58 protein-coding genes (2 of these 58 running past the window's edge) are annotated in these 56796 nt (G+C 45.2%); 31 read left to right on the top strand and 27 right to left on the bottom strand.

The window, feature by feature from the left end:
- Together ABD036_RS06535 and ABD036_RS06530 are read left to right on the top strand one after the other, a co-directional pair.
- Positions 1-1776, top strand: the 3' portion of a protein-coding gene (locus ABD036_RS06535) for a TonB-dependent receptor plug domain-containing protein (protein ID WP_343857760.1). It extends 831 nt beyond the left edge of the window; the window shows 1776 of its 2607 coding nt (coding positions 832-2607); the start codon falls outside the window, past its left edge; the stop codon is at positions 1774-1776.
- Between the two features lie 240 nt (positions 1777-2016).
- Positions 2017-3276 (top strand): multidrug effflux MFS transporter, encoded by a 1260-nt coding sequence (locus tag ABD036_RS06530; RefSeq protein ID WP_343857758.1) that lies wholly within the window; start codon positions 2017-2019, stop codon positions 3274-3276.
- A gap of 51 nt (positions 3277-3327) precedes the next feature.
- On the opposite strand, the gene ABD036_RS06525 is transcribed toward ABD036_RS06530, so the two are convergent.
- Both ABD036_RS06525 and ilvC read right to left on the bottom strand, forming a co-directional pair.
- Entirely contained in the window at positions 3328-3660 is a 333-nt protein-coding gene (locus ABD036_RS06525) for a hypothetical protein (protein ID WP_343857756.1), read from the bottom strand.
- 525 nt (positions 3661-4185) lie between these two features.
- Positions 4186-5670 carry a ketol-acid reductoisomerase gene (gene ilvC, locus ABD036_RS06520; RefSeq protein ID WP_343857754.1) on the bottom strand — a complete coding sequence of 495 codons (1485 nt, stop codon included), beginning with the start codon at positions 5668-5670 and terminating at the stop codon, positions 4186-4188.
- Positions 5671-5832: 162 nt separating this feature from the next.
- Here ilvC and ilvY point away from each other — a divergent pair, with 162 nt between their 5' ends.
- On the top strand, positions 5833-6693 hold the full coding sequence (gene ilvY, locus ABD036_RS06515; protein ID WP_343857752.1) for an HTH-type transcriptional activator IlvY: 861 nt from the start codon (positions 5833-5835) through the stop codon (positions 6691-6693).
- A 42-nt stretch (positions 6694-6735) separates the two neighbouring features.
- Here the strand turns inward: ilvY and ABD036_RS06510 are convergent, their stop codons facing one another.
- A complete protein-coding gene (locus ABD036_RS06510; RefSeq protein ID WP_343857750.1) occupies positions 6736-8244 on the bottom strand; it encodes a YifB family Mg chelatase-like AAA ATPase in 1509 nt (502 codons plus the stop codon).
- Positions 8245-8415: 171 nt separating this feature from the next.
- Positions 8416-9048, bottom strand: coding sequence for a trimeric intracellular cation channel family protein (locus ABD036_RS06505; RefSeq protein ID WP_343858020.1), 633 nt, complete (start codon positions 9046-9048; stop codon positions 8416-8418).
- Between the two features lie 475 nt (positions 9049-9523).
- Between ABD036_RS06505 and ilvD the strand changes: the two genes are divergently transcribed.
- Together ilvD and ilvA are read left to right on the top strand one after the other, a co-directional pair.
- Positions 9524-11371 (top strand): dihydroxy-acid dehydratase, encoded by a 1848-nt coding sequence (ilvD, locus tag ABD036_RS06500; protein ID WP_343857748.1) that lies wholly within the window; start codon positions 9524-9526, stop codon positions 11369-11371.
- Positions 11372-12916 (top strand): threonine ammonia-lyase, biosynthetic, encoded by a 1545-nt coding sequence (gene ilvA, locus ABD036_RS06495; RefSeq protein WP_343857746.1) that lies wholly within the window; start codon positions 11372-11374, stop codon positions 12914-12916. It abuts the gene before it with no gap.
- A 65-nt stretch (positions 12917-12981) separates the two neighbouring features.
- On the opposite strand, the gene plsB is transcribed toward ilvA, so the two are convergent.
- On the bottom strand, positions 12982-15432 hold the full coding sequence (gene plsB, locus ABD036_RS06490; protein WP_343857744.1) for a glycerol-3-phosphate 1-O-acyltransferase PlsB: 2451 nt from the start codon (positions 15430-15432) through the stop codon (positions 12982-12984).
- 204 nt (positions 15433-15636) lie between these two features.
- On the opposite strand from plsB, the gene lexA reads away from it, so the two are divergent.
- The 5 genes from lexA (at position 15637) to ABD036_RS06465 (ending at position 20973) form a co-directional block, all read left to right on the top strand.
- Positions 15637-16260, top strand: coding sequence for a transcriptional repressor LexA (gene lexA / locus ABD036_RS06485; RefSeq protein ID WP_343857742.1), 624 nt, complete (start codon positions 15637-15639; stop codon positions 16258-16260).
- Positions 16261-16739: 479 nt separating this feature from the next.
- The gene (coxB, locus tag ABD036_RS06480; protein ID WP_425542548.1) at positions 16740-17894 is read left to right on the top strand and encodes a cytochrome c oxidase subunit II; all 1155 of its coding nucleotides are present in this window, start codon (positions 16740-16742) and stop codon (positions 17892-17894) included.
- Positions 17895-17904: 10 nt separating this feature from the next.
- Complete coding sequence (gene ctaD / locus ABD036_RS06475; RefSeq protein ID WP_343857739.1) at positions 17905-19494, top strand: cytochrome c oxidase subunit I; 1590 nt, start codon at positions 17905-17907, stop codon at positions 19492-19494.
- Between the two features lie 12 nt (positions 19495-19506).
- Positions 19507-20076 carry a cytochrome c oxidase assembly protein gene (locus tag ABD036_RS06470; protein ID WP_343857736.1) on the top strand — a complete coding sequence of 190 codons (570 nt, stop codon included), beginning with the start codon at positions 19507-19509 and terminating at the stop codon, positions 20074-20076.
- Positions 20077-20088: 12 nt separating this feature from the next.
- The gene (locus tag ABD036_RS06465; protein ID WP_343857733.1) at positions 20089-20973 is read left to right on the top strand and encodes a cytochrome c oxidase subunit 3; all 885 of its coding nucleotides are present in this window, start codon (positions 20089-20091) and stop codon (positions 20971-20973) included.
- Between the two features lie 20 nt (positions 20974-20993).
- On the opposite strand, the gene ABD036_RS06460 is transcribed toward ABD036_RS06465, so the two are convergent.
- Positions 20994-21203, bottom strand: a complete 210-nt coding sequence (locus ABD036_RS06460) for a DUF2909 domain-containing protein (RefSeq protein ID WP_343857731.1) — start codon at positions 21201-21203, stop codon at positions 20994-20996.
- A gap of 21 nt (positions 21204-21224) precedes the next feature.
- Here ABD036_RS06460 and ABD036_RS06455 point away from each other — a divergent pair, with 21 nt between their 5' ends.
- The 7 genes from ABD036_RS06455 (at position 21225) to ABD036_RS06425 (ending at position 26826) form a co-directional block, all read left to right on the top strand.
- Positions 21225-21956 (top strand): SURF1 family protein, encoded by a 732-nt coding sequence (locus tag ABD036_RS06455; protein WP_343857729.1) that lies wholly within the window; start codon positions 21225-21227, stop codon positions 21954-21956.
- The gene (locus tag ABD036_RS06450) at positions 21949-22515 is read left to right on the top strand and encodes a hypothetical protein (protein WP_343857727.1); all 567 of its coding nucleotides are present in this window, start codon (positions 21949-21951) and stop codon (positions 22513-22515) included. Before ABD036_RS06455 ends, ABD036_RS06450 begins: the two co-directional genes overlap by 8 nt.
- Positions 22516-22527: 12 nt before the next feature.
- Positions 22528-23511, top strand: a complete 984-nt coding sequence (locus ABD036_RS06445; protein WP_343857725.1) for a COX15/CtaA family protein — start codon at positions 22528-22530, stop codon at positions 23509-23511.
- Positions 23512-23520: 9 nt separating this feature from the next.
- Positions 23521-24435, top strand: coding sequence for a heme o synthase (gene cyoE, locus ABD036_RS06440; RefSeq protein WP_343857723.1), 915 nt, complete (start codon positions 23521-23523; stop codon positions 24433-24435).
- Positions 24432-25064 (top strand): SCO family protein, encoded by a 633-nt coding sequence (locus ABD036_RS06435; RefSeq protein ID WP_343857721.1) that lies wholly within the window; start codon positions 24432-24434, stop codon positions 25062-25064. The genes cyoE and ABD036_RS06435 overlap by 4 nt, the downstream gene beginning before the upstream one ends.
- 8 nt (positions 25065-25072) lie before the next feature.
- The gene (locus ABD036_RS06430; protein ID WP_343857719.1) at positions 25073-25723 is read left to right on the top strand and encodes a GNAT family N-acetyltransferase; all 651 of its coding nucleotides are present in this window, start codon (positions 25073-25075) and stop codon (positions 25721-25723) included.
- Positions 25724-25917: 194 nt separating this feature from the next.
- A complete protein-coding gene (locus ABD036_RS06425) occupies positions 25918-26826 on the top strand; it encodes a dienelactone hydrolase family protein (RefSeq protein WP_343857717.1) in 909 nt (302 codons plus the stop codon).
- Positions 26827-26890: 64 nt separating this feature from the next.
- On the opposite strand, the gene ABD036_RS06420 is transcribed toward ABD036_RS06425, so the two are convergent.
- A complete protein-coding gene (locus ABD036_RS06420) occupies positions 26891-27940 on the bottom strand; it encodes a polysaccharide deacetylase family protein (RefSeq protein ID WP_343857715.1) in 1050 nt (349 codons plus the stop codon).
- A gap of 124 nt (positions 27941-28064) precedes the next feature.
- Between ABD036_RS06420 and ABD036_RS06415 the strand changes: the two genes are divergently transcribed.
- On the top strand, positions 28065-29324 hold the full coding sequence (locus ABD036_RS06415; protein WP_343858016.1) for an MATE family efflux transporter: 1260 nt from the start codon (positions 28065-28067) through the stop codon (positions 29322-29324).
- Here the strand turns inward: ABD036_RS06415 and ABD036_RS06410 are convergent.
- The gene (locus ABD036_RS06410) at positions 29275-29544 is read right to left on the bottom strand and encodes a hypothetical protein (RefSeq protein WP_343857712.1); all 270 of its coding nucleotides are present in this window, start codon (positions 29542-29544) and stop codon (positions 29275-29277) included. The genes ABD036_RS06415 and ABD036_RS06410 overlap by 50 nt on opposite strands.
- Before the next feature lie 11 nt (positions 29545-29555).
- The gene (nfuA, locus tag ABD036_RS06405; RefSeq protein WP_343857710.1) at positions 29556-30134 is read right to left on the bottom strand and encodes a Fe-S biogenesis protein NfuA; all 579 of its coding nucleotides are present in this window, start codon (positions 30132-30134) and stop codon (positions 29556-29558) included.
- 188 nt (positions 30135-30322) lie between these two features.
- On the opposite strand from nfuA, the gene ABD036_RS06400 reads away from it, so the two are divergent.
- Entirely contained in the window at positions 30323-32887 is a 2565-nt protein-coding gene (locus tag ABD036_RS06400) for a M14 metallopeptidase family protein (protein ID WP_343857707.1), read from the top strand.
- Here the strand turns inward: ABD036_RS06400 and ABD036_RS06395 are convergent.
- Positions 32868-33560: a ComF family protein gene (locus ABD036_RS06395; protein WP_343857705.1), complete on the bottom strand. Its 693-nt coding sequence runs from the start codon at positions 33558-33560 to the stop codon at positions 32868-32870. The two genes, ABD036_RS06400 and ABD036_RS06395, sit on opposite strands and share 20 nt — an antisense overlap.
- Positions 33561-33599: 39 nt before the next feature.
- Between ABD036_RS06395 and bioH the strand changes: the two genes are divergently transcribed.
- From bioH to ABD036_RS06375, 4 genes are all read left to right on the top strand, one after another.
- A complete protein-coding gene (gene bioH, locus ABD036_RS06390) occupies positions 33600-34385 on the top strand; it encodes a pimeloyl-ACP methyl ester esterase BioH (RefSeq protein WP_343857703.1) in 786 nt (261 codons plus the stop codon).
- Between the two features lie 79 nt (positions 34386-34464).
- The gene (locus ABD036_RS06385) at positions 34465-34785 is read left to right on the top strand and encodes a hypothetical protein (RefSeq protein ID WP_343857701.1); all 321 of its coding nucleotides are present in this window, start codon (positions 34465-34467) and stop codon (positions 34783-34785) included.
- Positions 34786-34792: 7 nt separating this feature from the next.
- Positions 34793-35809 (top strand): putative metalloprotease CJM1_0395 family protein, encoded by a 1017-nt coding sequence (locus tag ABD036_RS06380; protein ID WP_343857700.1) that lies wholly within the window; start codon positions 34793-34795, stop codon positions 35807-35809.
- A 159-nt stretch (positions 35810-35968) separates the two neighbouring features.
- The gene (locus tag ABD036_RS06375) at positions 35969-36889 is read left to right on the top strand and encodes a cation diffusion facilitator family transporter (protein WP_343857698.1); all 921 of its coding nucleotides are present in this window, start codon (positions 35969-35971) and stop codon (positions 36887-36889) included.
- Positions 36890-37148: 259 nt separating this feature from the next.
- Here the strand turns inward: ABD036_RS06375 and ABD036_RS06370 are convergent, their stop codons facing one another.
- From ABD036_RS06370 to bamJ, 3 genes are all read right to left on the bottom strand, one after another.
- Positions 37149-39482, bottom strand: coding sequence for a Tex family protein (locus ABD036_RS06370; protein WP_343857696.1), 2334 nt, complete (start codon positions 39480-39482; stop codon positions 37149-37151).
- Between the two features lie 114 nt (positions 39483-39596).
- A complete protein-coding gene (gene greB / locus ABD036_RS06365; RefSeq protein ID WP_343857695.1) occupies positions 39597-40070 on the bottom strand; it encodes a transcription elongation factor GreB in 474 nt (157 codons plus the stop codon).
- A gap of 545 nt (positions 40071-40615) precedes the next feature.
- Positions 40616-41350, bottom strand: a complete 735-nt coding sequence (gene bamJ, locus ABD036_RS06360; protein WP_343857693.1) for a BamJ family beta-barrel-assembly machinery protein — start codon at positions 41348-41350, stop codon at positions 40616-40618.
- Positions 41351-41515: 165 nt separating this feature from the next.
- Between bamJ and ABD036_RS06355 the strand changes: the two genes are divergently transcribed.
- Both ABD036_RS06355 and ABD036_RS06350 read left to right on the top strand, forming a co-directional pair.
- Positions 41516-42499: a WD40 repeat domain-containing protein gene (locus tag ABD036_RS06355; protein WP_343857691.1), complete on the top strand. Its 984-nt coding sequence runs from the start codon at positions 41516-41518 to the stop codon at positions 42497-42499.
- 23 nt (positions 42500-42522) lie between these two features.
- Positions 42523-42738, top strand: a complete 216-nt coding sequence (locus ABD036_RS06350) for a SlyX family protein (protein ID WP_343857689.1) — start codon at positions 42523-42525, stop codon at positions 42736-42738.
- Between the two features lie 42 nt (positions 42739-42780).
- On the opposite strand, the gene ABD036_RS06345 is transcribed toward ABD036_RS06350, so the two are convergent.
- Entirely contained in the window at positions 42781-42987 is a 207-nt protein-coding gene (locus ABD036_RS06345) for a YheV family putative zinc ribbon protein (protein ID WP_343857686.1), read from the bottom strand.
- A 104-nt stretch (positions 42988-43091) separates the two neighbouring features.
- Here ABD036_RS06345 and ABD036_RS06340 point away from each other — a divergent pair, with 104 nt between their 5' ends.
- The 5 genes from ABD036_RS06340 (at position 43092) to ABD036_RS06320 (ending at position 47706) form a co-directional block, all read left to right on the top strand.
- Positions 43092-45029 (top strand): ABC transporter ATP-binding protein, encoded by a 1938-nt coding sequence (locus ABD036_RS06340; protein ID WP_343857685.1) that lies wholly within the window; start codon positions 43092-43094, stop codon positions 45027-45029.
- On the top strand, positions 45016-45492 hold the full coding sequence (locus ABD036_RS06335; RefSeq protein ID WP_343857683.1) for a TIGR02444 family protein: 477 nt from the start codon (positions 45016-45018) through the stop codon (positions 45490-45492). Before ABD036_RS06340 ends, ABD036_RS06335 begins: the two co-directional genes overlap by 14 nt.
- Positions 45485-46537: a hydrolase gene (locus ABD036_RS06330; RefSeq protein WP_343857680.1), complete on the top strand. Its 1053-nt coding sequence runs from the start codon at positions 45485-45487 to the stop codon at positions 46535-46537. The genes ABD036_RS06335 and ABD036_RS06330 overlap by 8 nt, the downstream gene beginning before the upstream one ends.
- Positions 46534-46746 (top strand): YheU family protein, encoded by a 213-nt coding sequence (locus tag ABD036_RS06325; protein ID WP_343857678.1) that lies wholly within the window; start codon positions 46534-46536, stop codon positions 46744-46746. The genes ABD036_RS06330 and ABD036_RS06325 overlap by 4 nt, the downstream gene beginning before the upstream one ends.
- Before the next feature lie 129 nt (positions 46747-46875).
- The gene (locus ABD036_RS06320) at positions 46876-47706 is read left to right on the top strand and encodes a substrate-binding periplasmic protein (protein WP_343857677.1); all 831 of its coding nucleotides are present in this window, start codon (positions 46876-46878) and stop codon (positions 47704-47706) included.
- Positions 47707-47875: 169 nt separating this feature from the next.
- Here ABD036_RS06320 and ABD036_RS06315 read toward each other — a convergent pair whose 3' ends face one another.
- The 4 genes from ABD036_RS06315 to nudE all read right to left on the bottom strand — a co-directional run bounded on the left by ABD036_RS06315 (position 47876) and on the right by nudE (position 50322).
- Positions 47876-48175, bottom strand: a complete 300-nt coding sequence (locus tag ABD036_RS06315) for a hypothetical protein (RefSeq protein ID WP_343857675.1) — start codon at positions 48173-48175, stop codon at positions 47876-47878.
- 154 nt (positions 48176-48329) lie between these two features.
- Positions 48330-48908, bottom strand: a complete 579-nt coding sequence (locus ABD036_RS06310; RefSeq protein WP_343857673.1) for a YceI family protein — start codon at positions 48906-48908, stop codon at positions 48330-48332.
- Complete coding sequence (cysQ, locus tag ABD036_RS06305) at positions 48905-49741, bottom strand: 3'(2'),5'-bisphosphate nucleotidase CysQ (protein WP_343857670.1); 837 nt, start codon at positions 49739-49741, stop codon at positions 48905-48907. The genes ABD036_RS06310 and cysQ overlap by 4 nt, the downstream gene beginning before the upstream one ends.
- Positions 49741-50322 (bottom strand): ADP compounds hydrolase NudE, encoded by a 582-nt coding sequence (gene nudE / locus ABD036_RS06300; protein WP_343857668.1) that lies wholly within the window; start codon positions 50320-50322, stop codon positions 49741-49743. The genes cysQ and nudE overlap by 1 nt, the downstream gene beginning before the upstream one ends.
- Positions 50323-50385: 63 nt before the next feature.
- Between nudE and yrfG the strand changes: the two genes are divergently transcribed.
- A complete protein-coding gene (yrfG, locus tag ABD036_RS06295; protein WP_343857667.1) occupies positions 50386-51069 on the top strand; it encodes a GMP/IMP nucleotidase in 684 nt (227 codons plus the stop codon).
- A 17-nt stretch (positions 51070-51086) separates the two neighbouring features.
- Here yrfG and ABD036_RS06290 read toward each other — a convergent pair whose 3' ends face one another.
- The 9 genes in view from ABD036_RS06290 to gspF are tightly spaced (at most 21 nt apart) and all read right to left on the bottom strand, a layout consistent with a single transcriptional unit that may run on beyond the window.
- Positions 51087-51839: a type II secretion system protein N gene (locus ABD036_RS06290; RefSeq protein WP_343857666.1), complete on the bottom strand. Its 753-nt coding sequence runs from the start codon at positions 51837-51839 to the stop codon at positions 51087-51089.
- Positions 51836-52315, bottom strand: coding sequence for a type II secretion system protein GspM (gspM, locus tag ABD036_RS06285; RefSeq protein WP_343857664.1), 480 nt, complete (start codon positions 52313-52315; stop codon positions 51836-51838). Before gspM ends, ABD036_RS06290 begins: the two co-directional genes overlap by 4 nt.
- 1 nt (position 52316) lies before the next feature.
- On the bottom strand, positions 52317-53510 hold the full coding sequence (gspL, locus tag ABD036_RS06280) for a type II secretion system protein GspL (protein ID WP_343857662.1): 1194 nt from the start codon (positions 53508-53510) through the stop codon (positions 52317-52319).
- Positions 53510-54607 (bottom strand): type II secretion system minor pseudopilin GspK, encoded by a 1098-nt coding sequence (gene gspK / locus ABD036_RS06275; RefSeq protein WP_343857660.1) that lies wholly within the window; start codon positions 54605-54607, stop codon positions 53510-53512. Before gspK ends, gspL begins: the two co-directional genes overlap by 1 nt.
- 1 nt (position 54608) lies before the next feature.
- Positions 54609-55235 (bottom strand): type II secretion system minor pseudopilin GspJ, encoded by a 627-nt coding sequence (gene gspJ / locus ABD036_RS06270; RefSeq protein ID WP_343857658.1) that lies wholly within the window; start codon positions 55233-55235, stop codon positions 54609-54611.
- A gap of 3 nt (positions 55236-55238) precedes the next feature.
- On the bottom strand, positions 55239-55646 hold the full coding sequence (gene gspI / locus ABD036_RS06265) for a type II secretion system minor pseudopilin GspI (RefSeq protein WP_343857656.1): 408 nt from the start codon (positions 55644-55646) through the stop codon (positions 55239-55241).
- Positions 55643-56269 carry a type II secretion system minor pseudopilin GspH gene (gene gspH, locus ABD036_RS06260; protein WP_343857654.1) on the bottom strand — a complete coding sequence of 209 codons (627 nt, stop codon included), beginning with the start codon at positions 56267-56269 and terminating at the stop codon, positions 55643-55645. The genes gspI and gspH overlap by 4 nt, the downstream gene beginning before the upstream one ends.
- Before the next feature lie 21 nt (positions 56270-56290).
- Positions 56291-56728 (bottom strand): type II secretion system major pseudopilin GspG, encoded by a 438-nt coding sequence (gene gspG / locus ABD036_RS06255; protein ID WP_343857652.1) that lies wholly within the window; start codon positions 56726-56728, stop codon positions 56291-56293.
- A protein-coding gene (gene gspF, locus ABD036_RS06250; protein WP_343857649.1) for a type II secretion system inner membrane protein GspF crosses the window boundary here: on the bottom strand, positions 56728-56796 show its final stretch. The gene runs 1155 nt beyond the window's last position; the window shows 69 of its 1224 coding nt (coding positions 1156-1224); its start codon lies off the right edge, out of view — the gene reads right to left on this strand; the stop codon is at positions 56728-56730. Before gspF ends, gspG begins: the two co-directional genes overlap by 1 nt.

Here is a 56796-nt window from a genome sequence, read left to right as displayed (position 1 = left end):
CCAGCCGAAGATATCGATCGTGTCAATGTGCTTTGCCGCTACGATTATGCGCCAGTGATGACCATGATCCCCGATGCAGAGCGTTTTAGTTTCAACTATCTTGGTCGTTATGAGATTAACGATTCTGTGCGTGCCTTCATCGATTTCAACGGTCAGAATTCAAAATCCATCGTACGCGGTGCGGGTAGCCCAAGCTTCAATGAATTGTTTATGGATGGCGATAATGCCAATCATCCTTTCGCTGACGATCCATCCCATGAATTTTTTGGTCAAGACCTAACCATGCGCCGCCGTACAGTGGACATTGGTAACCGTGAAAAGCGTGTCGACACCGATTACTATCGCACCATTGTAGGGTTAAACGGTGATATCGAAAGCTGGAATTGGGAAGCGGCTTATAGTTACATCAAAAGCGAATCTGTAGAGCGTGGTGTAGATGGGTTCCCTAACTCTCGTCGCATCCAAGAAGCCATTGATAATGAATCATGGAACCCCTTTGAGCCTTCACAAAATTCTCAAGAGTCTCTTGATTACATTGAAACCACGACAACTCGCGTCGGTAAGTCCACTAACAAAACCTTTGATGTGACTTTTTCTGGCCCGTTGATGGAGATGGATGCTGGCGAAGTCTTGCTAGCGGTTAAAGCTGAATATCGCGAAGAAGCAATTAGTGATAACCCAGATGACCAGTTCCTTCGCGGCGACGTGTTTGGTACTGAGGCGACGCAAGCTAATGGTAGTCGTGATAGCAAGTCACTTTCTGCCGAATTCGCGATTCCGGTGACCGAAGAGTTGGAAGTACAGTTTGCTGTAAGACACGAAAATTACAGTGATTTTGGTACCACTACAGATCCAAAAATATCATTTTTGTGGGCGCCAACGGATACCTTGTCTTTCCGTGGTTCTTATGGCACCGCGTTTAGAGCACCTTCGTTACATCAATTGGGCTTAGGTAGAACAGATGAATCGCCTAACTTAGTTGATACTGTACGCTGTGAGGCGGTAGGACTAGGTTGTCAGCCTGCTGAATACACTGCCGTGTTCGCCGGTAACCCGCAGTTAGGTCCAGAAGAATCTTCGAGCTATAACTTAGGTATGATCTTAGAAGTGACTGAAGATCTCGATTTTTCAATCGACTACTACAACTACGATATTGAAAACATCATCGATTCTGATACCCAGTTTGTATTCACTAACTTCGGTGATGATCCAACTGTGGTTGAGCGTATTCCAACCTCTGACCCTAGTGATCCAGGTGAAGTCGTTCGAGTTTATGACTCGTTCCAAAATATTGGTGATTTAGAAACCTCAGGTATCGATTTAGATGTGGGCTACAAACTTGAATCTGACATGGGCTCATTCCGCTTTGGTTTTGTAATGAACTATGTGTTGAAGTTTGAAGAGTTTCGTCCGGATGCCGATGGCGGCAAACGTTTGAATCTCAGTGAAGGCGAGTTCGAACAACCTGAAGTGCGTCATACCACGTCAATGGATTGGACCATGGAAGATCTGAGCGCGACTTTGGCAATTAACTACATTGGCGAGTTTGCCGGTGATGCTGATTCAGGATTCGGTGATAAAACAGTGGATTCAATGACAACGGTTGATTTGGTATTCAACTATCGTGGAATTGAAAACACTACGTTAACGTTGGGCGCGACGAATTTGTTCAACGAAGAACCTCCGTTTAGCCATCATGAGTTTGTCGGTTACGTGAATTCAATTCACAATGGCCAAGGTAGATTTGTTTATGCACAAGCGGCATACAAATTCTAATCTTAGCTAGACTCTAATCATGATCAAGGGACGCAGTTTGCGTCCCTTTTTTGTGTATCTTTGTTTATCAAAGCAGCGTATCCAGAAGACAATGTGATATACTTGCGATCGAAAGCGACTTGCCAACAGATGAGCAGGTCGCTTTTTTATTTCCCGTGTTTTTAAATTATCCACAGTTCAGGTTACATTTTAAATTCATCATGCTTGATCTCGACATGCTCACTTAGGAATAGGCTTGAAATGGCGCAAAACATAGCTAAAGAAAATATTAAGCCAGCGCTGGGATTGGTTGAGTTTGTTGCTTTGATGGCATTTCTGACCTCGCTCGTGGCGTTAAGTATTGACGCTATGTTGCCAGCGCTAAATCAAATTGGCACTGATCTTAATAGCGATAGTCCTCAACACACGCACATGATTGTCTCGTTATTTTTTCTTGGTATGGCGTTTGGACAACTGTATTACGGACCTTATTCAGACACCAAAGGTCGCCGTGCGGCAATTTTATCGGGTTTGATCATTTATGCCATTGGTACTGTGATATGTATGTATGCGCCGTCGATGGAAATTCTCTTATTCGGCCGCGTGGTACAAGCTTTTGGCGTTTCTGGACCTAGAATTGCCACTATCGCACTGATCCGCGATCAGTACGCTGGTGAAGCGATGGCCAGAGTCATGTCTTTCATTATGATGGTGTTTATCTTAGTTCCTATGTTAGCCCCAGCCTTTGGTAAAGGGATCCTGTTGTTCGCGTCTTGGCGGGAGATTTTCACGTCGTTTCTGGTCATAGGTTCAATTGCTGGAATTTGGTTTTTCAGCCGCCAACCTGAAACCTTGCCAAAATCAAAACGCCATCCGTTTTCATGGGGGCAGCTATCACGCTCAAGTTGGTTTATTTTAACCCACAAACAAGTGATGCTGTATACATTGTCCATGGGATTCATCTTTGGCGCCTTTTTATCGTACCTAAGCGCGTCACAGACCTTGTTTGAAGATTTCTACGATGTTGGTGATTGGTTTCCGCTGTACTTTGCCTTGTTGGCGTTCTCAATAGGATTTGCGTCTTTTATTAATGGTGCATTAGTGATGCGTCTCGGAATGCGCAAACTCTGTCTATGGGCGTTGTGTGGGAATACCCTGATTTCGTTTTTATTGGTATTAGCGTCGTTTCACTTTAACGGGCTGCCACCCTTGTATCTCACGGTGTCGTTACTATTTGTGAACTTCTTTTTTATTGGTATTTTGTTTGGCAATTTGAATTCTATGGCAATGCTGCCTCTGGGGCACATTGCTGGCTTAGGAGCTGCAATAATCGGCTGTTTGAGTAGTGGGTTTTCGGTTCCCATCGCATTATTTATTAACAGTTTTGTGATATCTGGAATTGAGCCTATTGCGATAGGCTTTCTGACGTTTGCAGTTGTTTCTTTGTTCTGTGTTCTATTCGCAGGCAAAGCAGAACAACAGCCTGTTTGCGTGACTCGAACAGTCGAGCGACAGCCTTAATGAAGCGAGTTCAATAAGTCTGCAGTCTATTGTTTGGAAGTGAAATAAATTTTATTTAACGAGACGAACAATTGGTGAGGGTTTAACATTCTCTACAATATCTACTACTCGTGGATGGCGTACGCCGTTTTTAACTTTGTCGTAAATCACGTTTTTCATTTCTAAGGCTTGGCAAAATTTATAGAACGTCAGGAAATCTTTGCGAGAAAAGTCTTCATTTTCACGGGTTAACTGGCTATCAATGTACATTGACTCACCGTTTGCCGTTAGCGTCGCCAACGCCGTGTACGGTTCGCCGTACTTTTTAACCCGCAGTGCTCTAACCATTTTAACTTCGAAAATCCAATCACCCATTTGAGTGAACCGCGATACCGATGAATTCATAATGTTCCCCACTTAGAACTTTTTATACTTATAATATTGGAAACGCTTTTTTAACCGCACCAGCAGTCGCTGTTGCAATACATAGGCCAACTTTTCAGCCCTTTAAAGATAACGTTTCAGAAAAATCCAAACTAAAAGTCTGTGTTCAATCAGATACTACACACAACCTAAAATTCTATTTATTAACAGTATTAAGCTCACAAAAAACCATTTTTCCTTTATAAATCAGCCTCTTAACCACTAACTTCTGAACTGTTTTATATTGTATCAATTTGGCGACTATTTTTATTCTACGCCGCTATTGGTAGAAACCCCAGCATTATACACGTTAAACCCAGCTATAAAATGCCGCGGATCATAGAGTTAATACGAGAATGTAATAAATTTCCAGCTTATGCTGCATATTTTCCGCAAATACCATCTCTTTGGTAATTTAATTGACCAAAACATAAAAAGCCCGGCCAAATGACCGGGCAAAAGGGCTTGGTTTAAGCACCTAACGACAGAAAAGAGCGAGTCACATGACTAGGCCGCATCGACGATGGCCTTCATATCGGTCATATAACCTCGTAATTTTTCACCAATTTCCTCAACGCCGTGATTGCGTATAGCGCAATTAGCTTCAACTAATGCTTTGTTATCCACGCTATTTGAGCCGGATTTTAGTCCCTTACCAATCAACTCAGACGTGATAGAAGGCATGAGTTTTTCCCGTAAAAGTGGGATCGCTGCATTAGCAAACAAATAATTGCCATACTCGGCAGTATCGGAAATCACCACATTCATTTCATATAAACGTTTACGCGCAATCGTATTAGAGATTAATGGCGTTTCATGCAACGATTCGTAATAGGCTGATTCAGGCAAGATTCCGGCTTCAACCATCACATCAAATGCCAATTCGACACCACTTTTTATCATTGCGACGATAAAGATACTTTGGTCGAAAAATGTTTGCTCATCAATTTTATCAGTGTATTGAGGGGCATTTTCAAAACCACATTGACCCGTCTCTTCTCGCCATTTAAGCAAGTTTAGATCGCCATTTGCCCAGTCTTCCATCATGGTTTTGGAGAATTCTCCACTGATAATATCATCTTGATGTTTTTCAAATAATGGACGTAATAAAGCAGTCAGTTGATCTGATAACTGACACGCTTTCAACTTGGCTGGATTCGATAGGCGGTCCATCATATTAGTCACTCCGCCAATCTTGAGCGCTTCAGTTATTGTCTCTAAGCCAAACTGGATCAACGCGCCTGCATACGCGGGGTCAATGCCGTCAGACGTCATCTTCTCGAACGCTAGAATTGCCGCGGTTTGTTGCATACCACATAAAATCGTTTGCTCACCCATTAAGTCTGATTTTACTTCCGCGACAAAAGACGACTCTAAAACGCCAGCGCGATCACCTCCAGTGGCTGAGGCTAAGGCTTTGGCAATATCCCAACCTTGGCTTTGAGGATCATTTTCAGGATGAACCGCAATTAAGGTTGGAACACCAAAACCGCGTTTGTATTCTTCTCTCACTTCGGTGCCAGGACACTTAGGCGCACACATTACCACTGTTATATCTGAACGGATCTGTTGTCCTTCCTCAACAATGTTAAAGCCATGGGAATAGCCCAGCGCGGCACCTTGTTTCATTAACGGCATAACCGCTTCGACGACGCTCGAATGTTGTTTGTCAGGCGTTAAGTTATAAACCAAATCAGCATCAGGAATAAGCTGTTGGTAGGTTCCCACGGTAAAGCCATTACCACTGGCGCGTTGATAAGAGTCGCGTTTTTCATCTATGGCAGCCTGACGCAAAGCGTAACTTACGTTCAAGCCTGAATCGCGCATATTAAGACCTTGGTTTAGGCCTTGAGCGCCACAACCAACAATAACGATGTTCTTGCCTTTGAGAAAATCACAACCGTCGGCAAATTCGTTTTTTTGCATAAATCGGCAGCGTCCTAATTGGTCAAGCTGCTGACGCAAAGATAAAGTATTAAAATAATTTGCCATGGAATTCCTGTTTACATTAAAAAGTCTATTCTCGCTAAGTCTTTCAACTTAGTGTGTTACCTATCAAGTCAGTGACGACTTTTGATAAGCAGAGCATAATCGTTCTGCTTTGTTGAATAAAATGATATATTTGCAACACTGTGTTGCAAAAAGTGAAATGATATGGACCTACGTACCTTACAGCTGTTTCAACATCTGGCGACAAGTTTGCATTTTGGCAAAACCGCGGCTGCGATGTACGTCAGTCCATCGACCTTAAGTCGAGCAATCCAACGTTTGGAAGAAGATTGCGGTACAGCGTTATTTATTCGTGATAATCGCAAAGTAAAGCTGACCTTAGCAGGCGAAAAATTGGCTCACTTTAGTCACAAAACCTTAAGTGAGTGGCATAGCTTGAAAGCTGAGTTTGACCAACTTAACCCCATGCTCAGTGGCGAGATTAGATTATTTTGCTCGGTAACAGCTAGTCATAGTCATTTACCAGCCATGCTTAATCTATTTCGTCAGAATCACCCAAACGTTGAAGTTAAACTGACCACCGGTGATCATAATTTATCGCTGGCTAAAGTGATGCAGCAAGATGCGGATGTGGCGATAGCGGTGTATACGCCAGATATGTCAAAAGACATCGCGTTCTTTCCTATTGATACCATTCCGCTGTTACTCATTGCACCAAAAGACAGCCAACTCTCCGCACTTGAACAAGTCAATTGGCGTGATCATGCGGTGGTGTTACCGGAGTCAGGGCCGTCAAAACGTATTGTTCATCATTGGTTTAGTGAAATTGGCATACGACCCAGAGTATATGCCACTGTTGGCGGTAATGAGGCCATTGTCAGCATGGTCGCACTTGGATGTGGGCTTGGGATAGTACCGCAGGTGGTACTTGATAATTCAGTTGTCGCGCACAAAATTAATCGTATCCCTATCAATAATATAGAGCCCTATAAATTGGGCCTGTGCTGTCTAGCATCGCGGGTAGACGAGCCGCTAATAAAGGCTTGGGTTGATCACGCAAACTAAGCTTTTGCTAGCAGATGAGCAACACTACTTTGCAATCTTGCGTTATTTAAGCTGTTGAATAATGTTATCCAACGCGCGATAACTCAGCGCTTCAGATAAGTGTTTGCGCTGAATATGCTGACACGACGCTAAATCGGCGATTGTGCGCGCCACTTTAATGGTTCTATGGTAACTGCGCATCGACAATCCTAATTGTTCCATTGAGGTTTGCATAAACCTCTGATCTGCCGAGCTCAGCACGCAGTAAGTATCTAACTCTTGAGTATTGAGTTGGGCATTACTTTTGTTTGCTCGCTGATATTGTTGTTGGTGGGCACCTAACACCCTAATTCGAATCTGTTTGCTGGACTCTTGCTGGTCATCATTGCCAGCAAAAAGCTCCTTACTAGATAGTTTTGGTACATCGACTTGTAAGTCAATGCGATCTAGAAAGGGAGTGGATATTCTGTTGATATAGCGCAGTACCTGTTCTGATGTACTTCTACCGTCATGTAAGGCCCCAGTTGGGCTGGGATTCATCGCCGCTACCAATTGAAATTGTGCTGGGAAACAAACATGCTTTGCGGCGCGGGAAATAGAGATTTTTCCCGCTTCCATTGGCTCACGCAGCACATCTAATACATGACGTTCAAATTCCGGTAGCTCATCGAGAAACAACACGCCGTGATGAGCTAGGCTGATCTCGCCAGGCTTGGGATTACTGCCACCTCCAACTAACGCAATAGAAGAGGCTGTGTGATGAGGCTGTCGAAAAGGTCGCTGGGTCCACTTAGTCAAATCAATTGGCTGGCCTGCAACTGAGCGTATAGTGGCTGTTTGTAGCGCTTGCTGTTGGTCCATGGGAGGTAATAAGGTCATCAATCTTTTTGCTAGCATGGTTTTACCGGTACCCGGCGGCCCACAAAACAATATGTTATGCATGCCCGCCGCGCTTATCTCTAGCGCTCTTTTGGCTAATTGTTGGCCTTTAATATCTGCCATGTCAGCTTGGTAATCATGTTGACACTCCACCCTTTTGTGCTCAGATGGAGTGAGTCGCTTACGTCCGCTTAAGTGCAAATAAAGATCACTGAGTGATGTAACACCAAACACCTGGCTGTTGTTTACCAGCAAGGCTTCGTCGGCGTTTTGCAATGGCAAAAGGGCAATTCGTTTAGCGTTTGTGCAGGCATAATTGAATGGCAGTGCGCCACAGACAGTGCGAATTTGACCGGTTAATGCCAGTTCACCAACCATCTCATATTGGCTTAAATCTGTGTCTGGTAATAGGCCACAAGCTGCGATTATGCCTATCGCTATTGCAAGATCAAAACGTCCCCCTTCTTTGGGTAAATCAGCAGGGGCCAAATTCACCGTAATACGCTTGGCTGGAAATTCGAAACCGGAGTTGATAAGTGCGCTTCTCACTCGCTCTTTTGATTCGCGCACCGCTGCCGCGGCCAAACCGACTAAATTGAACGCGGGTAAGCCGTTAGCAAGGTGCACTTCGATGGTCACCAAAGGCGCATCAATGCCTACCGAGGCTCTGGAGTAAACAACCGCAAGTGACATCTACAATTCCCTATGTATGATCTATTGCATGCTTAAAGCTAGTGTTAAATTTGAAGATGTGCCACTTCAATGGGTACAGTTTTTAGCGAAAGTGGGAGGTTTAGCCGCGCCTTGTTGCTAAATTCTAGCGTCCCAATATCAATGCTACGACCGATATTGTATTCAGCAACGCTAATCACGGTTGGGATCCTCCTCATGAGCAGCGAACACTGGCAGATGCCAATACCAACGCATAGCACCTAATCGCACCAGCAAGGTGGTGAGTAACGCAATTAGCAAGGTGATATCGCTATCTATATCAAGATGAGTTGCTAGTACATAGGCTGCGCCACCGATAATACAGGCCGTTGCATAGAGCTCGCCTCGTAAAACCAGTGGAATTTCTCGACAGATCACATCACGGATCAAGCCACCAAATACGCCCGTCATTGCACCTAACGCGATAGCGACAAAAGGCGTCGCGCCGTATTGCAGCGCTTTTTGCAGACCCATAACGTTAAAAAATGCCAGTCCAAAGGCATCCGCGACCAGTAGATAACGCAGCGGAAACTCACTGTGAAAACGTAGCCATAAGATAGTCACGAAGGCGGCCAATAGGATCACGTAAAAGAAACTCGGATCACTGACCCAGAATACCGGCAAATCTAAGATCATATCTCTGAGTGTGCCACCGCCAATGGCAGTAACCGCTGCTAATACTACAACACCAAATCCATCCATGTGTTTACGGTGAGCCATTAAAGTACCGGAAATCGCGAAAACTGCGACGCCCGCGAGATCGATCCAATGAAACCAGGCAGACATTGAAAACATAAACGCGCTTCTTCAAAAGACAAAGTAAAACTCTAACATAGCCCGACTTATCTGCCTAAATCCAGTCGCTTATCCACCTCTAAGGTCTTTATTAGATAATCTTATTGGAATAGTTATCTTGCGCTTGCTATGTAATACAAAGCCTTCATGGCTAAGTGAAGTATTGAGAGTATAACTTATACACTGACAATACTTGATCAGCGAATAGGATACGTGCTATTCCTTATAGCAGTGACGACAAATAGTTTTTGATCCATGTTTACTCTACCTATCGAGTTTGAGCATATTACGATAATGTGTTCGCCGGAGCATTCCGAGCGAGGGTAGTAGTGTGTGGCATGCCACAAAAAGAAACCCTTGCATTAACCGGCAAGGGTTTTTTGTTTTCGGCTTACACCAGCTCAGAACGAAATAAGATTTAATCTATTTGCACCTATATGTGCTTCTCTACTAAAAGGGTACAACAATGCCAAAGTTACGTTCATCCACCACCACTCAAGGGCGCAACATGGCGGGCGCACGCGCATTGTGGCGTGCCACCGGTATGACAGACAATGACTTTGGTAAACCCATCATTGCGGTGTCTAATTCGTTTACCCAATTTGTCCCAGGTCATGTTCATCTTAAAGACATGGGGCAGTTGGTAGCACGTGCCATTGAAGAAGCCGGTGGTGTCGCCAAAGAATTCAATACCATCGCGGTAGATGATGGTATCGCTATGGGCCACGCGGGCATGTTGTATAGCTTGCCATCGCGCGAGATCATTGCCGATTCGGTCGAGTACATGGTGAATGCCCATTGTGCTGACGCCATTGTGTGCATCTCGAATTGCGACAAGATCACGCCGGGTATGTTGATGGCGGCCATGCGTCTGAATGTGCCCGTCGTCTTTGTCTCTGGCGGTCCCATGGAAGCGGGGAAAACCAAACTGTCTGATCAAATTATCAAGCTCGATTTGGTCGACGCCATGGTCGCTGCCGCGGATGACAACGTCAGCGATGCTGATTCAAATGAAATTGAACGCTCAGCTTGCCCCACCTGTGGCTCTTGTTCTGGCATGTTTACCGCCAATTCAATGAATTGTTTGACCGAGGCCTTGGGGTTGTCCTTACCTGGTAATGGTTCCTTATTGGCCACTCACGCCGATCGCGAGGAATTATTTAAACAAGCCGGTCGGCAAGCCGTTGAGTTGTGTCGCAGGTATTATCAACAAGATGATGAAACTGCGTTACCTCGCAATATTGCTAACTTTAAAGCATTTGAAAATGCCATGAGTTTGGATATTGCGATGGGCGGCTCTACGAATACCATCTTGCATCTATTGGCGGCCGCAATTGAAGGCGAAGTCCCTTTTACCATGCAAGATATTGATCGGCTTTCACGCAAAGTGCCGCACCTATGTAAGGTTGCTCCTGCGACTCCCCAGTACCATATGGAGGATGTGCATCGCGCTGGCGGAGTCATGGGTATTTTGGCAGAGATAAACCGTGCCGGACTATTGCATACGGATACTCACCATGTGCTGGGAAAAACCATGGGTGAGGTGATTAAAGAGTGGGATATTGCAGATGATCCTAGTCATGATGTACTCGAATTTTATAAAGCGGGTCCGGCAGGCATTCGCACCACCAAAGCATTTAGCCAAAGCTGCCGATATCCAGACGCCGATATAGACAGACAAAATGGCTGTATCCGTAGCCGTGAGCATGCTTTTAGCGAAGAGGGAGGATTGGCGGTATTGTATGGCAATATCGCTCTCAACGGTTGTATCGTGAAAACCGCAGGTGTTGATAAATCTATTCATACATTCAGTGGCACTGCTCGTGTTTACGAAAGTCAGGATGATGCCGTGAAAGGCATTTTAAGTGGCCAAGTGAGTGCTGGCGAAGTGGTGTTTATTCGATACGAGGGACCCAAAGGCGGACCTGGTATGCAAGAAATGTTGTATCCCACATCTTACTTGAAGTCCAAAGGCTTGGGTAAAGACTGCGCGTTAGTTACCGATGGACGATTCTCCGGTGGAACCTCAGGGTTATCCATTGGTCACGTGTCCCCAGAAGCGGCTGCTGGTGGCGCAATTGGGTTGATTGAAGATGGCGATATTATTGATATCGACATTCCTAATCGTTCAATCAATTTGCGCATCAGCGACCAAGATCTTCAAACTCGACGAGAACAAATGGAAGCCAGTGAAAAACCGTGGAAACCAAAGCATCGTGAACGCAAGGTGTCTTTGTCATTAAAAACCTTTGCTTTGCTTGCTACCAGTGCCGATAAAGGTGCGGTGCGTGACGCTTCTAAATTGGAAGATTAAATGACTTTACCAGCCAATGAATACTTAAAACGTATTTTACTCGCGCCTGTTTACGATGTCGCCGTCAATAGTGAGTTGACTAAACTTGTGACCTTGTCTGCTGCGTTGGGTAATGACATTTACCTAAAACGAGAAGACCAGCAACCAGTGAAATCCTTCAAGTTAAGGGGGGCATACAACAAGCTGTGCAGTTTGACCGAGCAGCAATTGCAAGCCGGGGTCGTAGCGGCATCTGCAGGTAATCATGCTCAAGGCGTGGCCTATTCTGCCAAGATCAAGAAAGTCCAAGCTACCATAGTGATGCCGGAGACCACACCAGACATTAAAATTGATGCCGTGCGCCGATTTGGTGGCGAATATGCGCATGTGGTGCTTCATGGTACTAGTTTTGATCAGGCCAAAGATGAAGCGTTGCGATTGTCCGAGGTCAATGGTTACACCATGGTGGCGCCCTTTGATGATGAAGATGTAATTGCTGGGCAAGGAACTATAGGCAGAGAGCTACTTGAACAACTTCCCGATCTGGATATCTTGTTCATTGCTGTGGGTGGTGGCGGATTAGCTGCAGGCATTAGCGTTTTCTTAAAACAACTTAAACCCGACTTAAAAATTATCGCCGTAGAGTCAGATCAATCAGCCTGTCTTCAGGCGGCTTTGATAGCCGGTCAGCCTGTGCCGTTACCCTCGGTTGGGATTTTCGCCGATGGTGTTGCCGTTAAAACCATTGGTTCTGAGCCGTTTAGATTGTGTCAGCAATATGTTGATGAGGTGATTACCGTCACCACTGACGAGATCTGTGCCGCGATCAAGGATATTTTTGATGATACCCGCGTGATAGCCGAGCCAGCCGGAGCCCTTTCGGTCGCAGGTATTCGAAAATATTTGCAGCAACATAGTATTGAAGGCAAAAAAATTGGTGGCATTTTATGCGGTGCCAACATCAACTTTCATACTCTAAGGTATGTGTCAGAACGATGTGAGTTAGGTGAGCAAAAAGAAGCGGTGTTTGCGGTAAAAATTCCCGAGCGTACCGGCGCATTTAAACAATTTTGTGAATTACTCGGTGGGCGCACCATAACGGAGTTTAATTATCGTTATGCGAGTGACGGTGAAGCGCACATTTTCGTTGGGATCAAGTTACGTTTTGGCAAAGAAGAATATCGTCAAATAGAGCATGTGTTGACCCAAAGCGGATATGCCTGTTTCGATTTGTCTGAAAATGAGATGGCCAAGCTTCACGTACGATATATGGTTGGTGGTCGTCCACCTAGCTTGATCAGTGAACATATATTTTCGTTCGAGTTTCCTGAGTATCCAGGAGCACTGATGAAGTTCCTCGAAACCTTAGGCGAGAACTGGAATATTACTTTGTTCCATTATCGCAATCATGGTGCGGCGGAAGGTTTAGTGCTGGCAGGGTTTGAGATCCCAACCAACGCACGGCAAGAGTTTGATCAGCATTTACAAAAGTTGGGTTATCAATATTCTGAACAGACCGACAACCCGGCCTATCAGTTTTTCTTATCAGGAAGTGCCAGCACTTAGGCTTACACCTCTTTTAAACTTAGGGGCTTTGGTCAAACCCAAGCCCCCAAAAATTCACTTCTGATTTAAGCTTGTTGTGCGTACAGCTTTTCTAATCGCTGCGCAATCTCTGGTGCGATTAAGCCGATGATATCTTGTCTGAGCTTTTCGCTGATTGGCGAGTGCTGCAGTTGGCCATCATCACTATCTGCCAGTAATTCATTTTCTCTTAGCGCGTTTACAAAGGTCGCCAGTACATTTTTATCGAAAAACTCAGGTGAGCTGATACCGTGCAAGGAAGATAATCGCTCGGCAAATTTGGCGCTTTGTTTTTCTAATGCACTGCGACTCATTTTATTTTCTTTGGCTAATAATGACAGCACTAACGCATAGCGTTGCAAGGTTTCTTGCACACAACGATTGAGTAGCCACAATGAGTAGAATGAAGTGGCAGTGGCGTCAGCGTGAGTTAGCTTTTTGCCGTTATTCACGATCATGCCCATCTCTTGCATGCTGTGTATCAGGCTTTCGGCATACTCACGGGCTTGCTCGCTGCTCATGTACAAAAACAATTCACGTTGTAACAGCGGGTACAATCGCATTACAAGATCGAGTAACTTGGTTTTCTCCATGCCATTTTTGGCAAACAAAATAGCGGCTATTAACCCTGGCATGGCAAATAAATGCAGAATGTTGTTTCGATAGTAAGTCAGGGCCACGGCGTTGCGACGCTCTAACGAAATGATCTTGCCGAAACTGTCTTCAGTGACGCGCATTTTGCCTAATTTAAGGGTCTTGGCCACAATCTCAGCGCCGGTTTTCTCCGGTAAGCTGACTAAACTGCTATAAGGTGAGAGTTTCAGCAAATGCAGGTAGTCATCGACTGCCTGTTCAAGTTCTTTTTGACCCATGGCAGACTTTTTCGCCGACAACAAACACAGCGCACAGATTGACATACCACTGATGGCGGCAGTTTGGTTGATGCGCATCATCACTTGATTAGCTAGAATATTGACGGTGGGCGTTAGCCAACTGGGCTTTTTGTCAGAGTCAGTCCCTTGTGCCTCTCGCCAGTTTGGCACTTGCGAATCGAGGAAGTTGTTCAGTTGAATGGGTTCGCCGAAATTCAAGAATCCATGACCGTAGTTTTTAAGTTTACGGACCGCTGAAAAAACGCCTAAAAAGGATTCTTTTTTCTTACTCTTGCCCTTGAGCTCTTTAAGGTAGCTGCCAACTTCCATAACGTGTTCATAACCAATGTAAACAGGCACGATACTGACCGGACGATTCACGCCCTTGATCATGGCCTGCAACGTCATGGCGAGCATCCCCGTTTTGGGGGGCAGCAAACGTCCAGTGCGGCTGCGACCGCCTTCAGCGTAATATTTAACGGAATAGCCTTTATTGAAAAGCAATTCAAGGTATTCACGGAAAACCGCGGTGTACAGTTTATTGCCAGCGAAACTGCGGCGTAAGAAAAAGGCGCCTCCGCGTCTGAAAATGCCGCCTACGGGCCAGAAGTTGAGATTGATGCCGGCTGCAATGTGCGGTGTCACTAAGCCTTCGTGGTAAATAACGTAGGTAAGCAATAAATAATCCATGTGACTGCGATGACAAGGCACATAAATAATTTCGTGGCCTTTTTGCGCCAAGGCTCTCACTTTATCGGCATGACCAACATCGATGCCATCGTATATTTTGTTCCAGATACGCGTCAGTACGCGGTCGCCGAAGCGGATCAGGCTTTCACGATAATCGGCGGCAATTTCATTAATATAGGATTTGGCCAAGGCTTTGGTTTTTTCGGGCGGCAGCTTTTTGAGTCTGCCTTCTTCGGCCATGGCATTCTTAACCGACGAAGAGCCCAGAATGGAGTTATATAGCTCTTGCTTCTCTAACAAGGTTGGACCATTGAATGCTTGGCGCTTACGATGAAAGTGAGTACCGGCTAACCTTATCAGTTTGTGGGCAATTTCCGCTTCAGTGCCTGGTAACCTAGTCATAGCGCGCGACGAAACGGCTTTACTGTATGAAACGAAATTGTCGCGACCTAGAAACAGCACGATAAAGAATTTACGTAACCAGCTGGGCGATGCTTTGTCGGCCAGTAAATCGGCTAACCCGGTCGATTTCCTTCCTGGTGCTCTACCCCAAAAAATAGTGACGGGCACGATTTGCAAGTCGAGGCTTTCGTCTTCGCGATGCAATTTAAATAGGTGAGTGAAATCAGCCGCTATTTTGGTACCTTTGATGGTGCGTCCAACCAAAGACTGCGGTTGTTCTAAAAATACGCAGGCGCTGTGTTCTTCCTTGCCGATGCGAATCGTCTTGTTAGGGCTGGGAAGATCAACTTTTTGCGTGGACATCTTCAATACCAATTGGTCGGTAATGGAGTGAGTCCGCAACACGTAAATAATCGGTTTGTTTTTGTCTATTCCTAACTCTTTTTCGATATCTGTAGGAATATTATTTACTTTCACCAGCCATTTAACCGGTAACGTAAACAAGGAAAGCAGCAATTTATGCAGCCAGACCATATATCACACCTTGAGGTTTCAAAATCAACGGGAGCATAGCACGAAGCCGTGAATTATGCCTTTTTATGCTCGGTTGAAAAGCTAAATTTTGAGTTTGCCACGAAGAATCAGCGGAAAACCTTTTGAATTGATCATAACAATGTTTGTTTTCTAACATTAACTGTATATACTGACAGTTAAACTGTATAGAAAAACAGGCTGGTCATGCGTCCACTAACTCCAAGACAAGAAGAAATTTTACAGATCATTAAAACCACTATGTCTGAAACAGGCATGCCTCCCACGCGCGCTGAAATAGCTCGAACCTTAGGGTTTAAATCTGCTAATGCCGCTGAAGAGCATTTAAAAGCGTTGGCGCGAAAAGGCGTGATAGATATCTTACCTGGCACTTCTCGTGGGATTAAATTGAATGTTCCTCTAGATGATCAAATCGAAGAGCTCGGATTGCCACTTATCGGTCGTGTGGCCGCGGGTGAACCTATCTTGGCAGAAGAGCATGTAGAATGTCATTACAAAGTAGATCCGGATTTATTCAAACCCAGCGCTGACTTTTTACTGCGGGTCAGCGGTATGAGTATGAAAGACATTGGCATTTTAGACGGTGATCTGTTGGCTGTTCATCGCACCACCGATGTGCACAATGGTCAGGTAGTGGTCGCCCGTGTGGATGAAGACGTTACCGTAAAACGCCTTGAAAAACGCGGCCGCGAAGTGTTGTTACATGCTGAGAACGAAGACTTCAGTCCGATTAAAGTCGATTTAGCCAGTCAACCCTTCAATATCGAAGGGATTGCCGTCGGTGTTATTCGTAACGCCGATTGGATGTAAAAAGAGTTAGCGAACTGCCCACCTCAAAACAGCGTTAGAGGACAAGGATGTCCTCGTAGTGAGCCAATTTTATCTATCCGGCAAGCCTTTTAAACATGACTAAAGTCGATCTGCACTTCATGAGTCGAGCCGGTTTTATGAAGTCCATTTTCATCTGCTTTGTTTTTCACTTTAACTGATTAAAGTAACAGCAAGATCGTCGATCTGCACTCATCTGATCCCAAAAGCTTGGCGTACTGTAGAAATAGGTTTTGCTCATAAAAAATGCACACAAGCTGATTTTGGATAAAAATCAAGCGCTTGTTCAAAAGAATAACAAAAAACACTAGACTCAAACGCCAAGTTGGGTGATTCTTATACCGCTTTTTACAACGTCATAACAAAAATAAATCAAGTCATTTACCACTACTGAGTTTTTTTGCGGTTAATCACTGTTCGTTACTCCCTTGGCAAAGACTTATTTCAACAGGAGGTGTTGAGTGAAAAAGATATGGTCCAGCGCATTAGCATTACTAGTTAGTTGCTTTGCGTTTGCTGTCTCAGCAGAAACCAGTTCAGCTGTTGACCAATATCAGTTGAATTTGCGCAAAGGTGTCACTGATATTAGTGGGCAAGTCTACGACTTACATATGCTGATGTTTATCATCTGTGTAGTCATCGGCGTGCTTGTATTCGCGGTCATGTTTTGGAGCATGATATTCCATCGCAAATCACGTGGCGCTAAACCAGCTAATTTCCATGAAAGTGTCAAAGTAGAAATTGCTTGGACAATTATCCCTTTCATCATTTTGGTCGTTATGGCGTTTCCAGCTGCCAAAACCTTGATCGCAATGGAAGATACCAGTGAACCTGATGTGACCGTTTTGGTGACCGGGTCTCAGTGGAAGTGGCACTACAAGTACATGGATAATGACGTTGAGTTTTATTCTACACTTGCTACTCAGCCTGAGCAGATCAACAACAAATTCGACAAAGGTGAGAATTACTTACTTGAAGTAGATCGACCACTTGTCATTCCTACCGGCAGTAAAGTGCGATTCTTAGTAACCTCTGATGATGTTATTCACTCTTGGTGGGTGCCTGACTTTGCAGTTAAAAAAGACGCAAACCCTGGCTTTATCAATGAAGCTTGGACTAACGTCAATGAGCCAGGTATATACCGTGGCCAGTGTGCTGAGCTGTGTGGTAAAGATCATGGCTTTATGCCAATTGTGGTCATTGCCAAAGATCCTGCTGACTATCAGGCATGGATTTCAGAGCAACAAGAAGCACAACGCAAAGCCAAAGAAGAAGAGCAGCGTTTACTAGCGATGAATATGAGCATGGAAGAGCTGATGAGTACTGGCGAACAAGTTTACTTGCGCACCTGTGCCGCGTGTCACCAACCCAATGGTCAAGGTCTTCCGGGCGTATTCCCTGGGTTAGCGGGTAGCGAAATGGCGCTAAATGATATTCAAGGTCATATCGATATTGTTGTGAATGGTAAAGCAGGCACATCAATGCAGGCCTTTGGTAAGCAGCTTACGATGAGTGAAGTCGCAGCAGTGGTAACCTACGAGCGTAATGCTTGGGGCAATAACACTGGCGATATGATTCAAGCAAAAGACGTCAATGCCGTCATAAACGGAAAATAGGAGGTTGGTTATGAGTACCGCAACAACAGAACTAGATCACGATGACCATCATCACCATGCTCCCAGCGGCATAAAACGTTGGCTATATACAACCAACCACAAAGATATAGGTACCCTATATTTGTGGTTCGCGTTCATCATGTTTTTAATTGGTGGCGCAATGGCCATGGTGATCCGCGCTGAATTATTTCAGCCTGGTTTACAAATAGTAGAGCCAAACTTCTTTAACCAAATGACCACAGTGCATGGATTGATCATGGTGTTTGGTGCTGTAATGCCAGCCTTTACAGGCTTGGCTAACTGGTTAGTACCAATGATGATTGGTGCGCCAGATATGGCACTGCCAAGAATGAATAACTGGAGCTTCTGGATACTACCGGGTGCTTTCACAATTCTTCTAGCATCTTTGTTTATGGAAGGTGGCGGTCCTGCGTTTGGTTGGACTTTCTACGCGCCTTTGTCTACCACATACTCGAATGACACTACCGCACTATTTGTGTTCTCGGTTCACATTATGGGTATTTCATCCATTATGGGAGCGATTAACGTCATAGTGACGATTTTCAATATGCGTGCCCCAGGCATGACATGGATGAAAATGCCGTTGTTCGTGTGGACTTGGTTAATTACGGCATTCTTGTTAATCGCCGTAATGCCGGTATTGGCCGGTGCAGTAACAATGGTTTTGACTGATAAGTTCTTCGGTACTAGCTTCTTCGATGCGGCTGGTGGTGGCGACCCTGTAATGTTCCAGCATATATTCTGGTTCTTCGGTCACCCTGAAGTGTACATCATGATTTTGCCTGCATTTGGTATTATCTCGGCGATTATCCCAACCTTCTCGCGTAAGAAGCTGTTTGGCTACGCGTCTATGGTATACGCAACAACGTCAATCGCCTTGCTATCGTTTATTGTGTGGGCTCACCACATGTTTACGACAGGGATGCCGGTGGGGGCCGAACTGTTCTTTATGTTTGCCACTATGCTGATCTCAGTCCCTACTGGGGTAAAAGTGTTTAACTGGGTTGCTACTATGTGGCGCGGGTCCTTGACCTTCGAAGTACCTATGTTGTTCGCGTTAGCCTTTATCGTACTTTTCACCATTGGTGGGCTGTCTGGTTTGATGCTGGCAATAGTGCCGGTAGACTTCCAATACCATGATACTTACTTTGTGGTAGCGCATTTCCATTATGTACTAGTGACAGGCGCAATCTTCTCGATTATGGCCGCGGTCTATTATTGGTTGCCTAAGTGGACCGGTAAGATGTTCGATGTGACTTTGGCTAAATGGCATTTCTGGTGTTCATTGATTTCGGTAAACGTGTTGTTTTTCCCAATGCACTTTGTCGGATTAGCGGGTATGCCTCGTCGTATTCCTGATTATGCATTGCAGTTTGCTGACTTCAACAAGTGGATCTCTTTAGGTGGCTTTGCCTTTGGTCTATCTCAGCTAATTTTCTTAGCCTTGCTGATCAAAGCGTGTCGTAAGAAAGGTGAGCCTGTTTCTGCACAAGTGTGGGAAGGGGCGGAAGGACTAGAATGGGAAATCCCCTCTCCAGCGCCTTATCACACCTTTGAAACACCACCTGTGATCAAATAAAAGAAGATTGACATGAGCGAAGCAAAGCACGATCAAAAGGACAAAAACGGCAAGCTTGTTTTCAAGCTTGTCGCCACTGTGTTCCTGATGTTCGGTTTTGCTTTTGCGTTGGTTCCGCTGTATGACGTATTTTGTGATATTACCGGTATCAATGGTCGTACCGCAGATTCAGCAGCCGTTTATGAATCGGTAGAAGTTGATCGGTCGCGTAAAATTACCATTGAGTTTATCACCCGTACGAATACAGGCATGCCGTGGGAATTCAAGGCTCAAACACGTAAAGTGGAAGTCTTTCCTGGCGAGATGAACCAAGTCGATTTCTACGTTAAAAATGCGACTAATAAAGATTATGTAGCTCAGGCTATTCCTTCGGTATCACCGGGAACAGCAGCGCTATATATCAATAAGACTGAGTGTTTCTGCTTCAATCACCAGCCCTTAGCGGCAGGTGCAGAAGCGGTAATGCCGATGAAGTTTTATATTGATCCACAACTACCCAAAGATATTACGTTTTTTACGCTTCAATATACCTTGTACGACGTAACCGCTAGTGCCCAAGATGTTGCAATGAATCAAGGTTAAAAAGGAAAAAAAATGGCACAACAACAAGAGTACGAAAAATATTATGTTCCCGAGCAAAGCCCTTGGCCTATTGTTGGCGCGGTGGCTTTATTCTTAATCGCCTTTGGTGCTGGCAATTTCGTTGTCGAACAAACTCGCGGCGAATCAGGCTACGGCGGCTGGGTCCTTACCGCTGGTTTTGCAACTTTGCTAGTGATGCTAGTGGGTTGGTTTAGAAATCAGATAGAAGAATCTATGTCTGGGTTGTATAGCGCACAATTAGGGCGCTCTTACCGTCAAGGCATGGCATGGTTTATCTTCTCGGAAGTGATGTTCTTTGCCGCCTTCTTTGGCGCGTTATTCTATGCCCGTATGATTTCTATTCCATGGCTTGATGGCGCGGGTAATAATGCCAGTACTGCGGCGGTTCTTTGGCCTGATTTTGAGGCTATGTGGCCACTGACAACCACCCCCGCAGGTGTTGAAACCACTGCGATGCCGTGGACTGGTCTGCCTTTATACAATACGATTATATTGATGATCTCATCGGTAACTTGTCATATGGCACACGTTGCGCTTGAAAAGCAAAACCGAAAAGCCCTAAAAGGTTGGTTGGGTGTCACTATTGTTTTGGGTTGTATCTTCTTGTTCATGCAAGTGGAAGAATATATCCACGCATACACAGAAATGAACCTCACCTTACAATCAGGTATTTACGGCAACACCTTCTTCTTACTGACGGGCTTCCACGGAATGCACGTGACGCTGGGAACTATCATTTTAATGGTATTGTTCTTTAGGGTGTTGAAAGGTCACTTTACGCCAGACAATCATTTTGCCTTCCAAGCAGGAAGCTGGTATTGGCACTTTGTTGATGTCGTTTGGGTAATGCTGTTCTTGTTTGTTTATATCTTATAGAAACTGATAATTCGCGCCCATTAATACGGGCGCGGATTTGGTTCAATCAATCCAGTCACAACTGCTAGTAATAATAAAATCACAATAATGACGGACGTCAAAACCCGTCTTCCAATATATTTACTCATAGGAGGCTGGTCCGGGTCGTTTTTCAGCATAATCACCATGGCGCGAAACAGGTTGTACACCATAAACAGCAGCAATCCGCCTACGATTAGTTTAACTAGCAAAATCGATTTCTCCTCTACTCAATGACTACAGATTCAAAGTCTTCATCAGACCAGAAACCACCTTACTTTGCCACTTTTTTCACCTTGGTTGCGGTTGTTTTGCTGATCTCATTAGGATTTTGGCAAATGCAAAGAGCGCAAGAGAAGCAAGAGCGTGTGACACAAATTGAGCAACGTCAATCGGTGTCTAGATTGTCATTGGATACTGTGCTTAACGAGCAAGACAGGCGTGACTTACCTTTCGAGGTTAAAGGGGCGCTGCAGCTCGATAAGGTATTTTTATTAGACAATCGAATTGAAACTGGTCAAGTGGGTTTCCATGTATTAGTGCCACTTGAGACTGAGTCCGGTGTGTTGATGATTAATTTTGGTTGGATAAAGGCCAACGCGTATCGAGATCAGTTACCGCAAATTCAACTCAACCAAGATACCTATTCTTTTTATGGCATAAGTGCGGTGCCGACGCATAATCCCATGGTGACAGAAACAGCGACTGCATCGGCTCCTTGGCCTCGCGTTATCCAGAGTATCGATTTGACCCTGATGAGTGCGTTTTTAGACCACCCATTGCTACCGGTAGTCATGCAACTAGCACCTGAACATCAAATGGGCTTTGTCAGAAATTGGCAGCCAGTGGTCATGGCCCCCGAAAAACATTATGCCTACGCACTCCAGTGGTTTGGATTGGCGTTGGCCTGCGTCATCATTTATTTTGTTGCACTTCGAAAAAGGAGATCTAAAACTCATGACTGAGGTAAACCCCAAGCCTAAGAGTAAAACCCCAATGCTTATGGTCGTGGTATTTGTATTACCCGTAGTTCTGGCCTATTTTGCCCTCCAATTTGACTGGTTCAATAAAGCATCAACTAATCGTGGCGAGTTGCTGTCGCCGACCCTTGATTTAACACCAGTATCATCTGATCTCGAAGCCAAATGGCGGCTATTGTATGTAATGCCGCAAAATTGCTCTGCATCTTGTGAGAATGCGCTTTATAGCATTAATCAAATATGGGTTGCGCTAGGTAAAGAATCTGACCGCGTAGAGCCGTTAGTTTTGCTAACGGAAGACAGTGAACGTCCTGAAAATACCGAAATGAATAACCATCCGCACATTCAAGTGTTAACCACATCACGACAAAATGTAAATAAGGTGTTTAAAGATGGCGCCACAGATGGTATTTTCATCGTCGATACGTTAGGGAATATCATTCTAAAGTATTCATTAAAACAACAACAAGAAGAAGCGATTCAACAAAGTCGCGATATATTGGCCGATTTGCGAAAAGTGCTTAAACTCTCCCGTATCGGCTAGGGAATGGTAGTAATGAAAAAATTAGTGCTGGCAGCCGTTATGCTTGCAGTTGTGGTAATTATACTGGGTGCCTATACGCGACTTACTGACGCGGGTTTGGGCTGTCCAGATTGGCCAGGGTGTTACGGCCACCTCACTGTACCTAAGACACAAAGCCATATTGAAATAGCAGAGAATGCATTTCCAGACCGTCCGTTTGAAGCCCATAAGGCGTGGAACGAAATGATCCACCGTTATGCCGCTGGGATGCTTGGATTAGTGATATTAGCGATCTTCATTATTAGCTTTATAAAGCGTAATTATCACAGTCCAGTCAAACTGCCTTTTTTCCTATTGTGCCTCGTCTGTTTCCAGGCCGCTTTAGGTATGTGGACGGTGACGCTAAACCTACTGCCGGTGGTGGTTATGGGGCACTTGCTGGGCGGGTTCGCGGTACTTTCATGCTTGTATTTGTTATACCTACGTTTGTCAGATTATCGGATTCCCGGCGGTGACGCTGCGATGAAGAAATTCGCCAAATACAGTGCCTTAGGTATTGTGATACTAGTCGGACAAATTGCGTTGGGCGGATGGACGTCGGCTAATTATGCTGCGCTGGCGTGTGTCGAGTTCCCACTGTGCGGTGGTGGTGATGACTGGGTAAGTAAAATTGATATTGCTGGCGCTTTTAGCGTGCCTGCTGCCGAAAACTACGAATTCGGTGCCCACACTGCAGAGGAACGTATGACCATGCACGTTGCGCATCGAATTGGCGCCATCATTACTTTTATTTATTTATGCTGGCTTGCAATCAGACTTTACGTCAATGCTGCCTCGCAGATGATTAAAAGCATGGTCATCGGCTTGGTATTAGTGCTAGGTCTGCAAATCATGCTGGGTGTCAGTAACGTATTGTTCAGCCTACCTATTGCGATTGCGGTGATGCACAACGCGGTAGCGGCATTCTTATTATTGATTATGGTGAAGCTCTGCTACACCCTGTACCGAAAGACTTAGGAGACCGATGTGCAAAAGACCATCGACGGAACCTACGCAAAAGCACCTAGTGCTTCTGCAACATGGCGAGACTACTACGAACTAACCAAGCCAAAAGTAATAATGTTACTGTTGTTAACGGCACTGGTGGGCATGTGCTTGGCTACTGACGGTTGGGTTAGTTGGCAAATTCTAGTCGCAGGGCTAGGCGGTATAGGGTTACTTTCATCTGCTGCGGCGGTCATAAATCATGTGGTCGATCGCAAAATCGACAGTAAAATGGCGCGAACTTTTAATCGACCTGTGACGAAAGGCAAAATTAGCCCAAAACGGGCACTACTTTTTGCGTTGCTGTTAGGTGTGGCGGGATATCTTTGCTTAGAGTTATGGGTAAATAGACTCACTGCGGTACTTACCTTATTAAGTTTGGTTGGCTACGCAGTGATCTACACCATGTATCTAAAACGTGCCACGCCGCAAAATATCGTTATAGGTGGCTTGGCAGGCGCAGCGCCACCGTTACTTGGTTGGACAGCGGTAACAGGCGAAATTCATTCTCACGCATTGTTGCTGGTATTGATTGTATTTACGTGGACACCGCCCCACTTTTGGGCGTTGGCAATACATCGAGTTAAAGATTATGCCAAGGCTGAGATCCCTATGTTGCCCGTGACCCACGGCGTGGAATTTACCAAAACATCAGTGCTACTTTATACATTACTACTCACTATCGTGTGCTTGTTACCCTTTTTAACCGGTATGTCAGGTTTAATCTACTTAGTGGGTGCCTCGTTATTAAATGCAGGTTTTATGTATTACGCATGGAAACTGAAGTTTGCTAGCAATGAAGCCACTGCCATGAAGACCTTTGGGTTTTCCATCGTGCATTTGATGGTGCTTTTCGTTGTGTTGCTGGTAGATCACTACTTTAAATTCTCACTATGAAACAGCAGACCTTAGTCGGCATTGTTGCAATACTTGCATTGATCGCAGGATTGTATGTGGCGGTGGTGATAGCGCCCCCGGGTGAGACGAAATATCTGAGTGAGTACCCGCAAGCACGTGCGTTACCAGATTTTGAGCTCTATGATCAAAATGGCGAGAGCTTCAACAACTCTCATCTGCTGGATCATTGGACGCTGGCGTTTGTGGGGTATACCTTCTGTCCCGATATCTGTCCTACCACTATGGCGGAGTTAAAAAAGATCTATCCTGAACTATCAAACATTGAATCTGAGTTTCCTGTTCAAGTTTGGTTTTTATCTGTCGATCCTGCTAGAGATACGGCGGAGCGCCTTAATCAATATGTGAACTTCTTTAATCCAGATTTTATTGCTACCTCTGGAGAGCATAGGCAGCTGTTCCCGCTGGTAAGAGGAATGGGCATGATGTACTCCATGAGCGACGATATGAATGACCCAAATTACCTTGTCGACCATAGCTCATCGATTACCGTGATCAACCCTAAAGGGCATGTAATTGGCAGGTTTAAGCCGCAATTTGAACCCGGAAAATTGGCCATTAGCGACAGTCAGCAAATACTTGAAGATATGCCAATACTCGTCACTCGATAGAGGTGATTATGCCAACACCTGTGGTGGTGCAAGCGCAGCAATCTGATGCCGAGTTACTCGCTTCTCTTATCTATGCTTCTGCAGCAGAAAACCTCAATAGTGTGTTCAGCGGCCATAAAGACGACTTAACCACCGCTCAGCGAACAAAAATCAGTGTCGCCTACTTACGGCAAGCGTTGCAGTCTGCAGATGGCCAATTCGGTTACCAAAATCAATACGTCATTCGACATGGAAGCGACCTCTCAGCGTGTGTGAGCTTTTGGGTTAACCCTATGCCCGATTCATTTAAACAAGCCACCTTAACGAGCCTTTTGAATTTCTTCAGTGGTTTAGACTGTGCATTGATTCTGCGTAACAGCCAACACTTAGCGCAGTTAGTGCAAACTCCAGACGATCAATCGCTCAGCGTCGGCCATTTAGCGGTAGGTGCAAAATATCGTCGTCAGGGGCACTCCAAAGCGTTATTGGATTTTTGTGAACAACAAGCACGCTCACTGGGTAAAACGCGTTTAATATTGGACTTAAATGCGACTAATGACGCCGCACTTAAGAGTTACCAGTCTTTTGGATTCAAGCCAATTAATACAGTCTCGCCCACAGATGAAGGGATTGCGTTAGGTCTTAGTGCCCATATTCACATGTGCAAATCGTTACGTTAGTCTTTTTCTGGCGCTGTGCGTATCACTTTCTAGCACTATGTGCGATTTGATTGTACTGACTATGCAACGCTTTAAAGATCGCAATTTCAACTGAGAATTACCTAATTCCGCTTGATACTTCTATGCTTACCATAAAGCCGCTAGCACCGTTAGCTTAAAGGGTGGGCGATACACTTTGATGAGGAAAATACCCCATGGCGATTCAAACCAAAAACCAAGTCATTCCCCAGCAAGCTTTCGATTGGTATGACGAATATGCCCACGGTGACATTGATCGCCGAACCTTTCTCACTCGTTTGTCTTCACTTGCGCTAAGTGGGTTGGCTATCTCAACTATCGCTGACTCGCTAACGCCAAATTATGCGCTAGCGGAACAAGTGTCCTTTAATGATCCCGATATTACCGCCCGTTACCAAACCTATGATTCACCCCAAGGCCACGGTCAAGGAAAAGGCTATTTGGTGCAGCCTAACTCACTAACAACACCGGCACCTTGTGTATTAGTGGTGCATGAAAACCGTGGGTTAAACCCTTACATTAAAGATGTTGCAAGACGCCTAGCCAAAGCCGGTTTTATCGCATTTGCTCCTGATGCTTTGTTTCCTTTGGGCGGATACCCAGGTAATGACGACGACGGTCGAGCGATGCAACGTTCGATGGACAGGGATAAAATTGAACAAGACTTTATTGCCGCCGCGACCTTTTTAAAGGCGCACGACAAAGGCAATGGAAAGTTAGGTGTGGTGGGATTTTGCTTCGGTGGTTACATCAGCAATATGTTGGCCGCCAGTATTCCTGAGACAATAGATGCGGCGGTGCCCTTTTACGGTTCGCCGGCTAAGTCAGAGATTGTTAATCAGGTACAAGCGCCTTTACTTATTCAACTTGCGGAGTTGGATAAGCGCATCAATGCTACTTGGCCAGACTATGAAGCTGTGCTCAAAGAAAATTCTGTTAACTATACCGCGCACGTTTATGCTGGTGTGAATCATGGCTTTCACAACGACTCAACTAGTCGCTATGACAAACCCGCGGCTGAATTAGCGTGGCAAAGAACTTTGGATTTTTTCAATACTCATTTGCGTCAACCTAAGACCAGCTAAGCGTAAAAATTGCCTTATTGAGGGGCACTTATTATTCAGCGTTCAGGTTGTTTTAGTGTGCCAGTTAATCCGGCCACTGATGATCTTCTGTGGGCACAAACCAAGGTTGTGAAAACCAGTAAAATCGACCTTGATGGCGTTGACTCGGTGCGGTGCAATTAACTCTAGAGCGTCCAACAGACAACGGCTTTTCAAATGAAAAGGTGAAACTGGATTGTTGCCACTGGGTGCTTATTTGTTGCCCTTCAAAATAGCAAGCAAGTTGGTTCGACAAGATATCACTGGTTTCTATGGTCACCGTTTGGGTTGGCTGGCGATCCGCAAAAGTTAACTGCGGTTGCTGGATTTTTGTCGCTATTACAGGCATATCTAAGCTGTTTAACTTCACTTTTAAGGTGTCTAAATTGGCATAAATGCCAGCCGCGGGAAAACGTGGAAGTGCACCAAAATTGCTGTTGCTTGAGACTGCGCCTGAGTGCTGACCAAATCCGATATACCCACGTTCTTGAATGGCCTCACTTAACGCTTGATTGTATTCGCCATAAGGGTAGGCCAATAATTTATGACTATGACCCGTTTTTTCATGCAACACCGCTTCGGCATGCTCTATGTCTTTGAGAGTAGCGTCTAGCCAGTCATCTTGCTCGCTACCTAATAACAGGTGCTTGTGCTTACTGGTATGATTGGCAAAGGTTACGCCCTCTTTTTGCAGCTCGGCTACTTCCTCCCAGCTCAGTTGTTGGCTTTCATTACCAATAACATCGGGATTGATAAAGATGGTGTACGGAAATCCGTGTTTGCGCAAAATTGGGTGGGCATTTTGTGCAATATTTTGATAACCATCGTCAAAGGTGATGGCGACCGCCTTACCCGGCAGTGGGCTGCTCGTTTTTAGGCTTTCGATTAATTTGGGTAAACTCACCACATTATGATTTTCTGCCAAATACTGCATGTGCTTGGCAAAGTTTTCAGCACTGATGGAGGTACTCGGTGGTGTTTGATCACTGACATGATGATACATTAAGATCACGCCATGCCCAGTAGTGGCAAAAGTCGCCGCAGTAAAGCAACAAAAGAAACACGCGGCTCCGATCAATTTTTGTATGATGTGCATAACTAACCCCCTTTGCTATCAATAAGAGATCCTAGCATTGCCCAATTCATTAGACCATGCCAAACCTAGTCTTGGTGCAAAAAAGCGCAGCGCCCACTACGCACTACTAGCCTTAGTCGTGCCAATGTTACTTGCCCATTTAACCGCGCCATTAATGGGACTGGTCGATACCGCCGTATTGGGGCATATGCAAGGCAGTCATTATTTAGCCGGTGCTTCTTTTGCCGCTTTGGTGTTGACCCAAATATATTGGATTTGTGGTTTCATACGGATGTCAGCAACAGGGCTCAGCGCGCAGGCTCGAGGACAACAATCTACTGAAGCCGCCAGCCGCGTGTTATATCAAAGTTTATTCAGTGCTGTAGTGATAGGTGCGGCGATCCTGGCACTGGGTCCACTCATTCTGTACGTCAGTTTTGTCTTCACGGATGCCAATGATGCGGTATCCAAGGTCATTGAAGATTACTTCTATGTTCGTTTGTGGGGAGCGCCAGCGGCACTGGCCAATTTAGCCCTCATTGGCTGGATGCTAGGCCAACAACAGGCTCGGGCAGTTATGGCAATTCAGATTACCGGAAATTTGTTAAATATTGGTCTCAATCTACTGTTTGTCTATGTGTTCGATTGGGATGTAAAAGGGGTTGCTGGTGCCAGCGTGTTTGTTGAATACTTCATTGCGTTTGCGAGCTTGACGTATATCTTTAAAGGCGGGATCCGCCACCTGCAGTTTTCATGGCTAGGACTCAAAAGTTTATCCGTCATCAGCAAACTCAATTCCGCTATGCTGGGCAGAAATCTGGCATTGCAAGCGTGCTTGGTGTTCATGACATTTCAGGGACTCAGGCTCGGTGAACAAACCGCCGCTATCAATGCCATTTTAATGCAGTTTTTTGTATTGATTTCCCTTGGACTCGATGCGGTGGCCTATGGTGTCGAAGCTAAAATAGGCGAAGCTAAGGGCGCAAAAAGCCCCCGCGAGTTAAAATCAAATGCCTTGATTGGCCTGTTTTGGTCAAATGGTTTTGCTCTCGTTTATACCCTGCTTTTCATCTTTTTCGGCGTCACTATTATTCATCTACTCACCGATCTTGAATCGCTTAGAGAGGCTAGTTACCAATTTTTACCCATGGTGTATGCATTGCCATTGGTTGGGCATTGGTGTTTCTTGATGGACGGCGTGTTTGTGGGGCTAACGCGAGCCAAAGCGATGCGTAATAGCATGGTGCTAGGTGCACTATTAGTTTTCTTTCCTGTTTGGTGGTTTCTGCAAGAACATGGAAATTGGGCTCTGTGGCTAGCGCTTTTGGCCTTACTTGCGTTTCGCGGGGTCAGTCTCAGCGCTTATTTTGTTTATCTCGCTCGGCAGCACCGCCTAATCGATTGAGGGTCTGTGAGAAGCGATTGGCAAAAATGCCTAAGTAGCCTTTAGCGGCAATCAAAAAACCGACCGCCAGCAATATCACCGCGGGAATTTGCAGAAAAATCCAAAACTGTAAACCCACATAAATCAGCACCACGCCGAGCACAAAAATGCCAAGGCCGATTTTAAAATCGGCCCAGCTTTTATGAGGATTGCTTCCCCAGCGGAAAAACAGATTTTTCATCGGCCTGGTGATCAGTAGTATGAATGCTCGCCAGCTTCATGCTCGGTAGCATCTTTGACGCCTGTCAATTCACCCGCAAAAGCAGCGAGCATTTGCTTTTCAATGCCGTCTTTGAGGGTCACATCGACCATTGAACAGCCATTACAGCCACCGCCGAATTGCAACACGGCTTCGCCTTTTTCGGTGATTTCCATCAATGATACTTTGCCGCCATGACTGGCTAATTGCGGATTAATTTCGGCTTCGATCATATAGCTAATGCGTTCCTCTAGCGGAGCATCATCAGACACCTTACGCGCTTTAGCATTAGGGGCCTTAAGCGTTAACTGTGAGCCCATTTGGTCGGTGACAAAATCAATTTCGGCTTCTTCTAAGAAGGGCGCACTTTCTTGATCCACAACGGCATCAAAGCCGTTAAACTCAATAACAGTGTCTGAACTTTCGACCGCGTCGGGCGGACAATATGACACGCCACACTCTGCGCCTGGGGTACCTGGGTTAACAACGAATACTCTGATATTTGAATCAGGTTCTTGTTTTTCAAGCAGTTTGACAAAGTGCGCTTGGGCACTTTCAGAAATAGTAATCATCATCATTCCTGATCGGTTTGAACATGGTGAGAGTTTAACAGAAATACTTGAGTAAAACACTCAAGTAATGACCTTCTGTTATGAAATTTTAAAATAATTAATGCATACTAAGTTGCTAGGCCGGTATGGACACTGATCTTTTGTATTCTGATGACCATTTAGTTAAAAACGACAGAAAAGAGCCCTTTATGAATTCAATGCGAGTCCGCTTAATAGCGATATTGTTATTTACCCATGTCAACGTGTTTGCCATGTCAGACTTAGATTACCTACCTCAAAGCATTCAATATGATCCTGCCATACCTAAGCCAGCAGAAGTGTTAGGTAGTCCTGTTGGGACTTGGCATGTGCGTCATGACCAGTTGGTAGAGTATATGCGCGTTCTTGCGCAACATTCTGACCGGGTGACCATCAAAGAAACCGGCCGTACTCATGAAAACCGACCTTTGCTGCTGTTAACCATTACGTCACCGCAAAACCAAGCGAATATAGCGAGCATTCAACAACGTCATTTAGACACGATTTCTTCGGGTAAAACACCTGATCCCAGCGAGCCTCTTGTTTTGTGGATGGGCTACAGTGTGCATGGTGATGAGCCATCAGGCGCCAATGCATCTTTGTTAGTTGCGTATTATCTTGCCGCAGGTCAAGGGCCTGAAATTGATCAACTGCTCAATGATAATGTGGTACTTCTGGACCCATCCGTAAACCCTGACGGTCTATCACGTTTTGCTCAGTGGGCTAATATGCACAAAAGCCAGAATTTGGTGGCTGACCCCAACAATCGCGAACATCGACAACGCTGGCCCAGTGGTCGAGTCAATCATTACTGGTTTGATTTAAACCGAGATTGGTTATTGTTAACCCATCCAGAGTCACGCGCTAGGATCAAAGAATTTCACCAGTGGCGTCCACATGTGTTAACCGACTTCCACGAAATGGGACCTAACAGCACTTACTTTTTTCAGCCCGGTATTCCATCACGTAAAAATCCATGGACGCCCGACCAAAACGTGAAATTGACCGAAGCCTTAGGTGATTTCCATGCTGCGGCCTTGGATAAGTCCAAACAGCTTTATTTCACTCAAGAAGCCTTTGATGATTTCTATTATGGTAAGGGCTCTACCTACCCTGATGCTCATGGCAGTATCGGTATCCTGTTTGAGCAAGCTAGTAGTCGCGGTCACTTGCAAGAGACCATCAACGGCTCATTGGCTTTTTCCAGCACTATCCAAAATCAAGTGACGACTTCCCTTTCGACTTTTGCTGGCGCGTTAAACAACAAAAAAGCGTTGTTGGACTACCAAGCGCAGTTCGTCAATGAAACTCAAGATTTGCTTAAGAACGATGATGAACGCGGTTATTTGCTCAGCGAAAGCAGTGATATTGGAAAATTCAATCAGCTCAAACGCATTCTTCAACAGCACCAAATTAGATTCTACAAGCTCAACAAAGATGCCAAGGTAGATGATGTAACTTATGCTGCGGTAGACACTATCTTTGTGCCCCTTGAGCAACCTCAATATCGCCTAATCAAATCACTGTTTTCTACGCGTAAACGGTTTACCGACAATACCTTTTACGATGTGTCTAACTGGAACCTGCCACTGTCATTTAATATTGCATATTCTGCTGTGAGCAAAAGCAATATGCGTCGCCTATCAGTATCGGATCAGCCTGCGACGTTAGGGCAGCCACAAATCCCTGAGTTAGACAGCAGCGCGTATGCTTATGGTTTTGCTTGGCAAGACTATTATTCGCCTAAATTTTTGCAGCGCTTGCTAGAAAATGACGTGCAAGCGCGTATTGCACAAAGTGCCTTTTCAGCGACAACTAATAGCGGCACCATCAGCTTCGCAGCAGGCTCTATTGTGATCCCTACCGCACTTGAGCAACCGGATAATCTGCTGAGTATTATTGCCGATTTGTCGCAACAACTGTCTGTTCCGGTATGGTCAATTAAAAGTGGTTTAACCCGACAGGGGATCGACTTGGGCAGCTCAAAAATGGAGCCTGTGACACTACCCAAAGTGATGATTGTTGGTGGACTAGGTACGTCGCAATATGAAGCGGGTGAAACTTGGCACTATTTGGACAATCATGTCGGCATGCCAGTTTCCATTATTGACCTTGACCGACTCGGCAACACTAACTTGGATGACTATACCCACATGATATGGGTAAGTGGTCGTTACAATCAGGTTTCAGAGTCTACCGCGGATAAAATCGACGCTTGGGTGAAAGAAGGGGGAGTGTTAATCGGTCAGCAGTCAGCTACCAAGTGGTTTGCAAAGCAAGAATGGCTCAAAGCCAACTTTATGAAGCAATCCGAAGTCACAGGCGCGTTCAGTGCCAAAGGCTTAGTGTTCGCTGACAAAGAAGCGTTTGATGCCAAACAGCGAATTGCTGGCGCCGCATTTGCGACCAAATTAGATGTCAGCCACCCTCTGGCATATGGATTTACGCGCGAGTTGTTACCGGTATTTAGGAACAGTGATGATGTTTTGCTGATGCCTGAAAAGCCCTTTATCACAGTAGCCCAATATACTGAGAAACCATTGATGGCAGGTTACACCTCGGATGAATTAGAAGATCTCATTGCTGACTCTGCCGCTATCGTAGCGCACCGGTTGGGCAAAGGGCGCGTGATTGGTTTTGTAAATAATCCCAACTTCCGTGGCTATTGGTACGGTACTAGTCGATTGATGAGTAACGCCATATTCATGGCAGGCTTTATCGATTCTGAGGGGTAACACACATTGCCCAAGCGTCTATCCGCATGGTCGGGTAGGCGCCGCTTAGGCAATCTACTGCGGCACTGAGTGTCGCGCCTGTGGTAATCACATCATCGAATAAAGCCACATGTCGATAAACAATCTTGCTTTTTAACTCGAAGGCATTTTTCACGTTGCGGATCCGTTGGGTTGCGTTTAATTGGGTTTGTGCTTGGGTCTTTTTGCGCCTCGTTAACGCATCGGCCAGACAGTCAATATCTAAGCGTTTAGCGATGTGCTTGGCAATCACGACGGTTTGGTTAAATTGCCGTTCAACTAATCGGTTTAGGTGCAATGGTATGGGGATGATCGCCTGCGGAATCGCCTCATCGGGCAAACTGTTAGCACAGAATAATTCAGCCAATGCTTTACCATTATAGGCTTTGTGAGCAAATTTCAAATCAGAAATAAGTTGGGAAATGGGCCATTGATAATCACCAATCGCAATTAATCGCTCAAATTCTGCGGTTTTAAGCTCTCGGGCAATACGAATGTGGTTAAGTAAATTGAAATCGTATTGGTGCAAATTGAATGGCTCAATGTCATTACTGCATACTGGGCAGAGCAGCTCCTGACTGACTTGTTTACATAAGATACAGTCTTGATCTAAAGCTAACTTCGATAGCCATCCTTTGCTACTATTCCAATTCATAAATCCTTCTGTACGTATTGTAAAGGTCAAGAAAATCCCATGACGACATCATTATTTACTGAGTCCCGAGGCCAAGGCCCTCATCTTGTGTTGTTGCACGGTTGGGGATTAAACAGTGGCGTTTGGGAGTCCATTATTGAGCAACTAGAAGATCATTTTCGCATTACCTTTATCGATTTACCTGGTTACGGCCGCAATGCCAGTGTGCTGCCTTCACACTACGACCTCGACAGTATTACCAGTATGGTTGCCGAATGCCTACCAAACAAGTGCAGTTTATTAGGATGGTCGATGGGCGGACTCGTTGCCCAGAAGATTGCCTGCGAACATGCAACCAATATTGAAAAGTTGGTCTTGTTAGCCACCTCCCCTAAATTTAGCCAAGACGAAGATTGGCCAGGGATTAAGCCAAATGTGCTGAACACCTTCGAGCAACAGCTTGAGCATAATTACACCAAAACCCTTGATCGCTTTATGGCTATCCAAGCATTAGGCTCGGCGACGGCAAAGCAAGATATCAAATTCATTAGGGACTTTATTCAGCATTATCCTATGCCAGACGCTGAAGCATTGCGCGCTGGATTGCGTATCTTAGCCGACACCGATTTACGCACTAGGATCAGTGAAATTCAATGCGAAACGCATCGATGGTATGGGCGACTCGATAGTTTAGTGCCGGTAAAAGCTACGAACTCCATTGCGACCTTGCAACCCAATAGTCAAACGCACATATTTGCCCATGCGTCACATGCACCATTTATTTCTCACCCAGAGGAGTTTATTGCTCAGCTACTAAGTCTATTTTCCACAGACATCAAGGTCTAGCGCTATGCAATAACGTAAAAGCTAACTTCCTTTTTTTACTTAAATGGGTTATTATTTGAGCAGGTAATGGGGGTTATCAATGTCATTTAGTGTAGCTAATAATGTGAATTCAGCGATTATATCGGGTACGCTCGGACTTAATCGTGCCCAAACGGGTATCACCCAAGCGTCGTTAAATATTGCGCAACGTAATGCCCAAGCGCAATCCCCTACTGATGTGCTAGCAAACGCGGCAGTGCAACAAATCGGTCAAACGAAACAGCTCCTCCCCCAAGGCGGTGATAGCCTCACCAATAATTTATTGTCACTGCAAATTAACAGTTTCAATGCACAAGCCTCAGGCAAAGTGCTTGAAGTGGCCAGCGGCACGGTAGGCCGTATCATCGATGAGCTAGTATAGGTTTGTCATGAATATCGTCACCCCAATCCCAACCGCTGTTCTGTTTCCAACCGCGAATATCCCAACCGAAGCGGCACGGCGAGAAAACGTGCAACGAGAAACCATTCCACAAACCGGTGGCAATGAAAACTCTGCTGCCGAAAGTGGTGTGGGCTCTGAGTCAGATCGGGTCAAAACACCAGGCCAACAGCCACAGCTCACATATGAGCGTCCCCAATCCCAACAAAATGCTCAGAATACACCAGACCAAGGTGACCTATTAAATCAGGACAATGCTGAAGATCCCAGTGCAGGTAAAGAAAATGCTGAAAGTGAACAGCAGCGCCAGCAACAGGAACTCGCTGAGAAAAAAGAGATCGAAGAGCTAAAATCTCGAGATCAAGAAGTGCGTTCTCATGAACAGGCACATGCTGCTGTGGGCGGTCAGTATGCTGGTTCCCCGTCTTACGAATTCGAAAGTGGTCCCGATGGTAAACAATATGCAGTAGGCGGCGAAGTACCCATCGATATCTCTGAAGAAAAGACGCCAGAAGAGACCATCCGTAAAATGCAACAAGTGCGTGCCGCTGCTTTAGCTCCCGCTGATCCCTCGCCGCAAGATTTACGTGTTGCCAGTGAAGCAACTAAATTAGCCACTGAAGCGCGATCTGATGTAGCCCGTGAGAAAATCGAACAAGTCAAAGAGGCAATTGCAGATAATATTGATCAGCAATTAGGGGCTCGTTCAATTCAACAAAGTACCGGGCAAGAACAATCAAATGATCCCACGATTAAAGCCCGTAACGACGTTATTGGCGAAGTGCCTAGTTTGGATGAAATCGTCGATGGTTTTAATGCCGAACCACCCATACGCACACTTGATAATTCCGATGCGCTAGATATTGATGCTCAAGAATCGGCACAACAATTCGCCACGCTGCGTGAAAACCGAGATAGTGGCATTCAACGTCGCATTTCCGTGATCGAAAACTTCTATCAAAATATATCCGCACCGCGCTCGCAAGGTATTCAACAAAGCGCTTAGCTCGTTTGACGATGTAGCACAGTTCAATAGCTCAGAATCGTAGGGTTGGATAGCGTTAATTAGGGGCTATAACGGGTTAATTAACTTAAGTGTTAAAGGACTATCAAATTTTAAAAAGGAGAGTAGAATCCGACCGTCTTATTTTTTACCTTAACAATTATGGCAATTGGATTTCACCAACAAAACGAAAAGACCTTACTAAAGCTTTCATTATATATGGCTGGATTGTTTGTGTTTGTTGCATTTGGTTTTGCACTAACCACGCAATCAGGCGCAATATTATTTGATGGCGTCTATTCGCTTATCGCATTCTTTATGGCCCTATTAACGCTTAAAGTGGCGAATCTTGTACAACTGCCTGATGACGATAGATTTCACTTCGGCTACACGGCAATTGAACCAACGTTAAACCTGTTTAAATCACTCATCATCATAGTGACTTGTTTGTACGCGATTGTTGGATCTATTCAGAGCCTCTTTGCGGGTGGTAATGCCGCTGAATATGATTTAGCAATGCTTTACGGCGTGTTCGCAACTATTGGATGTTTCGCTATTTCTTTTTATATGAAGAATCGCAGCAAATCACTACGTTCTGATTTGGTTAGTGTTGACGCTCATACGTGGTTCATTGACGGTGTATTGAGTGCGTCAATATTGATTGGATTTGTCATTGCTTATTGCTTTGAACAATACGGATTTGCAGACTACGCTCCTTATGTTGATCCACTTTTACTGGTTATATTGGGCCTCGCTATCCTACCCATTCCATGCAAAATCATGTTAGACAGTCTTAAAGAGGTGATTCATAAAGCGCCACCGGAAGCGGTGACCTCGGTGATCGAGAAAAGGCTGAAACAAACCTTAGCGGCGGTTCCATATGAACATATAGAAGTGCGGATTAGCAAAAGTGGCAGGGATACCTATTTATTAGTGCATATTATTGTAGATGAATCGTTTAGCGTGGCAACCGTACGCGAACTCGATAGCATTCGTAAAAAATCTGAAGCGGCCATGCGCGAATGGAATCCGTCGATCATAATGGACATATTATTTATTTGCGATCCTGAATTGGCTGACTAATGGTCGGTATTTTTTGAATTTTATAAGCCAGACAAGTCTGTAAGAGCACCTAATCAAGCACTTGATAGGTGTCTAAATTGTCAGCCCAGATAACTCCCTGAACGTTCGCTATCCCATGTTAGTTCAGGTTAACTCATATTTTTGATAACAGGCGCCATTTTGGGGTTAACCAACCAAGACGCCTGACCTATCCTTGAGCGAGCTTTTTTCGTTGTGTTTCCTTGAACTGGCCCACTTCTTTGCTCGAAATTGAGCTCGCTTACTTTTTCTTTGCTTTAGCAAAGGCATCCGCAAACGCATTTCCCATCGCCGCATTGCCTGACTGGTTGCGAGCTGATGGATTGCGCGAACGATCAGGTTTGCGCGTTTTACTCTGTTTAGCGGACGGTTTAGCAGGCTCTGACTTTCGTTGGGCCGAAGAGCTAGGGGATTCGTCTAACCTCATCGTAAAGGCGATACGTTTACGCGATTCGTCTACTTCTAACACCTTTACTTTAACAATGTCACCTGCTTTGACCACTTCTCTGGGGTCCGAAATGAATTTATTAGTCATCGCCGAAATGTGCACTAAGCCATCTTGATGTACGCCAACGTCGACAAAGGCGCCAAAGTTAGCCACGTTACTCACGACGCCTTCTAAGATCATGCCAGGAACCAAATCGGAGATCTTTTCGACGCCATCTTTAAAGGTTGCCGTTTTAAACTCTGGACGAGGATCCCGTCCTGGCTTTTCTAATTCTTTAATGATGTCAGTGACGGTGGGGAGACCAAACTCTTGGTTAGTATAATCATTGGGATTGAGCGCTTTCAATACTTCCACGTTGCCGATTAAGTCGTTGACTGCGCAAGCGGTGGTGTCGACGATAGCGTTCACGACCGGATAGGCCTCTGGGTGAACCGCAGATTTATCCAACGGATTCGCACCATTTACAATGCGTAAAAATCCGGCGGCCTGCTCAAAGGCTTTAGGGCCTAAGCGCTCTACCTTTAACAGTTCTTGACGTTGTTTGAAGGCACCATGTTGGTCTCTAAACATCACAATGTTCTGCGCCAACGTGCGATTAAGTCCGGATACATGGGACAACAGCGCCGCTGAGGCGGTATTCAGGTCAACCCCTACTGCGTTTACACAATCCTCAATGACGCGCTCTAACGACTTACCCAAATGACTTTGGCTAACGTCATGTTGATATTGCCCCACTCCAATGGCTTTGGGCTCTATCTTGACCAGCTCGGCAAGTGGATCCTGTAGTCGTCTGGCAATCGACACGGCGCCACGCAGTGACACATCCATGTCGGGAAATTCTTTGGAAGCTAATTCCGAAGCAGAGTAAACAGACGCCCCAGCTTCGCTAACCACGATTTTCTTAAGTCCAAGCTCGGGGTTCGCTTTCATTAGCTCCGCCACCAACTTATCTGTTTCACGGGAGCCTGTGCCATTTCCTATGCTGACGAGCTGCACCTTGTGCTGCTTACACAGTTGCAATAGGGTGCGTTGGGCTTTATCCCACAAATTTTGAGGGGCATGAGGAAAAATCGTGTTGGTAGAAAGTACTTTACCGGTGGTGTCTACAATCGCAACCTTAACGCCTGTGCGTAACCCCGGATCTAGACCCATAGTCACTTTCGCACCGGCTGGCGCCGCCATCAGCAAATCATTTAGGTTGCGGGCAAATACCTCAATGGCTTCGGTCTCTGCTTTTTCTCGTACCGTACCAAATATTTCGGTTTCCATGTGCAAATGAATTTTAACTTTCCAGGTCCACTGAACGGTAGACGCTAGCCACGCATCCCCTGCTTTTCCGGAAAAGCGTAGATTGAGATGTTCAGCGATGATTTGTTCACAATGGGAGCTCCTAACGCCTTCTTCACTGTTCGGATCTGCGTCTAAGTTGACTTGTAAAATCCCCTCATTTCGTCCGCGGAACATCGCTAGCGCGCGATGAGAGGGGATAGCGCTGACTTTTTCGCTGTGAGAAAAGTAGTCACTGTATTTCGCGCCTTCCTTTTCTTTACCTTTTTGCACAGTGCTGCGGATGTGAGCGTTCTTCAGTAAATAACGACGGATCTTTTGTAACAAGGTGGCGTCTTCAGCAAAACGCTCCATTAAAATGAACTTGGCACCTTCTAATGCAGCCTTTTCATCCGCAATCCCGTTTGCATCGTCGATATAGGCTTGTGCCGCTTGTTCGGGTACTAAATCTTGATTACCAAACAATGCATCTGCCAGCGGTTCAAGACCGGCTTCAATCGCAATTTGGCCTTTGGTGCGACGCTTGGGTTTATAAGGTAAATATAAATCTTCAAGCTCGGTTTTGTTTTCTGCCGAAGTGATTTGAGCTTTAAGTTGATCGGTGAGTTTGCCTTGGTCATCAATTGACTTGAGGATCACACCCATGCGTTCTTGCATTTCTCGCAAATAACCGAGTCGTTGTTCCAATGCTCTTAACTGAATATCGTCTAAGCCATCAGTGGCTTCTTTACGATAACGCGCAATAAAAGGAACGGTAGCACCGCCGTCAAGAAGAGTGACCGCGGCTTGAATTTGGTGTTGCCCAACCTGTAATTCGTCGGCAATTTTTTTGATGATCATAATCGACCTTAGATAGGGCTACTGAGTGCAAAACGTGGACGCTTTACCTCAAGCCATTAAATTTTCAGGCGCAACTTTACCAGTGTGTTGCGCGTTTAAAAACACTTATGCTGGTTATTTTTCATATTCGATAGATTTTATCAACCAAACAAAATGTCCCGCTTCTGTGCGCACTTCCGCTTCATCATCGACTTGCTTTTTGAGTAGCGCGCGGGCCATCGGAGAATCAATCGAAATGCAATCTTTACGGGTAAAAATTTCATCATAGCCAACAATTTGTATCCGTAGGGTTTTACCTTGTTCATTTTCGATTTCTACCCATGCACCAAAAAACACATAGCCATCTTGTTCGGGTGAATAATCGACGACTTTGAGATTTTCGATGCTTTTACTTAAGTATCGTATGCGCCTGTCGATCTCGCGCAAGCGTTTCTTATTGTACTGGTAGTCGGCATTTTCACTTCGGTCTCCCAAGCTCGCAGCCCAAGTCACTTTTTTGGTGGTTTCTGGACGATCAACGCGCCATAGGTGATCGAGTTCCTGTTGCAATTGGCGGAAACCTTTGCGGGTGATCAACGGGGTTCTCAATCAAAAATCCTCACTTGACAGAAAGTTGCCATACGTAACAAATAGTTACCTGTAAATTGCCAACGCATAGCTCAATTCCCTTCTAATTATTCATTATAAACGCTAATTTATTAGTCGAAATTGTTCCAAAAAACAGCACATTTATGTGGGCATAATGGTGAACTTTCAACTAACCTTAAAGACAGTTAAGCGACAACATGATGCAACCATATTTTTGTATTCAAGTCGTTTAAAAAGCGCGCTGTAATTGGCATTGCTGTCGACTTATTACAGTGTATTCAGATCCAACGTTTCAAAATCGAGGTTACATTTTAACATTAATTTTCGAGGCAAGAACGTCTGTTTCAGGCATCCCGTTCGGGGTGTAGAAACTATCTACAATCTGGCAGCTACTTAACCCGGAGTTTATCTGGGCCTTAAGGTCGAAAACAAAGACCAATATGAGTGTAGGACTAGGTTCAGCATGGAAACAGCTGAGTAAGCTAAAAAAGAAGCCGGAGACATTATTGGTCTCCGGCTTTTCATTTGGTGCGCTTAGGCGACGATTAATTAGTCGCTGGCTTATTCATGATTTCCAATAATTCAACTTCAAAAATCAAGGTTGAATTAGGCGTGATTTTGCCAGTAGCACGTGATCCGTAGGCCAAGTCAGATGGGATATAAAACTTGAATTTTGAACCAACACTCATTAATTGAACACCTTCTGTCCAACCCTTGATCACGCGATTAAGAGGGAAAACAGCAGGTTCGTTGCGAGAATATGATGAATCAAATTCTGTCCCATCCAGTAACGTGCCGCGGTAGTGTACTTTTACCGTATCTTGAGCGACTGGTTTATCACCTTCTGTAGCAACAAGCACTTCATACTGTAAACCAGACTCAGTTACGATCACATTCTCTTTCTTAGCGTTTTCGGCCAACCAAGCCTTACCTTTTTCAACGTTCAACTCAGCTTTAGCCGCTTCAGCTTGCTTCATGACTTTGTCCAAGTCATTGTTTAAGGTTTGAATAGTGGCAAGGTCAAATTGTGCTTCACCGCGCATTGCCGCATTGAAGCCTTTTAGGATCATATCCTTGTCTAGCTCAACGTTGATTTCGGTTTGTTCTTGAATTCGTTGCTCAACAAAGCTACCGACACTGGCACCAAAAGCATAAGCTTGTTTCTGTTGCTCATTTTCAAAGGTAATTTCTTCAACTTTCATTGGATCTGCACTTTGTTGCTGACAAGCACTTAAACCAAATACAGAAGCGACCACAAAAGCAATAGCTGCCTTTTTCATTATATTTCTCCAAAACGTAAATAAATCAATAAGTTTGCTACGAGACAGAAACAAATTGTGATTAGATATAGTGATTTTAAGCGCTTATACTAATGGAAGTGGCTAAATAAACAAACCCCAGTTTCAGCAAATCAATCTACAAAACAAGGGTAATCCAATAAAACCATGAATAAGCCCAATATTATTGTTTCATTTATGCTGTTGAGTCTTTTGTCCGCTTGCAGTGGCACTGTCAGTAAACCTGAAAAAACCCTGCGACTTGCGGTGGAAGGTGCCTATATGGCCGATATCTCCGCAGATCGTTCATTGGCGGTTATTTCCACCTCTCAAGAGGGTATTTTGGTGTGGGATATGAAAACCGAGCAACAGCGTTATAAGTGGAGCCATGAAGAAGAAGGCGAGGCTAATAGCAATACGGTTGGGCTGGTGCATATTGCTGCAGATAACTCTCATGTGGTGACGGCTGACAGGGAGGCGTTTGCGTTGTGGGACTTATCAAATGGAGAGCCCGTGGGCTTTTGGCGAATTGACGAGGCCAGTGTACGAGACATCGCGGTGTCAAATGGTGGCCGAGGCATCTTAGTCGGTAGAGGAAACGGGAAAGTCATGTTTTTTGAACCGCAAACGGGTCGCCGATTAGAATTCTTAGGCCATCAGGAAAAAATAAACAGCGTGGATCTTTCGCCCAATGGCTACTACGCACTAACGGGCAGCAATGATTATATTGCCTATTTATGGGATACTCGCAGCGGTCAGGTGATTCATCGATTTACTCATACCAGTCGCGTTACTAAAGTTGCGTTGGATGATGAAGGGCGATTTGCATTTACTGCAGACAGTAAACGCGGGGCACGAATTTGGGATTTGCAAACAGGTGAAGAAATCAGTCAACTGAGTTATATACAACGACAAAAAATCTTCAGCTCAGCGACTTTCTCCGATGATGGCCAATATTTAATAACAGGTTCGCCTGGCCGAGCATTGAATCTATGGTCGGTACAAACCGGCAGTGAAGTGCAAGAGTGGCGGGTATCACCCAAAGTCGGCACGCAGCCGCAAAGCGCGATTATTTACGCGGCAAGTTTTATCCAAGACAATCAAATAATGACCGTGAGCAGTAGCGGTTTAGCAGAATACTGGAAATACTAATAAGCATGACAGGACTTACCCAGATGAACGAAGATCTTCAAAGTCAAATAGCCAGTTTAGAGACTCAAGTCGCGTTTCAAGAAGATACTATTGAACAGTTGAATCAGGCGCTCGCGGACCAACAGTTACAAATCGATAAAATCAGCTTTCAGCTTAAGCAGATGGTCAATAAGGTGAAGCAGCTAGAACCGTCAAATTTGGCCGATGCGTCAGAAGAAGCGCCACCACCACACTATTGAGGATCAATCTGAGTCACTGGTGTGTTGATTTAACGAAGCGGACTAATCAGGCTTAAACACGCCAATCACACTTTCATTTTGACGCTTGGCTTGGTCGATTTTTTCTTCGGTCTGCACTTCGTGATAATCACATTGGACACACTCTAATTTTTCAATATTATTTTCGAAGAATAACATGATGGTGTCCATCGCTTTACATTTAGGGCAGATGGCTCCGGCGACGAAGCGTTTTTTAGTCTTTTTATTCATTGTTTCTCGCTAAATAGTGATATGCGCCTTATCAAATAGAGATAACGGCGGGCTCGGTGATATACTACGCCAATTATGCGATTTTTGATTAGTAAAGTTGTCCAATGATCCAAATTTCTGACTTAACACTGTTACGCGGTACTAAAGTACTGTTAGATAAAGCCTCTGCGACTATATACCCAGGCCATAAAGTGGGCCTGATTGGCGCGAATGGCTGTGGTAAGTCGAGTTTGTTTGCGCTGCTTAGAGGTGAGCTTCATCAAGATGCGGGTGAATGTCAATTGCCTAAGCAATGGCAAATTGTCTCGGTCGCGCAAGAAACACCGGCCTCAAACCGCAGCGCCGTTGACTATGTGATCGATGGCGACTTAGGCTATCGACGACTAGAGCAACAACTTGCCATCGCCGAACAAAACCACGATGGTGAGCAGATCGCATTGCTGCATGGTCAACTTGAACATGCCGGAGCTTACGACATGGAGTCGCGCGCGGCAACCATTCTGGCCGGATTAGGTTTTAGCCACGACAAAATGCAATCTCCGGTGACCGATTTCTCGGGTGGTTGGCGCATGCGTCTTAACCTAGCTCAGGCATTGTTGTGTCATTCTGATCTACTGCTGCTGGATGAGCCCACTAACCACTTAGACTTAGATGCGGTTATCTGGTTAGAGCGCTGGTTGGCTCGATACACAGGTACCTTGGTACTTATTTCTCACGATAAGTCTTTTTTAGATAGCACAGTAGATGAAATAGTCAGTGTTGAACAACAACAATTAGTCAGCTACACCGGTAACTACGCAGCCTTTGAAAAGCAGCGGGCTGAGCGCTTACGCCTTCAAGACCTGGAGTATCAAAAGCAACAGGCTAAAGTTGCCCATTTAGAGTCATTCATCAATAGATTCAAAGCTAAAGCCAGCAAAGCCAAGCAAGCACAAAGCCGGATCAAGCAATTGGAAAAAATGGAAGATTTACTGCCGGCCCATGCTGATTCACAATTTTCGTTCGAATTTTTCCAGCCGCCAAAATTGCCTAATCCACTGGTAAAAATGGAGCAAGTAAGGGTCGGGTACGGCGAACAGGTGATCATCGACAGTTTGCACTTAAATTTAGTACCTGGCAGTCGAATCGGTTTATTGGGTCGCAACGGTGCGGGTAAGTCTACCCTGATTAAATTGCTAGCCAATGAAAAGACCCCGATGAGTGGCGATTATATGACCTCGGCGGGCTTGCGCATCGGGTATTTCGCGCAGCACCAATTGGAATTTCTAAGGCCTGATGATTCTGCCATTGACCACCTTTACCGCTTAGACAAAAAAGCCACCGAACAAAGCTTACGTGACTATTTAGGCGGCTTTGGATTCCATGGCGAGCAGGCACTTGGCAAGGTCGCACCTATGTCCGGTGGTGAAAAAGCACGTTTGGTGCTGGCGCTACTGGTATATCAAAAACCTAACTTGTTACTGCTCGATGAACCAACCAACCATTTAGACTTAGACATGCGTCATGCGCTTAATCTGGCATTACAAAGCTTTGAAGGTGCGATGGTGATTGTGTCCCATGACCGCTTTTTATTGTCTTCGGTGTGTGATGATTTTTATCTGGTCGATGCGGGGCGTGTTGAGCCTTTTTCTGGTGATCTCGACGACTATCGAGATTGGTTGCTTAATGATGCTAAGAACAGCAAAATAAATGCCCAAAATGACGCCTCCAGCGCTGAACAGGGGGCGGCACCTAAACTAGATCGCAAGCACCAGAAACGCTTGGAAGCAGAGTTTCGACAGTCAACCGGCCCTTTACGAAAACAGATTGAGTCGTCAGAGAAACACATGCAGCGATTGACTCAGTCGTTGGCAAAAATTGATGCCGAGCTGGCTGACCCCGAAATCTACACTGAGCAGAATAAATCGAAAATGAAGCAGTTGCTGGTGGATCAGGGTAAAGTGAAAAGCGAATTGGAAGAAATTGAAATGCAATGGTTAGATGCTCAGGAACAACTTGAAACAAAGCAACAGGAATTCGAACAACAACATGCTTTCGAGTGAGGATTTTTGGCACTATTCAATCCGCGTTTACAGTGAAGATGCGGTTAAACAGCTGTGCTTGAGATTACAGGACGAAGCACAACTTAACGTAAACTTACTGCTGTTATGTGGATACTTAGACAATAGCGGCGTGTATTTAAGTGCGGAACACTTTAATAAATTACAGTTTGCCATTAAGGACTTAGACGCACTAACACAGAGTGTGCGAGCGCAGCGCAAAGCCGCTAAAGAGGTTGATCAAAATCGTTATCAGCAATTGCTTGAACATGAGTTACAGTATGAGCAACAACAACAACAATTGCTGATAGAGACGGTGCAAGGATTAAAAATTCAGCGCCACAAACAGAGCAATTTCGATGTCTACTATCATTGTTTACACCACAAAGGTGATCCAAACCTGCAAAAATTACTAACAACATTGCAGCTACTTATTACGGATGAGAAAATTTACATAGATGACTGACAAGCCCGCACATTTAAGCAGTGGTAAAGCCGCTGCTAAAGGTCGAATCAAGTTCAGCGATTTTGCGCCGCCGCTGTGGGCGCGAAACCGCCATATACAAACTTTATGGCCTCGCTTTATCCAGCGCCGGCAACCGTTAAAGGTTAGAAGCGAGCGCTTAACGCTACCTGACACTGACTTTGTTAATTTAGTCTGGGGACAACCTGAAAAAGTTGCCCAAGCTAAAGGCTTGGCCGTGGTATTCCACGGACTCGAAGGATCGGTGAAATCTCATTACGCCAATGATCTTATGGCACAACTGCAGGGGCAGGGTTGGCAAACCGTGCTAATGCATTTTCGCGGTTGTGGTGGCGAAGCCAATAGCACCGCTCGAGCCTATCATTCCGGTGAAACCAAAGATGCCAGTTATTTTTTAGAATGGCTAGACAACAAATTTCCTCAGCTACCTAAAGTCGCTATTGGATTTTCCTTGGGAGCGAATATGCTACTCAAATTGTTAGGTGAAAACCCCTCACAACGATTTTTAAAAGCGGCCGTCGCCATCTCTGCTCCACTAAAACTCGATGAATGCGCCAAAAGTATTGGCCGTGGGTTCTCGCGGGTGTATCAGAACTATTTGCTTAAAAGCATGGTATCTACCCTACGCACCAAAATGCGCACCATTGACTATCAGGGATTGCTGGCAATTAAAGATCAACAAGTGGCTAATCTACAGAGTTTCCGAGAGTTTGACGAACATGTAACCGCCCCACTGCATGGTTTTGCCAATGCCGATGATTATTATCAAAAATGCAGCGCAATTGGATTTTTGAAAAGCATAGACACACCCACCTTGATCTTGCATTCAGTCGACGATCCTTTTATGAATGAAGCCGTCATACCCGAAGAGCATGACTTGTCTGACAAAGTAGAATTCGAATTAAGTCGCTCCGGTGGCCATGTTGGATTCATGCAGGGCACTCCATGGAATCCTCGGATCTGGTTTCATCAGCGAGTGAGTGACTTTATCTCTCCTTATGCAGCCCCGGTAGCAAAAGCTGAATGATAATCCCTATCTCAGAAATCCCCCAAGACACGCTAAACAACCTTGTAGAGTCCTTTGTTTTACGAGAAGGAACAGACTATGGTGAGCTGGAATACACGCTTTCCGAAAAGGTTGAGCACGTAATGAGGCAACTGCAAAGTGGTGAAGTACTGATTCAGTATTCAGAACTTCATGAGACCATCAACATTGTCCGCAAAGACCAACTTTAAAAAATCGGGTTGTATCTTTTTAATTCATCCTTATCCTTGTCTACAATAATTCTGCTGATTGGTACTCACTGTCGAATTAGGTACACTCTAATTACTTTGGTAGGACGACTTAGCTAAATTAAGGAATATATGATCAAGATTCTTGCTTACTATTGTGTTTTGTTAACCACGTTGTTGGGTACAGCACATGCTGAAAGTACTCAGTTACCCGCAAAAATCACTATAGCTACAGACGAGTGGTGCCCTTATATTTGCGATGTGACCAGTGACAAGCCGGGTTACTTGGTTGAGGTTTCTAAACGTGTATTTCGCAAACTAGGGACTGAGCCTGTGTTTTACCCATTGGGATGGCAAAAATCTGTCGACCTTGTTGAAAAGAGTCAAGCCCAAGCAATTATTGCCGCTAGCATTACTAATCATGGTAAAACTATTTTAAGCAAAGAATTAATAGCGATTGATAGGACCGTATTGGTCGTTCGTAAAGATCAATTATTCGACAACGATCAAGTGTTCAACACGTTAGAAAGTTTGATCCTAGGGGTAATCGCGAATTATACCTATGACTTAAATGGACCGCTTGACCAGTACATTGCCAAAAGAAAGTCCAAAAATGACCGCCTCGTTATATTAAATCACTACGCTTCGGTGAAAGCCTTATTAGTGATGTTGAATCGAGGCAGTATCGATGTGTTTCCAGAAAATTACTTCGTAGCCCATTATATGGCGTCGTCAATGGGGGTTATGGATAAGGTTAATATGCACAGTATTGACCGTCACGATCATTTGTATATGGCTTTTTCGCCGGATGAATTAGGCCATACGCTGCGCGACGCATTCGATCGAGAAGTTCGATTGCTCAAAGACTCAGGGGCATTAACGTCTATCATGCTAAGTTACGGCATAGAGGAACACCTAACAAGCCATTCTGATGCGCCCAAGTTACAAACCCACAAAGAGTAACTAACCTGAACGCTGTAATTAAAGTAGCTTAAGATCATCAAGTTGCATCTTGATTGGGCAAGTAGCAGCGCATCTATTCATTGAAATAAAAGCGGCGAATTGACTATTCGTCATTCTTGTCACCTTGCCTGAACAACTCAAAAAATATTCAATCCGGCCCTATGTTTCATCAACCACAGGTTTTTCTGGGGAAGGTCCCAAAATCACTGCCACAGGTTTTATTGTATTGATCGATGGCGTTATTAATCTTATTACACAAGGCAACATCTGGGCTGCCACTGGCAACCGATTGATTATATAAATTTTCATCTGTTTGCATCCGAAGCATGTCTCGGGTGCAACGATTACCGTGAGCGACTGCATTCGCGGAATACCATCCGGACAACAACGCGGCTAATGCAGCGGCGGCTAGAGCGAGGAGAATGGCGGCAATCAGGGTAATTCCTTTTTGCTTCGGGAGAGTTTGCATAGTCTGTTCCTCAGGTTAGTTTATCCTTAGTAGCAACAACTCCTATACATCACCTTCTTCTTATAGACCTTTTGGGCAGAAAACGCGAATAAAAATAGTAAGGCTAACAATTAAGCGGAACTGAATTGATAGCGTCTTCAGCCCGCCCCCTTCTTTATTTACTGAAGACCACTGAAAAATATACGGGCACTGTGAAGCCAATACTTTTCAGGCCCGCTATTTCTTTGAGTACGCCTAGGCCTGACACCAACCCGTGTTTGGGGGCTTGGATCATGATTGGTTTGATTGTGGTTGCCACTAGGCGGCCATCTTTGTCTTTCGTGACTCTCACTTGAACTGGATAGTCAGCGGTCACGTTTTTGATAGTGATCTTGGTATCCAATGAGATTGAGCGCGTTTCCCCTGCTGCCATGGAAAGCACGGCTTTAGGCACCTGGGCAACGAGTTTGGCACTGGGGCTGGTATTGACCTCAAACAAATGCTCTTGCATACGTTCATTACGAATAGGGATGTTGGTTTCAACGGATTTTAATTCAACAGTTACCTCAAGACGGCCAGAATCATCTAATGAGCCGGAGAATTGGGTAAAACTGTGACTTTCGGTAATATGTTGATTTTTAGTCGACATAAAATTGAGGGTTGAAAGCTGATTTTCCAATGACCAACCCGCATAGCTAGCAGTGCTATAGGTTATCGATAACAGTGAAACTAATAATAGACTGATAGTTCTCATTTTTTCTTTCCTATTTCCGCTTTGACGACATCGGTCCAATTGATTTGCTTGTCACCCATGACAATAAAATCTGGATTTTCAGTACTGTTACGTTGGTTGTAGGTAAGAGGTGCAAAATCCACTGACAAAATTTTACCGCCGGCTTCTTCCACTATGCATTGTGAAGCGCCTGTGTCCCATTCACCCGTCACGCCAATGCGCAGGAATACATCTGCTTTACCTTCGGCAATAAAGCAGGCTTTTAGTGAGCAACTGCCAAGCGGAAGCGTTTGATAAGTGCGTTCACTGCTCATCCGTGACATGACTTTTTCTCTTGATTGTCGGCGACTAATTGCGATGACAACAACATCCTCAGCAGGCTCATCAAACTCTCTAACGAAGATTTGTTTACTTTCAAGTGGACTTGATTTAAAGGCTCCATGGCCTTTTGATGCGTAATACAGGGTTTCACCTGGAGGCCAATAGATCACGCCTAGTACAGGTTCATTGTTTTCAATCAGCGCAATATTGACGGCATAATCGCCACTTCTGGCGATAAACTCCTGAGTGCCATCGATAGGATCAATGAGCCAATAACGTTGCCAATGTTGTCGGTCTGCTAAAGTACCGTTGTTTGACTCTTCAGACATGATAGGTATGTCTGGAGTTTGCTCGTGTAACAGCGCCAGAATAATTTCATTGGCTTTGTAGTCTGCTGAGGTGACTGGAGACTCATCTTCTTTTTCATAGGACTTGAAGTCGCCGCTATCATAAATACGCAACACTTCTTTACCCGCTTTTATTGCGGCATCTTTGGCAATTTCTAGCAACGCTTGACGGGGATCCTCTGGCATCAGTTTTCCTCAGATATGGTTTGCTTATGTAAGTGTTTCTGCACTAAGAATAGCGCAGCGATACATCGTGCTTCAATAAAATCGTCTCTGGCTAATAACGCATCAATATTGTGGATTGACCATTCAATGACTTCCAGAGGTTCAGGTTCGTCACCTTCAAGTCGGCAGGGATACAACCCATCTGCCAGTATAATATTCATTTGTGCGTCAAAAAACGTCGGTGCCATGCTGACTTTGTGTATTTCGGTGAGCGATTTTGCACCATAGCCCGCTTCTTCTTTGAGTTCCCTATCTGCGGCCTGCAATGGCGTTTCGCCCGGATCAATCAACCCTTTAGGAAACCCAATTTGGTAGGAATGTGTGCCCGCAGCGTATTCACGAATGAGTAAAAAAGTCTCCGGGTTGATGAAAGGCACTATCATCACCGCTCCCCTTCCTGAGCCAGCCATGCGTTCAAATTGTCGTGTAGCACCGTTGGAAAATTCTAAATCGACCCGCTCAACTCGGAATAATCCGCTTTTGGCAACGATTTCTCGTTGATGAATTTGTGGAAGTGGTTTGTCGGGGTCTATTTTATTCATTAACCTATCACGTTAAACTGATACTGCTGAATTGCTCTCTACTTTAACCTAAGGATCACTCACTTGCCAATGTTGCCCTGGACTCAAATTAACACTGTTTTGCTCGACATGGATGGAACTCTGCTGGACTTGCATTTTGATAACCACTTTTGGATGGAAGTCGTGCCGCAAAAAATTGCCCAAAACCGTGGTATTTCTTTGCACCAAGCCAAAGAATATATTCATCAGGAATATCAAAAAGTGATGGGGACGATTAATTGGTATTGCTTGGACTATTGGGCCGATCGGCTCGATATGAACATCATGGAAGCCAAGCGCGAGATTGAGCATTTGATAAGTATACGCCCCGACACGTTGCCTTTTTTAGACGCACTGCACAAAAGTGGCCGAGAAGTGGTGTTAGTCACCAATGCTCACCCTGATAGTTTGTCTTTGAAAGTAGAGCACACGAAATTGGATAGCCACATAGATACCTTGATCTCGACCCATGAATTTGGCGTAACTAAGGAGTCGCAACTATTGTGGCAACGCTTACATAAGCGTTTGGGATTTGATCCCAAGACAACTCTGTTTGTCGATGACAGTGTGAATATTTTGCAGTCTGCACAGGATTTTGGCATTCAGCATCTACTGGCGGTGAGTAATCCGGACAGTCAGGAAGAAATACGTCAAATTGACGCATTCCCTGCAGTGCATGATTATCGGGTGTTACTCAACGATATTATTGAACAACCCTTTAATTCTTAGCGACCAAATGAACCTGGCTAGAGTTTAATGTTGTAGAAGCCATCGGCGTCAGGACGACCAAAGAAATTAGCCGCATCTTTAACTTGTTTAGGTAAAGAGTCATCGGGCTTGAAGCGGCCATTTACTGACACAGCCAAGTTCATTGGTACGCGAGCATCGGCACTTAGGTTAAAAATATTGGGTGGTTTAATTCGCACCAGTATGTCATTTTCGATGCAGCTTAGATCTGCATCAAAGTTGCCAAGCTCCAATGGCTCCCCTAAGCCTTCAATTCCGGCATTCAACCATTGTCCTTTGCCTTCAAGGGTTACACATGCTTGATGATAATCTAACTCCTTAATTTGTATTTTGAATCGACCGCCGGCATCAACAGTAACAGGTAAGGTTACCTGTGCGATAACCATGTTGGCGGGTACGTAAATGTTTAGATCCGAGGCTCGAATATGGGTTGGATCGAATAGGCTGATCGTGACTGGGCCTTGCACCGAAACTTTATCACTGGCTCGCAGATTGCCGCCCTTGATATCCAAGGTGACATTGCCGACCAACAGTGACCAGAAGGAGGTTTTCCATGATACTCGTTCTATGGCAACATTATTGACGATCAGCAAACTGGCGGTGGCATTCCAAATAGTGCCGCGTACATCGCTGATAACCACTTCGTTTGAGTGATTAATTCGATGAACGACCTGACTAGCTGGCAGCTTTACAATTAAGAAAACCAGATAGGCCAGCAACCCCAAAAGACTCCATTTAACGATTCGACTCATGACTTCCCTAACTGTAAACTTCTGACTTTGACCATACCGGGCGCATTTGCTTCAGCAAGATCGACGTTAATAATACGAATGCCTTGGTTTTCCATATTTTGCAACCAACTTACTACATCGTTAAAGGGCGCTTGGTCTACCCACACCTTCAATTCTTCGCCTTGGGGCTGCATGCGGGAAATGGTGATATTGATGCGGCTTGCGGTTTGATTTACAGCTTGCGGTAGCGAGCCAGCAAAGCGCGTTGCTGTGTCTGAGCCTGTGCGCAATTGCACTGCACGATTGGCGTTTTTCTGGATCCATGCCAAGTCGGCTTGTTTGGAAGTAACAAGATTGCGCTGCTTTTCCAATGCCGAGTTCATCGGTGACCACAGAACATAATAAAATAGGAAAATAACCACTAAGGCGCCCGAGATAGAGACCAGCAGCTTTTCACGATCACTGAGTTGATTGAATTTTTCTAGTAGGTCATTCATGTTAACTCCTGATCGACAATGAACCAATCACTTGGTCGTCTTTACTGTTTATCGCACCTTGTTGCACTTCGAAGCCTTTTTCTTCGGCTAAGCGTTTGAACAATTCTAACTGTTCAAACTTGCTAGCTACAGCCTGCATCCGTAATTCTGAGCGAGTGCTGTCAAAGCGAATGGTCTGAGGTTTCACATCGCTGCTTGCAAAGGCATCGGCTAATTGTGACATGACCGCCAACATCGACACACTTCCACCGCCATTTTCCAGTTTGGCCATGTTAGTTTCCATTACTCGCCTGATGTTGATCGGTCTTCTTAGATCCGGGAAGGCGCGCTTAAACTCAGCGTGCATTTGTGCGGTTAATTCGTCACTTTGTTGCTCAAGACGATTCAGCTCGATGTTTTTATCCACTAAGGTTACTAATAAAGCGACTACAGCTAGCACCGCCGCTACCCGCCACTGCCGCCATTTTCCGGTGCTACGGGTATTCGGTTTATACACGCCCTGCAATAAATTGAATTGGCTTTTTAGTGCGCCTGTCGCGAGCAACTGCATGGGCATATCGAGCGGTTGATCTTCGGCGGTAACATTGGCCAAGGCGGCAATATTTTCACCACTGTAATTGGCTATTTTCAATGGCACGGTTTGTTGCTTGGCAAAATGCTCAATAGCCGGTAACACCCAGCTCATGTCGCCTTGTAATCCTTGCCACTGATCTTGTCGAACAATGGCTTGTTGGCCTAAGGTCACCAAACTCCAGGTATCTTCTTGATAAGGCAGGGCTAAAATATCGGGTAACATTTTATCGCAATACAAATTGGCAGCTTGGATTGCGCTTAACCAATCTTGCATCTTGTTGTGATTAACCACAGCGACGGCTTGTTGTTCTGCTTGTCTGTCTCCTAATGCGAAGAAGTGGTCGCCGATATCTGAGCTTAAATCTTCTTCTAACATAAAAGGGATGGCACTGAGTACTTTACGCGACGCTTTGGCTGGCAAGGTGACCCATTTAAGCAAAAAATCACAACCAGGCACCAAGGCCGTGATTGGACGTTGCCCAGCACGTTGAGACAAAGAAGATAGTTGCTCTGCGTTTTCTAAAACGCCTGAGGCAATAATCTCTTGTTCATGGCCAGACCATACCAACCAATGCACGGGGTCATTGGTAGTTGATCCTAACCGGATAACAAGATTTTCCATTAAAGCTTTCCTCCGAACTCACGCCTAATCACAGTCACTTTCTGCTTGTCTTGTACTTTAAATAGCGAGGACATGGCAAACGATGCGTTATTGTAGCGGGTCTTGGTGTGTAATAAAAAGTATTCTGTTTTAACATCGAACCAGGATTGTTGAACCGCGTTTAGCGGATAATTGCTAAACAGGGTTTCCGATAAGAAATCTTGAATATTCTCATATCCGCTGGGTCTGCGATTACTGATCAAGGTTTGGATCTCAGCCACTGACGCACCAGTAAGGGCAGCCAGCACCGGCGCTTGCTCTTCAACAACCGTGTTGACGTTAATTTTAAGTTCGTTGAGTTTTGGGATCACGCATATCTGCGGCAATAACTGGTTTACCCATTGGGCTTGAACACCATTGACTAACCGAAACTCTGATTTACTGACCATATTAGCATTGGCAGCCAAATACGGATTTACTAGCGCCGCATAATCGGCATCCTCAGCACCACTTTGGCTGAGGTTATCATCACTGTCCAACCAATCTATCAATGAATCACGCACCACTTCAACGCTGTAGTTGTCCAACTCTGGGACCGCATTTTGTAGTAGGCGCGCAAAGGCGATGGCTTCTTCGGGGGCCGCACCTAACTCAGGTTGTGTTCTAGTCACGGGTTGTGGCTTATTTTGGTTTTGTTGACCGTTAGCATCTGTGGGGGACGTTGGTGTACCTGTATTGGGACTGCTATCAGAATCCTCACTGCTATTGACTGCGTTGACCGCATTGAGATTGAAACAGGTTTGCATATCGAGTAATTGTGCCTGAATTCCGCCGCCTTCCAGTGGAAAGGTGAATTCTTGCGACCAGTCACCCTCTAAAGAGATCACATTCTCATTTTTTTGCAGCAGCGCGAGAATCGACTTTTGCGCAAACTGTTCGGCACCCATGGCGTACCAATAGGCTTGATTGTTGTCTTTGATATTACTGGCACGGGTGACTTGTAGTTGTAATCGCGATGCCATATCGGCAGTAATGATCACTACCAGTGCGACTAGCATCAGCACCACAATTAATGCAACGCCAGATTGTTTATGTAGTGCTTTTGGTTGAGTCGGCATACTAAACAGCGCCTCCACCAACGGAAAACAACCTGTGTATAGTGCCGAACTCTTTACTTTCTATGGTAATAGAAATGGCTGCGGGCAGTTCCGTGCCTGTGTATTTTTCTTCCCAGTTTTCCTGATCTCTTGGATCTTCATCGGGGGCCACTAAAAAATTCACTTGAAAGTCTTCTACATCAGAAAGCAGCACTCTGATTTTGGGCTCGAAGCCGGACACATTGTCGACGTAGTTACCATATAGCCGTTCTAATCTGCCTTCAGATAAACGGTAGGCAACCCCTTGTAAAGTGCTTCTGTGTAACATCAAACGCGGATTTTGCCACCCTGCACGGACAAATCCTAAGCCATCTGCCTGACTCTCAAATAAGTCTTTGTCGCCACGCATAACAATGGCATTGTTTTGACCTTCAATGCGGATTGCACGCGGCACCGCTTGCAGCACGTCTCGTTCTATTACCAACATGGCTCGTTGCAGCTTTTGCAGACTATCGAAGCGCGCTTCAGATATTTGGTTACTCTCGATCACCTCGGTGAGCACCGCTGTGGAGCCAAACCCTATCAAGGTAAAGATTGCCATCGCAATCATGATTTCGAGCAAGGTAAAACCTCGGTTGATTCTGCTCATCAGCTAGGGCGCCCCGGGTTTGGCGAGGTAACTGGTGACGGACGTCGTGGTGCGTTGATAGTCTTCATCTAAGCCCACTTGGATCTCTATTCCCAGCAGATCTTTGTCGGGTGTCTTAAGTACTTTTTGTTGCCAATACCAAGTTCGGCCAGCCATGTTTACTTCACCTTTTTCGGCATCTTTAGGTGGCCACTTTTTCTCGATATGTACTTCGGTCAATCGGTTATTGGCAACCCAAGTGGCAAAGGTGATCTCTTCAATTTGCACTACACCGTTTAGGTGATCAGAGGCAGCTTTCACTACTGCCGTGGCAGTAATGGCAAAAATGCCCACGGCAAGAAGCACTTCTAATAAGGTAAAGCCTGCGGCAGAAAAGCCGATTTGGCTAGGTTTCATGGCAACACGTCTCATGGTATGGCGTCCAAAGGACCAACGCGTTTAATCGGCGCCACATCTTCGGCATTTAACTGATAATACACCGGATTGTCTTCGCTAAATTCGGGCTCGTAGATCATGGTTAGGCTAAACGGAGTGATGTCGCCGCTTGAGAGTAGTAAAATTTGCGGTGGCGGCAGTTTTTTCTGCTCTTCTTCTTTGCCAATTTCAACACGATCTTCATCAAAGGATAATGTTTCGTCAAAAATACCGTCACTAAACAGATTGTCTTCTTCTATCCAAGGTAAATCGTCTAATTCCAAAGCAAGAGTGAAGGGCTCAGGTAATTGATATTTAGCAAAGGCCACTTCGTTTTCCAGCAGTTGCCAATTTTGCTTATCATCGAGCCACATAAACACGTACTCGTTAGTCTTAGGCTCAATTCGAATGCCTATCTCTTGCTGGTTGAGCACTGCGTAATCTGACGCCATATCGACAATGACTTGAAAACGCTTGGCTTGCTTTTCGAGCTCTTCAGTTGGTGTAGTGCCGAAATTTTTAAAGGTCACCATACTCACCACTATGCCAATGATAGCTAATACTGCCATTATCTCGATTAGGGTAAAGCCGGATTGAGGCCGAAATCGTGACGCTGGCATGAGGTGACCGCCGTTAAACAATTACAGGTATTCGTTCAGGTTCCAGTTACCAATATCATCATCGGTACCTGGCTCACCATCAGGTCCGTTGGAGAACACATCAATCACGCCAATTTCGCCTGGGCTGAGCAATTGATAGGGATTGTTCCAAGGATCATCAGGCAGACTGGTAATATAGCCGCCTTGCGGATAATTGCGTGGGATCGGCTCAATAGTAGGTTGATTGATCAGCGCATCCAGACCCTGCTCGGTGGTGGGGAAACGATTGTTGCTAAGCTTGTAGCGGGTTAAGGCACTTTCTAACGAACGTATGTCTACCGCAGCGGCTTTACGCTGAGCTTCCTCTTGTGAGCCGAGGATTTGCGGCGCAACTAAACCAGCCATAATACCAATAATTAATAACACGACCATGACTTCGATTAGAGTAAAGCCACCTTGTTTTTGGGTTGTCACTTTCATTACATATTCACCATATTGTTAAGCGCTAAAATGGGTTGCAGAATTGCCAGTACAATAAACAGTACCAC

This window comes from Aliiglaciecola litoralis, assembly GCF_039523355.1.
Taxonomy (GTDB): Bacteria; Pseudomonadota; Gammaproteobacteria; order Enterobacterales; family Alteromonadaceae; genus Aliiglaciecola; species Aliiglaciecola litoralis.
This window is presented reverse-complemented; position numbering and strand designations above follow the sequence as displayed.

What these genes read in the sequence shown, in the direction of transcription:
- ABD036_RS06375 (WP_343857698.1), top strand. Translation starts at nt 35,969, where the DNA reads ATGGCAATTGGATTTCACCAACAAAACGAAAAGACCTTACTAAAGCTT.
- nfuA (WP_343857710.1), bottom strand. Translation starts at nt 30,134, where the DNA reads ATGATTACTATTTCTGAAAGTGCCCAAGCGCACTTTGTCAAACTGCTT.
- lexA (WP_343857742.1), top strand. Translation starts at nt 15,637, where the DNA reads ATGCGTCCACTAACTCCAAGACAAGAAGAAATTTTACAGATCATTAAA.
- ABD036_RS06335 (WP_343857683.1), top strand. Translation starts at nt 45,016, where the DNA reads ATGCTTTCGAGTGAGGATTTTTGGCACTATTCAATCCGCGTTTACAGT.
- ABD036_RS06470 (WP_343857736.1), top strand. Translation starts at nt 19,507, where the DNA reads ATGAGCGAAGCAAAGCACGATCAAAAGGACAAAAACGGCAAGCTTGTT.
- ABD036_RS06455 (WP_343857729.1), top strand. Translation starts at nt 21,225, where the DNA reads ATGACTACAGATTCAAAGTCTTCATCAGACCAGAAACCACCTTACTTT.
- ABD036_RS06410 (WP_343857712.1), bottom strand. Translation starts at nt 29,544, where the DNA reads ATGAAAAATCTGTTTTTCCGCTGGGGAAGCAATCCTCATAAAAGCTGG.
- gspH (WP_343857654.1), bottom strand. Translation starts at nt 56,269, where the DNA reads ATGCCAGCGTCACGATTTCGGCCTCAATCCGGCTTTACCCTAATCGAG.
- gspI (WP_343857656.1), bottom strand. Translation starts at nt 55,646, where the DNA reads ATGAGACGTGTTGCCATGAAACCTAGCCAAATCGGCTTTTCTGCCGCA.
- ilvY (WP_343857752.1), top strand. Translation starts at nt 5,833, where the DNA reads ATGGACCTACGTACCTTACAGCTGTTTCAACATCTGGCGACAAGTTTG.
- ABD036_RS06465 (WP_343857733.1), top strand. Translation starts at nt 20,089, where the DNA reads ATGGCACAACAACAAGAGTACGAAAAATATTATGTTCCCGAGCAAAGC.
- bamJ (WP_343857693.1), bottom strand. Translation starts at nt 41,350, where the DNA reads ATGAAAAAGGCAGCTATTGCTTTTGTGGTCGCTTCTGTATTTGGTTTA.
- ABD036_RS06425 (WP_343857717.1), top strand. Translation starts at nt 25,918, where the DNA reads ATGGCGATTCAAACCAAAAACCAAGTCATTCCCCAGCAAGCTTTCGAT.
- ABD036_RS06385 (WP_343857701.1), top strand. Translation starts at nt 34,465, where the DNA reads ATGTCATTTAGTGTAGCTAATAATGTGAATTCAGCGATTATATCGGGT.
- ABD036_RS06290 (WP_343857666.1), bottom strand. Translation starts at nt 51,839, where the DNA reads ATGAGTCGAATCGTTAAATGGAGTCTTTTGGGGTTGCTGGCCTATCTG.
- gspG (WP_343857652.1), bottom strand. Translation starts at nt 56,728, where the DNA reads ATGAAAGTGACAACCCAAAAACAAGGTGGCTTTACTCTAATCGAAGTC.
- ilvA (WP_343857746.1), top strand. Translation starts at nt 11,372, where the DNA reads ATGACTTTACCAGCCAATGAATACTTAAAACGTATTTTACTCGCGCCT.
- gspM (WP_343857664.1), bottom strand. Translation starts at nt 52,315, where the DNA reads ATGAATGACCTACTAGAAAAATTCAATCAACTCAGTGATCGTGAAAAG.
- ctaD (WP_343857739.1), top strand. Translation starts at nt 17,905, where the DNA reads ATGAGTACCGCAACAACAGAACTAGATCACGATGACCATCATCACCAT.
- ABD036_RS06380 (WP_343857700.1), top strand. Translation starts at nt 34,793, where the DNA reads ATGAATATCGTCACCCCAATCCCAACCGCTGTTCTGTTTCCAACCGCG.
- ABD036_RS06355 (WP_343857691.1), top strand. Translation starts at nt 41,516, where the DNA reads ATGAATAAGCCCAATATTATTGTTTCATTTATGCTGTTGAGTCTTTTG.
- ABD036_RS06505 (WP_343858020.1), bottom strand. Translation starts at nt 9,048, where the DNA reads ATGTCTGCCTGGTTTCATTGGATCGATCTCGCGGGCGTCGCAGTTTTC.
- gspL (WP_343857662.1), bottom strand. Translation starts at nt 53,510, where the DNA reads ATGGAAAATCTTGTTATCCGGTTAGGATCAACTACCAATGACCCCGTG.
- ABD036_RS06530 (WP_343857758.1), top strand. Translation starts at nt 2,017, where the DNA reads ATGGCGCAAAACATAGCTAAAGAAAATATTAAGCCAGCGCTGGGATTG.
- ABD036_RS06350 (WP_343857689.1), top strand. Translation starts at nt 42,523, where the DNA reads ATGAACGAAGATCTTCAAAGTCAAATAGCCAGTTTAGAGACTCAAGTC.
- ABD036_RS06345 (WP_343857686.1), bottom strand. Translation starts at nt 42,987, where the DNA reads ATGAATAAAAAGACTAAAAAACGCTTCGTCGCCGGAGCCATCTGCCCT.
- ABD036_RS06310 (WP_343857673.1), bottom strand. Translation starts at nt 48,908, where the DNA reads ATGAGAACTATCAGTCTATTATTAGTTTCACTGTTATCGATAACCTAT.
- plsB (WP_343857744.1), bottom strand. Translation starts at nt 15,432, where the DNA reads ATGGTCTGGCTGCATAAATTGCTGCTTTCCTTGTTTACGTTACCGGTT.
- ABD036_RS06510 (WP_343857750.1), bottom strand. Translation starts at nt 8,244, where the DNA reads ATGTCACTTGCGGTTGTTTACTCCAGAGCCTCGGTAGGCATTGATGCG.
- gspK (WP_343857660.1), bottom strand. Translation starts at nt 54,607, where the DNA reads ATGCCGACTCAACCAAAAGCACTACATAAACAATCTGGCGTTGCATTA.
- ilvD (WP_343857748.1), top strand. Translation starts at nt 9,524, where the DNA reads ATGCCAAAGTTACGTTCATCCACCACCACTCAAGGGCGCAACATGGCG.
- ABD036_RS06370 (WP_343857696.1), bottom strand. Translation starts at nt 39,482, where the DNA reads ATGATCATCAAAAAAATTGCCGACGAATTACAGGTTGGGCAACACCAA.
- ABD036_RS06435 (WP_343857721.1), top strand. Translation starts at nt 24,432, where the DNA reads ATGAAACAGCAGACCTTAGTCGGCATTGTTGCAATACTTGCATTGATC.
- ABD036_RS06415 (WP_343858016.1), top strand. Translation starts at nt 28,065, where the DNA reads ATGTTACTTGCCCATTTAACCGCGCCATTAATGGGACTGGTCGATACC.
- ABD036_RS06525 (WP_343857756.1), bottom strand. Translation starts at nt 3,660, where the DNA reads ATGAATTCATCGGTATCGCGGTTCACTCAAATGGGTGATTGGATTTTC.
- ABD036_RS06445 (WP_343857725.1), top strand. Translation starts at nt 22,528, where the DNA reads ATGAAAAAATTAGTGCTGGCAGCCGTTATGCTTGCAGTTGTGGTAATT.
- ABD036_RS06450 (WP_343857727.1), top strand. Translation starts at nt 21,949, where the DNA reads ATGACTGAGGTAAACCCCAAGCCTAAGAGTAAAACCCCAATGCTTATG.
- ABD036_RS06395 (WP_343857705.1), bottom strand. Translation starts at nt 33,560, where the DNA reads ATGAATTGGAATAGTAGCAAAGGATGGCTATCGAAGTTAGCTTTAGAT.
- ABD036_RS06420 (WP_343857715.1), bottom strand. Translation starts at nt 27,940, where the DNA reads ATGCACATCATACAAAAATTGATCGGAGCCGCGTGTTTCTTTTGTTGC.
- ABD036_RS06430 (WP_343857719.1), top strand. Translation starts at nt 25,073, where the DNA reads ATGCCAACACCTGTGGTGGTGCAAGCGCAGCAATCTGATGCCGAGTTA.
- nudE (WP_343857668.1), bottom strand. Translation starts at nt 50,322, where the DNA reads ATGAATAAAATAGACCCCGACAAACCACTTCCACAAATTCATCAACGA.
- ABD036_RS06340 (WP_343857685.1), top strand. Translation starts at nt 43,092, where the DNA reads ATGATCCAAATTTCTGACTTAACACTGTTACGCGGTACTAAAGTACTG.
- cysQ (WP_343857670.1), bottom strand. Translation starts at nt 49,741, where the DNA reads ATGCCAGAGGATCCCCGTCAAGCGTTGCTAGAAATTGCCAAAGATGCC.
- ilvC (WP_343857754.1), bottom strand. Translation starts at nt 5,670, where the DNA reads ATGGCAAATTATTTTAATACTTTATCTTTGCGTCAGCAGCTTGACCAA.
- bioH (WP_343857703.1), top strand. Translation starts at nt 33,600, where the DNA reads ATGACGACATCATTATTTACTGAGTCCCGAGGCCAAGGCCCTCATCTT.
- ABD036_RS06325 (WP_343857678.1), top strand. Translation starts at nt 46,534, where the DNA reads ATGATAATCCCTATCTCAGAAATCCCCCAAGACACGCTAAACAACCTT.
- gspJ (WP_343857658.1), bottom strand. Translation starts at nt 55,235, where the DNA reads ATGAGCAGAATCAACCGAGGTTTTACCTTGCTCGAAATCATGATTGCG.
- ABD036_RS06320 (WP_343857677.1), top strand. Translation starts at nt 46,876, where the DNA reads ATGATCAAGATTCTTGCTTACTATTGTGTTTTGTTAACCACGTTGTTG.
- ABD036_RS06400 (WP_343857707.1), top strand. Translation starts at nt 30,323, where the DNA reads ATGAATTCAATGCGAGTCCGCTTAATAGCGATATTGTTATTTACCCAT.
- ABD036_RS06330 (WP_343857680.1), top strand. Translation starts at nt 45,485, where the DNA reads ATGACTGACAAGCCCGCACATTTAAGCAGTGGTAAAGCCGCTGCTAAA.
- ABD036_RS06315 (WP_343857675.1), bottom strand. Translation starts at nt 48,175, where the DNA reads ATGCAAACTCTCCCGAAGCAAAAAGGAATTACCCTGATTGCCGCCATT.